General features: G+C 39.1%; 51 protein-coding genes and 3 riboswitches (1 of these 54 running past the window's edge). Of the genes, 34 read left to right on the top strand and 17 right to left on the bottom strand.

Annotation, left to right across the window (positions count from 1 at the left end):
• Positions 1–396: the 3' portion of an arylformamidase gene (gene kynB, locus LC091_RS17730; RefSeq protein WP_226683359.1), read on the top strand. The gene continues 231 nt to the left of window position 1, outside the view; the window shows 396 of its 627 coding nt (coding positions 232–627); its start codon lies beyond the left edge, outside the window; the stop codon is at positions 394–396.
• Between the two features lie 67 nt (positions 397–463).
• Positions 464–1,186 carry an alpha/beta fold hydrolase gene (locus tag LC091_RS17725; RefSeq protein ID WP_226683358.1) on the top strand — a complete coding sequence of 241 codons (723 nt, stop codon included), beginning with the start codon at positions 464–466 and terminating at the stop codon, positions 1,184–1,186.
• A gap of 546 nt (positions 1,187–1,732) precedes the next feature.
• On the opposite strand, the gene LC091_RS17720 is transcribed toward LC091_RS17725, so the two are convergent.
• From LC091_RS17720 to LC091_RS17705, 4 genes are all read right to left on the bottom strand, one after another.
• A protein-coding gene (locus tag LC091_RS17720; RefSeq protein ID WP_226683357.1) for an IS3 family transposase occupies positions 1,733–3,090 on the bottom strand; the annotation gives its coding sequence in 2 pieces (ribosomal slippage) (positions 1,733–2,619 and positions 2,619–3,090; 1,359 coding nt in all).
• 179 nt (positions 3,091–3,269) lie between these two features.
• Positions 3,270–4,406, bottom strand: a complete 1,137-nt coding sequence (locus tag LC091_RS17715; RefSeq protein WP_226683356.1) for a Ger(x)C family spore germination protein — start codon at positions 4,404–4,406, stop codon at positions 3,270–3,272.
• A complete protein-coding gene (locus LC091_RS17710; protein ID WP_226683355.1) occupies positions 4,393–5,499 on the bottom strand; it encodes a GerAB/ArcD/ProY family transporter in 1,107 nt (368 codons plus the stop codon). The genes LC091_RS17715 and LC091_RS17710 overlap by 14 nt, the downstream gene beginning before the upstream one ends.
• A gap of 14 nt (positions 5,500–5,513) precedes the next feature.
• On the bottom strand, positions 5,514–6,962 hold the full coding sequence (locus tag LC091_RS17705; protein WP_226683354.1) for a spore germination protein: 1,449 nt from the start codon (positions 6,960–6,962) through the stop codon (positions 5,514–5,516).
• A gap of 117 nt (positions 6,963–7,079) precedes the next feature.
• Between LC091_RS17705 and LC091_RS17700 the strand changes: the two genes are divergently transcribed.
• Both LC091_RS17700 and LC091_RS17695 read left to right on the top strand, forming a co-directional pair.
• On the top strand, positions 7,080–9,371 hold the full coding sequence (locus LC091_RS17700) for an ATP-dependent DNA helicase (RefSeq protein ID WP_226683353.1): 2,292 nt from the start codon (positions 7,080–7,082) through the stop codon (positions 9,369–9,371).
• A gap of 127 nt (positions 9,372–9,498) precedes the next feature.
• On the top strand, positions 9,499–9,684 hold the full coding sequence (locus LC091_RS17695; protein ID WP_226683352.1) for a stress protein: 186 nt from the start codon (positions 9,499–9,501) through the stop codon (positions 9,682–9,684).
• Positions 9,685–9,698: 14 nt separating this feature from the next.
• Here the strand turns inward: LC091_RS17695 and LC091_RS17690 are convergent, their stop codons facing one another.
• Positions 9,699–10,835: a mechanosensitive ion channel family protein gene (locus tag LC091_RS17690; RefSeq protein ID WP_226683351.1), complete on the bottom strand. Its 1,137-nt coding sequence runs from the start codon at positions 10,833–10,835 to the stop codon at positions 9,699–9,701.
• A gap of 217 nt (positions 10,836–11,052) precedes the next feature.
• Between LC091_RS17690 and LC091_RS17685 the strand changes: the two genes are divergently transcribed.
• The 3 genes from LC091_RS17685 (at position 11,053) to LC091_RS17675 (ending at position 13,995) form a co-directional block, all read left to right on the top strand.
• Complete coding sequence (locus LC091_RS17685; protein WP_226683350.1) at positions 11,053–11,970, top strand: ABC transporter permease subunit; 918 nt, start codon at positions 11,053–11,055, stop codon at positions 11,968–11,970.
• Between the two features lie 13 nt (positions 11,971–11,983).
• On the top strand, positions 11,984–12,874 hold the full coding sequence (locus LC091_RS17680) for an ABC transporter permease (protein ID WP_226683349.1): 891 nt from the start codon (positions 11,984–11,986) through the stop codon (positions 12,872–12,874).
• A gap of 134 nt (positions 12,875–13,008) precedes the next feature.
• Positions 13,009–13,995, top strand: a complete 987-nt coding sequence (locus LC091_RS17675) for a YeiH family protein (RefSeq protein ID WP_226683348.1) — start codon at positions 13,009–13,011, stop codon at positions 13,993–13,995.
• A gap of 6 nt (positions 13,996–14,001) precedes the next feature.
• On the opposite strand, the gene LC091_RS17670 is transcribed toward LC091_RS17675, so the two are convergent.
• The 3 genes from LC091_RS17670 to ku form a co-directional block, all read right to left on the bottom strand.
• On the bottom strand, positions 14,002–14,286 hold the full coding sequence (locus tag LC091_RS17670; protein ID WP_226683347.1) for a hypothetical protein: 285 nt from the start codon (positions 14,284–14,286) through the stop codon (positions 14,002–14,004).
• Between the two features lie 61 nt (positions 14,287–14,347).
• Positions 14,348–16,201 carry a DNA ligase D gene (locus tag LC091_RS17665; protein WP_226683346.1) on the bottom strand — a complete coding sequence of 618 codons (1,854 nt, stop codon included), beginning with the start codon at positions 16,199–16,201 and terminating at the stop codon, positions 14,348–14,350.
• Between the two features lie 55 nt (positions 16,202–16,256).
• A complete protein-coding gene (gene ku / locus LC091_RS17660) occupies positions 16,257–17,147 on the bottom strand; it encodes a non-homologous end joining protein Ku (RefSeq protein ID WP_226683345.1) in 891 nt (296 codons plus the stop codon).
• A 116-nt stretch (positions 17,148–17,263) separates the two neighbouring features.
• On the opposite strand from ku, the gene LC091_RS17655 reads away from it, so the two are divergent.
• From LC091_RS17655 to LC091_RS17645, 3 genes are all read left to right on the top strand, one after another.
• On the top strand, positions 17,264–18,352 hold the full coding sequence (locus LC091_RS17655) for an SDR family oxidoreductase (RefSeq protein ID WP_226683344.1): 1,089 nt from the start codon (positions 17,264–17,266) through the stop codon (positions 18,350–18,352).
• A gap of 808 nt (positions 18,353–19,160) precedes the next feature.
• Positions 19,161–19,943, top strand: coding sequence for an RNA polymerase sigma factor SigI (gene sigI, locus LC091_RS17650; protein WP_226683343.1), 783 nt, complete (start codon positions 19,161–19,163; stop codon positions 19,941–19,943).
• Positions 19,912–21,012, top strand: coding sequence for an anti-sigma-I factor RsgI family protein (locus LC091_RS17645; RefSeq protein ID WP_226683342.1), 1,101 nt, complete (start codon positions 19,912–19,914; stop codon positions 21,010–21,012). The genes sigI and LC091_RS17645 overlap by 32 nt, the downstream gene beginning before the upstream one ends.
• Positions 21,013–21,100: 88 nt before the next feature.
• Here the strand turns inward: LC091_RS17645 and LC091_RS17640 are convergent, their stop codons facing one another.
• A complete protein-coding gene (locus LC091_RS17640; protein WP_088017762.1) occupies positions 21,101–21,289 on the bottom strand; it encodes an alpha/beta-type small acid-soluble spore protein in 189 nt (62 codons plus the stop codon).
• Between the two features lie 185 nt (positions 21,290–21,474).
• Here LC091_RS17640 and LC091_RS17635 point away from each other — a divergent pair, with 185 nt between their 5' ends.
• Positions 21,475–22,833, top strand: coding sequence for a TrkH family potassium uptake protein (locus LC091_RS17635; protein WP_226683341.1), 1,359 nt, complete (start codon positions 21,475–21,477; stop codon positions 22,831–22,833).
• 221 nt (positions 22,834–23,054) lie between these two features.
• Here the strand turns inward: LC091_RS17635 and LC091_RS17630 are convergent, their stop codons facing one another.
• The gene (locus LC091_RS17630; protein ID WP_226683340.1) at positions 23,055–23,402 is read right to left on the bottom strand and encodes a DUF3905 domain-containing protein; all 348 of its coding nucleotides are present in this window, start codon (positions 23,400–23,402) and stop codon (positions 23,055–23,057) included.
• Positions 23,403–23,546: 144 nt separating this feature from the next.
• Here LC091_RS17630 and LC091_RS17625 point away from each other — a divergent pair, with 144 nt between their 5' ends.
• Positions 23,547–23,702 carry a hypothetical protein gene (locus LC091_RS17625; RefSeq protein WP_169292837.1) on the top strand — a complete coding sequence of 52 codons (156 nt, stop codon included), beginning with the start codon at positions 23,547–23,549 and terminating at the stop codon, positions 23,700–23,702.
• A gap of 14 nt (positions 23,703–23,716) precedes the next feature.
• On the top strand, positions 23,717–23,887 hold the full coding sequence (locus LC091_RS17620; protein WP_226683339.1) for a hypothetical protein: 171 nt from the start codon (positions 23,717–23,719) through the stop codon (positions 23,885–23,887).
• A 6-nt stretch (positions 23,888–23,893) separates the two neighbouring features.
• Here the strand turns inward: LC091_RS17620 and LC091_RS17615 are convergent, their stop codons facing one another.
• Entirely contained in the window at positions 23,894–25,657 is a 1,764-nt protein-coding gene (locus LC091_RS17615) for a B12-binding domain-containing radical SAM protein (protein ID WP_226683338.1), read from the bottom strand.
• Between the two features lie 336 nt (positions 25,658–25,993).
• Between LC091_RS17615 and LC091_RS17610 the strand changes: the two genes are divergently transcribed.
• The 3 genes from LC091_RS17610 to LC091_RS17600 all read left to right on the top strand — a co-directional run bounded on the left by LC091_RS17610 (position 25,994) and on the right by LC091_RS17600 (position 29,641).
• On the top strand, positions 25,994–28,204 hold the full coding sequence (locus LC091_RS17610) for a PAS domain-containing sensor histidine kinase (RefSeq protein WP_226683337.1): 2,211 nt from the start codon (positions 25,994–25,996) through the stop codon (positions 28,202–28,204).
• A 30-nt stretch (positions 28,205–28,234) separates the two neighbouring features.
• Positions 28,235–28,723, top strand: coding sequence for a methylated-DNA--[protein]-cysteine S-methyltransferase (locus tag LC091_RS17605; RefSeq protein WP_226683336.1), 489 nt, complete (start codon positions 28,235–28,237; stop codon positions 28,721–28,723).
• Positions 28,724–29,062: 339 nt separating this feature from the next.
• On the top strand, positions 29,063–29,641 hold the full coding sequence (locus tag LC091_RS17600) for a DUF2087 domain-containing protein (RefSeq protein ID WP_226683398.1): 579 nt from the start codon (positions 29,063–29,065) through the stop codon (positions 29,639–29,641).
• A 634-nt stretch (positions 29,642–30,275) separates the two neighbouring features.
• Here the strand turns inward: LC091_RS17600 and mtnA are convergent.
• Both mtnA and mtnK read right to left on the bottom strand, forming a co-directional pair.
• Positions 30,276–31,325 (bottom strand): S-methyl-5-thioribose-1-phosphate isomerase, encoded by a 1,050-nt coding sequence (mtnA, locus tag LC091_RS17595; RefSeq protein WP_226683335.1) that lies wholly within the window; start codon positions 31,323–31,325, stop codon positions 30,276–30,278.
• A gap of 3 nt (positions 31,326–31,328) precedes the next feature.
• Positions 31,329–32,525 (bottom strand): S-methyl-5-thioribose kinase, encoded by a 1,197-nt coding sequence (gene mtnK, locus LC091_RS17590; protein ID WP_226683334.1) that lies wholly within the window; start codon positions 32,523–32,525, stop codon positions 31,329–31,331.
• 106 nt (positions 32,526–32,631) lie between these two features.
• Positions 32,632–32,791, bottom strand: a riboswitch (SAM riboswitch).
• A gap of 319 nt (positions 32,792–33,110) precedes the next feature.
• Between mtnK and cspD the strand changes: the two genes are divergently transcribed.
• Positions 33,111–33,308 carry a cold-shock protein CspD gene (gene cspD / locus LC091_RS17585; protein ID WP_010192350.1) on the top strand — a complete coding sequence of 66 codons (198 nt, stop codon included), beginning with the start codon at positions 33,111–33,113 and terminating at the stop codon, positions 33,306–33,308.
• A gap of 167 nt (positions 33,309–33,475) precedes the next feature.
• On the opposite strand, the gene LC091_RS17580 is transcribed toward cspD, so the two are convergent.
• Positions 33,476–34,258, bottom strand: coding sequence for a carbon-nitrogen family hydrolase (locus tag LC091_RS17580; RefSeq protein WP_226683333.1), 783 nt, complete (start codon positions 34,256–34,258; stop codon positions 33,476–33,478).
• A gap of 98 nt (positions 34,259–34,356) precedes the next feature.
• Here LC091_RS17580 and LC091_RS17575 point away from each other — a divergent pair, with 98 nt between their 5' ends.
• The 7 genes from LC091_RS17575 to cbpA all read left to right on the top strand — a co-directional run bounded on the left by LC091_RS17575 (position 34,357) and on the right by cbpA (position 41,702).
• Positions 34,357–35,529, top strand: coding sequence for a pyridoxal phosphate-dependent aminotransferase (locus LC091_RS17575; RefSeq protein ID WP_226683332.1), 1,173 nt, complete (start codon positions 34,357–34,359; stop codon positions 35,527–35,529).
• 85 nt (positions 35,530–35,614) lie between these two features.
• A riboswitch (SAM riboswitch) is annotated at positions 35,615–35,720 on the top strand.
• An 81-nt stretch (positions 35,721–35,801) separates the two neighbouring features.
• Positions 35,802–37,046, top strand: a complete 1,245-nt coding sequence (mtnW, locus tag LC091_RS17570; protein WP_226683331.1) for a 2,3-diketo-5-methylthiopentyl-1-phosphate enolase — start codon at positions 35,802–35,804, stop codon at positions 37,044–37,046.
• The gene (locus LC091_RS17565; RefSeq protein ID WP_226683330.1) at positions 37,043–37,708 is read left to right on the top strand and encodes a 2-hydroxy-3-keto-5-methylthiopentenyl-1-phosphate phosphatase; all 666 of its coding nucleotides are present in this window, start codon (positions 37,043–37,045) and stop codon (positions 37,706–37,708) included. The genes mtnW and LC091_RS17565 overlap by 4 nt, the downstream gene beginning before the upstream one ends.
• Positions 37,705–38,343 carry a methylthioribulose 1-phosphate dehydratase gene (locus LC091_RS17560; RefSeq protein WP_226683329.1) on the top strand — a complete coding sequence of 213 codons (639 nt, stop codon included), beginning with the start codon at positions 37,705–37,707 and terminating at the stop codon, positions 38,341–38,343. Before LC091_RS17565 ends, LC091_RS17560 begins: the two co-directional genes overlap by 4 nt.
• Before the next feature lie 200 nt (positions 38,344–38,543).
• Positions 38,544–39,077 carry a 1,2-dihydroxy-3-keto-5-methylthiopentene dioxygenase gene (locus LC091_RS17555; RefSeq protein WP_226683328.1) on the top strand — a complete coding sequence of 178 codons (534 nt, stop codon included), beginning with the start codon at positions 38,544–38,546 and terminating at the stop codon, positions 39,075–39,077.
• 519 nt (positions 39,078–39,596) lie between these two features.
• Entirely contained in the window at positions 39,597–40,934 is a 1,338-nt protein-coding gene (locus tag LC091_RS17550; RefSeq protein ID WP_226683327.1) for a CoA-disulfide reductase, read from the top strand.
• A 129-nt stretch (positions 40,935–41,063) separates the two neighbouring features.
• Positions 41,064–41,702 (top strand): cyclic di-AMP binding protein CbpA, encoded by a 639-nt coding sequence (gene cbpA, locus LC091_RS17545; RefSeq protein WP_226683326.1) that lies wholly within the window; start codon positions 41,064–41,066, stop codon positions 41,700–41,702.
• Between the two features lie 49 nt (positions 41,703–41,751).
• Here cbpA and LC091_RS17540 read toward each other — a convergent pair whose 3' ends face one another.
• Positions 41,752–42,525: a divergent polysaccharide deacetylase family protein gene (locus LC091_RS17540; RefSeq protein WP_226683325.1), complete on the bottom strand. Its 774-nt coding sequence runs from the start codon at positions 42,523–42,525 to the stop codon at positions 41,752–41,754.
• 233 nt (positions 42,526–42,758) lie between these two features.
• Between LC091_RS17540 and LC091_RS17535 the strand changes: the two genes are divergently transcribed.
• Complete coding sequence (locus tag LC091_RS17535) at positions 42,759–42,932, top strand: aspartyl-phosphate phosphatase Spo0E family protein (protein WP_226683324.1); 174 nt, start codon at positions 42,759–42,761, stop codon at positions 42,930–42,932.
• Positions 42,933–42,962: 30 nt separating this feature from the next.
• On the opposite strand, the gene LC091_RS17530 is transcribed toward LC091_RS17535, so the two are convergent.
• Complete coding sequence (locus LC091_RS17530) at positions 42,963–43,694, bottom strand: ZIP family metal transporter (RefSeq protein ID WP_226683397.1); 732 nt, start codon at positions 43,692–43,694, stop codon at positions 42,963–42,965.
• A 244-nt stretch (positions 43,695–43,938) separates the two neighbouring features.
• Here LC091_RS17530 and LC091_RS17525 point away from each other — a divergent pair, with 244 nt between their 5' ends.
• The 5 genes from LC091_RS17525 to LC091_RS17505 all read left to right on the top strand — a co-directional run bounded on the left by LC091_RS17525 (position 43,939) and on the right by LC091_RS17505 (position 49,367).
• Positions 43,939–44,385, top strand: coding sequence for a MarR family winged helix-turn-helix transcriptional regulator (locus LC091_RS17525; protein WP_223492927.1), 447 nt, complete (start codon positions 43,939–43,941; stop codon positions 44,383–44,385).
• Between the two features lie 148 nt (positions 44,386–44,533).
• The gene (locus tag LC091_RS17520; protein WP_226683323.1) at positions 44,534–46,228 is read left to right on the top strand and encodes a M3 family oligoendopeptidase; all 1,695 of its coding nucleotides are present in this window, start codon (positions 44,534–44,536) and stop codon (positions 46,226–46,228) included.
• A 144-nt stretch (positions 46,229–46,372) separates the two neighbouring features.
• Positions 46,373–47,914 carry a UDP-N-acetylmuramoyl-L-alanyl-D-glutamate--2,6-diaminopimelate ligase gene (locus LC091_RS17515; protein WP_226683322.1) on the top strand — a complete coding sequence of 514 codons (1,542 nt, stop codon included), beginning with the start codon at positions 46,373–46,375 and terminating at the stop codon, positions 47,912–47,914.
• 135 nt (positions 47,915–48,049) lie between these two features.
• On the top strand, positions 48,050–48,955 hold the full coding sequence (locus LC091_RS17510) for a polysaccharide deacetylase family protein (RefSeq protein WP_226683321.1): 906 nt from the start codon (positions 48,050–48,052) through the stop codon (positions 48,953–48,955).
• A gap of 79 nt (positions 48,956–49,034) precedes the next feature.
• On the top strand, positions 49,035–49,367 hold the full coding sequence (locus LC091_RS17505) for a hypothetical protein (protein WP_226683320.1): 333 nt from the start codon (positions 49,035–49,037) through the stop codon (positions 49,365–49,367).
• A 565-nt stretch (positions 49,368–49,932) separates the two neighbouring features.
• Here LC091_RS17505 and LC091_RS17500 read toward each other — a convergent pair.
• On the bottom strand, positions 49,933–52,065 hold the full coding sequence (locus tag LC091_RS17500; protein WP_226683396.1) for an ATP-dependent Clp protease ATP-binding subunit: 2,133 nt from the start codon (positions 52,063–52,065) through the stop codon (positions 49,933–49,935).
• A 320-nt stretch (positions 52,066–52,385) separates the two neighbouring features.
• Positions 52,386–52,499, top strand: a riboswitch (SAM riboswitch).
• Between the two features lie 71 nt (positions 52,500–52,570).
• Here LC091_RS17500 and LC091_RS17495 point away from each other — a divergent pair.
• The 4 genes from LC091_RS17495 to LC091_RS17480 all read left to right on the top strand — a co-directional run bounded on the left by LC091_RS17495 (position 52,571) and on the right by LC091_RS17480 (position 57,315).
• Positions 52,571–53,890 (top strand): O-acetylhomoserine aminocarboxypropyltransferase/cysteine synthase family protein, encoded by a 1,320-nt coding sequence (locus LC091_RS17495; protein ID WP_226683319.1) that lies wholly within the window; start codon positions 52,571–52,573, stop codon positions 53,888–53,890.
• A gap of 15 nt (positions 53,891–53,905) precedes the next feature.
• The gene (metX, locus tag LC091_RS17490) at positions 53,906–54,988 is read left to right on the top strand and encodes a homoserine O-acetyltransferase MetX (protein ID WP_226683318.1); all 1,083 of its coding nucleotides are present in this window, start codon (positions 53,906–53,908) and stop codon (positions 54,986–54,988) included.
• Positions 54,976–56,181 carry a homoserine dehydrogenase gene (locus LC091_RS17485; RefSeq protein WP_226683317.1) on the top strand — a complete coding sequence of 402 codons (1,206 nt, stop codon included), beginning with the start codon at positions 54,976–54,978 and terminating at the stop codon, positions 56,179–56,181. The genes metX and LC091_RS17485 overlap by 13 nt, the downstream gene beginning before the upstream one ends.
• 81 nt (positions 56,182–56,262) lie before the next feature.
• The gene (locus LC091_RS17480; protein ID WP_226683316.1) at positions 56,263–57,315 is read left to right on the top strand and encodes a YkvI family membrane protein; all 1,053 of its coding nucleotides are present in this window, start codon (positions 56,263–56,265) and stop codon (positions 57,313–57,315) included.
• Positions 57,316–57,671 lie beyond the last annotated feature (356 nt).

Below are 57,671 nucleotides of genomic sequence, written 5' to 3'. Positions count from 1 at the left end.
GTCGTGGTAGATGTGAGAGGGCATCATAAAATTGAACGGAAGCATGTAGAGGAAGCTATAGGTCGGCATCATGCAAAACGAATCCTCTTTAAAACGGATGCATGGGGGAAGGAAGACGAGTTTCCTGAACAAATACCAACCCTTTCTTTAGATGTGGTGGAATTGTTGAGGGAAATGGATGTACCTCTAATTGGTGTGGACCTTCCTAGTGTAGATGTCTTGAATAGTAAAGAGCTACCCATCCATCATAGCTTGCACCAAGCTAACATTTGCATTTTAGAAGGTATTGATTTACGTGAAATCAAAGAAGGAGAGTACGAGCTCATTGCCCTGCCTTTAAAAATCAAGGGTGCTGACGGAAGTCCGGTGAGAGCGATACTTTTAGAAAATAATTGATAGAAATTTGCTTTCCATTCTTTGTTTTCATACAATAGACATTAATCTATTATGGTGAGGTACAAAGATGAAAAAATGGCAAAAAACCAGTTTAGTTACCTTAGGGATTATTGTTGGTGTAGCGGCTGCAGCCTGTCTCTTTTTAATTGCAACACCTTATAAATTAGTTAATCAAGAGAGTATGAAATCGACTGAAGAAGTATTGGTAGAAGAGAATAGTGGGTGGATATCATTTTTTCCAACTGAAGAGAATGATGAAGCTGGGATCATCTTCTATCCTGGTGGAAGAGTGGAAGCTGCCGCATATGCCCCATTAGGCAAAATGTTGGCAGAAGAAGGAGTTCCTTTTATTATCGCGAAGATGCCCTTGCATCTTGCAGTACTAAATCCGGATAAAGCAGATAAGATCATTAAGAAGTATAACGATCGGGAGTGGCTGGTTGCTGGTCACTCTCTTGGCGGGGCAATGGCAGCCAATTATGTGAAAAACAACCCTGAAAAAGTCACAGGCCTGATATTAATGGCTGCATACCCTGCAGAAGATGATGATTTAACATCATTCAAGGGAGATGTCATTACTTTTGAAGCTCAACTTGATGGTGTCATTGATGAGGAAAAATTAACAAATGCTGATTCACGGCTGCCATCACAGATGTATACCTTTATCATTCAAGGCGGAAATCATTCTCAGTTTGGCGACTACGGTCTCCAAAAAGGGGATAATGAAGCAAGCATCCCAAAAGAAGAACAATGGGAACGAATCGTACAAGGAATAGTGAGGAGCTTCTAATGCCCCTCACTATTTATTTTTATAGAATAAGGTAGCATATAGTACTGTTGATTTCCGTTCCAGGCGCTTCGCTTGCCCGCGGGCGGTCCGTGAGCCTCCTCAGGCTCCGCCTTCCGGGGTTCTCACCTGTCCCTTCCTCCCGCGGGCGTCTGCGCGCCTTCCACTCCAATCAACTAGGGTATATCATATATCAAAGATGGGGCTAATGAAGACAATTTGGAGATTTATTTTCCGTTAAGATTGTCTTCATATATGTGATGAAGACAATCTTGTAGGAGATTTTGTGTTGAGATTGTTATCATATGTAGGATGAAGACAATCTGATGTAAAATTTTCTTTTGACTTTGTCTTCATTGCAAGAAAATGTTACAAAAAGTTATATGAAAAGGCATCTAACCAATTAAACAGAATAAGCATTATCGTATCGTTTACGTAATTTTCAGCTGTGGATTGGAGCAAATGGCGTAGACTCCTGCGGGGGGGGGGAACGGTTGATTGAGACCCCGCAACGAATGTACTGACCCCTTAAAACTGGACACATATTTTCTAAGCAGCTTGCTCAAAACTAGCTCGATAAGCTACTGGGCTTTTACGTTTTAATCTTGATTTTATTCTCAGGTGGTTGTAGTAATGGATGTACTCTTCTAGCTCCTCCTTAAAATGGTCGATGCTATGAAATTCTTGTAAGTACAATAATTCGGATTTCATGATTCCGAAAAAGTTCTCTATTACTGCATTGTCATAACAGTTTCCTTTTCTAGACATACTTTGGGTAATATTATTTTGCTTTAAAGTCCTTTTGTATTTAGGCATCCTGTAATGCCACCCTTGGTCAGAGTGAAGGATAAGATTATCGTCTTCATTTAGCCGTTCTAATCCTTGTTTTAACATGTTTCCTACTAATTCATAAGTGGGCCTTGATTGAATAGTGTAAGTTATGATCTCGCCATTAAACAAATCAAGTATAGGAGAAAGATATAATTTCTGCCCGAACAACTTAAACTCTGTCACGTCAGTGACCCATTTTTGATTAGGCCTATCGGCCTTAAAATTACGGTCTAAGATGTTTGGCGCAGCTTTTCCTATTTCTCCTTTATAAGACTTGTACTTCTTCATCCTAACGATGCATTGAAGGCCTAGTTCTCTCATAATACGGTACACTTTCTTTTTATTAATTATATTGCCTTTTTCCTGCAGGACATCGGTAATACGACGATAACCAAAACGGCCTTGATGCTTACGGTAAATGAAAGCAAGACGTCTTTTCCACTTACGATCAGGGTCAGGTTGTTCCCAGCTTCGAACAATGAAATAGTAGGTGCTTCTAGATATATTAGCTACCTTCGCCAATTGATTTACAGGAAATTCATGCCTTAGTTCATATATTACTTTCGCTTTAATTTCTTTGGTGACTTCTCTTCCTGAACTAAGGCTTTCAGCTTTTTTAAATACGCATTCTCCATACGAAGATATTCTAATTCTTTTTTCAACTCTTCGATGGAAGGGTTGGTAGCTTTGTCGTTATTGGATGTTTTATTGTGTTTGGAAGTCATAGTAGATGGCCTCTTTTCTTTTGGATTAAAGGCGGCATCTCCACATGTCTCCCACTTACGTTTCCACCTACGAACCATACAAGAATCTGGGATGTGGAAAATCGCCGACGCCTCTCGAATAGAATAATTCGATTCCTTTATAAATTGAATTACCCTCAGTTTAAAGGCTGGCGAATAGTTTGTATAGGGAAACACAAATGCTTGGTCACCGTGGTGCTTTACTAACATCACCCAATATCGGAGTACAGAGTCGTCTACTCCAAGTTGGTTAGCTAATTCGCGGTAACTATATAATTCATCCAAGTAACGTCTTGCGGCAAGGAGTTTTTCCTCCTTAGTGAATATAGTCATTTGGACTACACCTCCTATTGTTAGATGAGGTGTCCAACAATAGGGGTGCAGCGTACGAAGTGAGGAGGCTCAAACACCGTCCCGCGGAAAGCGAAGCCATTTGCGTAAAGGAACAGCGGCGATTAACCACTAACTAAAGTTTTATGCTAAAGAAGGAACAGGCGGTTTTTTAAATTTAACTAGTTAATAATACCGGTGCCTGTTATTTCCACCGTCACATTCGGAACAATTTCAATTGTCGGATACACTTCTCGCCACTTAATATCTTTCCATGTTGTATTGTGATGGACCTTAATTTGCTGGCCGATTCTTAATACATCGCTATTGGCATCTTGAATGATCTTTATCACTTCTTCTGATTGACTGGTCAAATATTGTGCTGCTTTTTCCTCAAGTTCTTTCACCTTACTCTTATCCACTAGATGATTTTTTGGATACTCTGCAATGGCACCCTTTACTTTCATCTCTATCGTTACTTGGATATCGGTAGGGGAGTTTACGGTTGTCTTTATTTTACTTTTAGCTTTTGAAATACTTAAGGTCATATAACGATTCTGAGGATTTTCCTCTTCTGGATGGACCATCATATTCACTTGAGCTATTTTCTCCTTTTTATTCGCAAGCAAAAGTAAGTTGGTTGAATGTTCAGTGTCAAGCGTTACTCCTGTATAGGTTCTGTCGCTGATTAATCCCATACCAATAACCTCAATATCATGGGTCTCAACTTCTTTTATTACAGGTAGGGAAAAGTCTGCACTTGGATCAAACATGATTGGACAAACAGTTTGGACCGTTTCATTTACGATGATGGTATTGTCCTCTGCCGTTATCAATAGATCTGAAATAGCTTCTGTTAATAAGGTTTCTTTAATTGTTTTCATGTGAATGATGTCTTCTGCTTTTCCTTCCACGATGGCTAGTTTTGCACCGAGGGGAGCTTTAGGATCACGATATAAAATATCAAGGATGGAATAGATATCTTCTTGGGCAAGTTCTTCCCCCATTAAATACACTCTCATTTTACTAGGTGAAAATTCTCCAGGAGTACGTTTATTTAAACTTAATCGAGTGTCCCTTAATGTTATTCCTTTACCTTCTACCACTGCCACTGTTGCTTGCCCAGGTTTTCCTCCGACACTTAACTTTTCAGTTTCACGGATGGCAACATGAGAAATGATTTCATCTCCTTCTCCTGCATCAAATGCGACGGTAAAAACTAATTTTAAATCTTTTAATAAACGTTGATCCCAGCATCCTGTCAAAAGTAACAACGTCATTAAAACACAAGCTATATTCCGAAGGTTACGACGACTCATAACTTTTCCCCCTCTGCAATTTTTTCTTAATCAAGGCAATCAGTAAGAAAATGAGTGGCAGTATAAAGGCGAACAGGAAAATAATGTATTGGAATACCTTATTGATGTCTTCTATTAAAAATTTATTTTGCAGGAAGAAACCTGATATGAAAATTGGTATTACAATTATCGGTACAAATGGTGCGTGAGATTGTGTATGAAACAACTCCTTTAAACCCTTACTTGCTTGATACAAGTAAATGATAAAAGAGTTGGTCATTGGAATAACCCAGATGGACAAGAAGATAAGGTCAAGTCTCTCGATTACTTCAAATGAAATAGCCTTTAACATGTAAAGGACAGGTTCCGGAACCAGTGTTATCTCTTGAGGGCTGAAAATAATTAAGCTCGTAAAAACAAGAAAACTATAAATGGCAACCGTTGTTATATTGGCAAAGGTAAGCGTTTTGGCTGTTTTCTGTTTGCTTTTTATCATAGGGTAGATCAATAAAATAAGTTCAAAACCTGTCAAGGCGATTAATACATCCTTAATTGCGAGAACTATATTCTTAAATCCACTTTGACCTATAGGTAATATGTACGCTATATTTGCATCTCGATAGACGGTTGCTACAAGCAGAATGAAGAAAACTATGACTCCGGTCGATAATCCAAAAAAACGAGCAATGATTAAAATATTGTCTGTTGCCAAATAGACAGCAACAATAATAATCAATAAATAGATGATCCAAAAAGGGGTCAGGGGGAGAATCCATTTGTTTATCAATCCTGTTTGTAAGACAGCGACAAGGCCTGCAATCGCTGTAAAATACAGGGTATAAGAAAGAATAAGGAGACTACCTAAATATCTGCCTAACAAATGTCGCAAAATTTGAAAGAAATTCTTCTCAGGAAAGCACCTTGATATGGTTAATGAAATCATCATCCAAAGCTGAATGACAAAACCTGCTAAAAGAGTGGAAATCCAGCCATCGCCTTTGGCCGTGCTATGGACAGCAAATGGTAAGGAAAGTATGCCAACCCCAATTTGGGCCTGAATGATAAGAAAAAACAATTGACCTTGACTGATGCTGACTGTACTACCCTTTTGCATAAAAAAACTCCTTATTATTCCTTCTTGTTATTCTTTTGAGGCATCGTATCACTTGGTCTCTTTTTAAATAGTGGTAATGGAATTCTCACTAATGTGTCTTTCATTTCTGACCATCTAATTGTTGAGAATGGTGCGAAATAAGGCGTGCCAAAGGACTCTAATTTACAAAGGTGAATAAGCAGGAACATAAAAAAAAAGCTCATTCCAATTAATCCGAACATGGCTGCCATAATCATAAACGGGAAACCCAATAATCGTATGGTAGAGCCCATTTCTGTAATCGGCACGATAAAGGATGAAATGGCTGTTATGGCAACAACGATGATCATTGTATTGGAAACAAGGTTTGCCTCTACAACCGCCGTCCCGATAACCAAACCGCCTACAACCCCGATGGTTTGGGCAATTCTGCTCGGCAGCCTGATAGATGCTTCCCTAAGAATCTCTAAGGTAATCTGCATGCCTAAAGCCTCGATCAGTGGAGGATACGGAACGTTTTCCAAGGAAGATTTGATCGAGAATACAATTTCTGTCGGCAAAATCTCGAAATGAAACGACACGATGGCTATGTATAATGCTGGCAGAGCGATCGATATTAAAAATCCTAAAATTCGGAGAAAACGGATAAAGGAACCAAAATACCACCTGCTGTTGTAATCATCAGGGGATTGATAAAAGGTGAAAAAAGTGGTAGGTGCTATTAGCGCACCAGGACTGCTTTCCGTCATAATGGCTATTCTTCCATCCATTAAATTGGCAACAGTACGGTCTGCTCTTTCGGTGCTTAGCATGGTCGGAAAAATAGAAGAATTCTCGCTTACAAATTCCTCGATATAGCCTGGTGCCAAGACAACATCGATATTTATCTCCTGTAACTTCTGCTCTATTAATGCAACTGTTTTTTTATTTGCTATATGATCCAGGTAGATTATCCCGACTTTTGTATGTGAGTCGTTCCCAATAGAAAAGTATTTGACCTTAAGATTTGGATTGTGTATTCGTTTTCTGATCAAAGAAATATTGGTAGTCAGAGATTCAACAAACCCGTCGTGTGCCCCACGAATAATTCCTTCAGACTCCGGTTCTTTAATTTTTCTATCATTGGAAAATGGCACTTCAAAAATGTATGCGAGATCGGAACCTTCACTAAGCAAAATACAGTTGCCTTCAAGTAAACTTTGAGTTAGTTCTTTTATACTGTTTGTTTCTTTGACTAACGAAAGTGTTTGTTTTTCTTTATTGTGGAGAAAGCCTCCTTTGTAAGATTTTATTATTCTCTCTTGTATGAGTTTCTTGTCAATGATTGTTTCAATGTAAACTATATAAGCTTCCTCATCTTGCAGGTGGAGGTACTCCATGATGAAATCCTCAGAATGTACGAACCTCTCCCTTAAATGCAGAAGGTTTTCTTCAAGACTTGTGGTTAAAGTAAGCGGAGCATGTTTCGGCATGGTATTCTTCACCACCTTTAAAGCAATAATCTTTCGATTTACTATATTTTCCTATGACAACGTGGTAATTATGCATAAGACAAGAAGTTCTTTTGTTATACTTAAGAAAAATGAGATTTCAGGGGTTATATGATGAAGAAATTGTCCGTATCGGTTAGAAAACTTGTAGAATTTGTCATGATGGGCGGAAGCATAGACTCGCGATTTACAGGCTCCAATGTTATGCAAGAGGGCACAAGGACCCATCAACGGTTGCAAGCGGAGAGAGGAGATAATTATGAAAAAGAAGTATATCTTTCTATTGAATTGCAAGTAGAAGACTATGAGCTTCATGTAGAAGGAAGATGTGATGGAATCTATCGCAATGAAAATCAGGTCATCATAGAGGAAATAAAAACAACAGCAAGGGACTTGAATTCAGTTACGGTAGAGGATTATAAAGCATACTGGGCACAGTTGAAAATGTATGCTTACATTTATTGCCTGAAAAATGGACTAAACCATATAACCGTTCACATGGTGTATGCAAAAAGAGAGAACAAGGACGAAAAGACTTTTGAGAAGCAGTTTGAGTTAAATGATCTGACTATGTTTGTCGAGGAAATTGCAAAAGAATACCTTAGTTTTCAAAAGCATTTATGGAAGTTGAAGCAAGCAAGGACGGAGAGCATTTCCAACCTTAAATTTCCGTATGAGTCTTACCGAACCGGACAAAGAGACTTGGCAAAAGCCGTTTATAAAACGGTACGTGAAGAAAAGAGGGTATTTGCAAAAGCGGCAACAGGGATTGGGAAAACCATCGCAACTATATTTCCATCGGTTATGTCCCTGCAGGACGGAAAGCAAGAGAAAATAATGTACCTGACTGCCAAAACAGTCACAAAAATGGTGGCAGAAGATTCATTTAGGCTACTTATTGAAAAGGGCTTAGAGATTAAAACTGTTACGATCACTGCAAAGGAAAAGATCTGTTTTCAAGAAGAGACTATATGTCAAAAGGAATTCTGTCCTTTTGCAGATGGTTATTATGATCGGCTGAAAGAAGGAATTAGAGATATTTTAGAGAACGAGCGGTTGATGGATAGAAAGATCATTGAGTTATATGCAAAGAAACATCAGCTCTGTCCCTTTGAGTTTTCGCTAGACCTTGCGATGTTTGCTGATGTAGTAATTTGTGACTATAACTATTTCTTTGATCCAAAGGTGCGGCTACAACGTTGGGGAGATTTTCATAAGGAGACGATCCTTTTAATCGATGAAGCGCATAATTTAGTGGACCGTTCACGGGAGATGCTATCTGCTTCTTTGTCTAAATCAGTTTTTCTCCAGGCTGCAAGAGAAGTAAAAGAATTGGATAGAGAGTTATATTTGAAGACCAAAAAGGTCAATGACGAACTATTGCGATGGAAAAAGGAATTAGTGACGACAAGCGAGTTTGTGTTTGATGACAAGCCGTCACACATAATGGAAGTACTAGTGGAAGCTGTGGAAGCATGTGAACAGTGGTTGATTCGGAATCCGTCAGGGATGGCGCACCAAGAGATAATGGAAGCTTATTTTGCAGGACAAGATTTCTTAAGGATTGCAAAAGTCTTTAACGAGCGATATAAAACCATCGTAACAATCTTTAAGAGTGAAGTCCTAGTCAAGCTTGCTTGTATGGATTCTTCTGCGACAATCAAGGAGTTGACAAGCAAGGCAGTAGCAACCGTGTTTTTCTCTGCAACTCTTCATCCCCTAGGTTACTTTCAAACCGTTTTGGGCGGGGAGGAACATGATTATTATATATCGATTAATACACCATTTCACCCTGATCAAATTAAGGTTTATGCCAAAAACATATCTACCAAGTATCAAGAAAGACAAGATTCCATACAACCTATTGTAGCGGTAATCAGAGAGGTGTTTCATTCAGAAAAAGGGAATTTTCTCGTGTTTTTTCCTTCTTATGAGTATTTATCTTTGGTTTTTGAAGCGTATGAGAGGTTCGCATTGGAAGATTCCGTTGAAACACTTGTACAACAGCCTGTCATGACAGAAACAGAACGGGCGGTGTTTCTAGAGAGATTCGATCCTGAAAGAGAAGGGACCTTTATAGCATTTGCGGTTCTGGGAGGAATATTTTCAGAAGGAATCGACCTGAAAGGGGACCGATTGAACGGTGTTGGAATTGTTGGGGTAGGGTTGCCCAGAATCTCTCTTGAAAGGAATGTAATGAAGGACCATTTCCAAAAGCAAGGGCAGAACGGATTTGATTTTGCTTACGTTTATCCAGGTATGAATAAAGTGCAGCAAGCAGGAGGACGGTTAATTCGCAGTGAACAAGATACTGGTTTTATACTGCTGATAGATGATCGGTATTTCTACCCTAAATATAGAGATCTGCTTCCTCCTGAGTGGCAAAATTTTATTAGGAAATAAACTTAAAGAATAATTTACATTCGCTTTATCCTGTATCAATATTTATTGGGTATATTCTAAGTAATTAGGATAATAGACCAAAACCTTACCTTTTTAAATGAAGCCTATGAAAGGGAAGTGAATAATAATGAGCAGGAAACTCCAACAGGCGTTAGAGCAGCAACGTGAGTATTATATAAATAAACTTCTTCTAATTGGTGTTTATGATTCACTGGTGTTGGACGGGATGACAACGACTGAGTTGATGACTGAGTACAATTACTTTTTTTATGATGTACCAAGCAAAAAGGTGAGTACAATAAAGAAGGCATAACCCAAAAGTATGGGTTATGCCTTTTCGCCTCTTAGGCTGTATTGTTTAATTTTTTCTTTTTCTTCTTGTGGTTCGATATGGAGTGTTCTTGTGGGAAAGGCGACGATTACGTCTTCCTCCTCTAAAATTTCCATAATTTTAAAATTAATGTCCTCTTTTACTTCTAAATACTCGGCCCACATGACGGATTTGGTGAAGAAATAGAGGAAAATATCCAGGCTGCTGGCTCCGAAACTATCAAATCGGACTAGAATCGTTTCTTGGTCAATCGCTTCATGGTTTCGTAGCATATTTTCAATTCTTCGAACCACTCTTTCTAAACTTGTCCGGCTAGTATCGTATTGCACGCCAAGTTTAAAGGTGACTTGACGTTTCCCCATTTTAGACCAGTTTGTGATAGGTTCATTTGATAGAGTGGCATTAGGCACCGTAACCACGGCTTGAGCAAAAGTTCTCACTTGTGTACTGCGGAATGAGATATCCTCTACAACCCCTTCTACACTAGGAGTCTTAATCCAATCTCCCATTGTAAAAGGCTTTTCCGTTACAATGATAAATCCACCTAATAAGTTTTTAATAGACTCTTGTGCTGCCAATGCAAAGGCAAGTCCACCAAGACCCAGACCGGCTACAATCGCGCCAACATCATATTCCCATACTTCTAAAACAATACTAAATACTAATGCAATAAGGATAAATCGCAAAACCTTTGTTACGAAAGGCATGACAATTTTGTCTACCTCAAATTCTAATCTAGTAGAGAGGTTGGTAAAGAGATTAGAAGAATACGGAATGAAATTGAATATCCCCCAACCAAACAAGGCAATAATGGAAGAGCGCATCAGTTTAGTTAATGTTTCAGCTTCCATCAGTGTAAATGGTGCTGTTTTCAATGCAAAGAATATACCTAATATCACAAAGAACATTCTTACTGGCTTATTAAAGGCAAGTACAATGTAGGTGAAAAGATCCGTAGGTGTTTTTTTAGATACTGCCAAAATACCTTTAAAGAAATACTTGGTAAACAGTTTTCTCCATAAAAGGAACAATAGAAGGATAAGCAGGGAAACCCCCATATCCATCCAGAAATTCATATCCGTCCAATAGTCGGCAGTCCAGACATTGGTGAACCAGTCAATTGTTTTATTCACAGGCACAAACCTCCTTAGGGTGGGTGCAATCATTTTTTTAGGGACTCTATCATAAAACACTATATTACTACGAAGTATGTCAGATTTCAACGGCTAGCCTAAGTGCATGAATGATCAGAATAATTAAAACTCTTATAGAATTACAAGTTGAATAGTGGTAGTATTTTACTATATTGAAAGTGTTTCGGATTTCGTTGGATTACTGGAGGAGGAAAACATGGGGGTAGTTTGGCAGATAACAAAGTCATTTTTGTTCTTTTTATTTATTGCATTTTTACTAATCTTGGCAGTCTTATTCCCAAGGCAGCCTGATATTGATGTTCAAGGAAGGGCTCAAACGTTGGAATACGGGTATGAATTTTCTTGGGCAGCATATCAACACAATATTTCTATATTCCTAAAGGATGTAAAAGACAATAACACCTTAGGTATGACCAGATATAATAAACCAGCTGAAGAGGAACTATGGCCACATTTAGGAAGAAGTCTGAAAGTAATTGTTTCCGCATGTGCCATAACGATTATCTTTGGAATATTAAAAGGAATTTTTGACTTTTATGATCGAAATAACGGGTGGAATGTTTTTGGAAAAGGGTTAACGTGGCTCATCCAATCTATACCAGATTTCTTTTTGATCCTCTGCTTACAATGGGTTATTATTTTTCATTTACCTTTCATAAAATTGTTTGGCCATTCGCATTGGTTTAGTTTCTTAATAGCAGGGGTGTTGGTTGCATTGTACCCAATGCTCTATGTTGCAAGAATCACATCAGCAACACTTGGAAACGAAAAAGGAAAACCTTATATTCAAGTGGCCCGGTCCAAAGGATTGTCAAAAGAGAAAGTGTTATGGAAGCATATGCTTAAAAATAGCCTCTATCCGATCATGTCCAATCTTCCGGCGGTCATGCTTTATTTATTATCCAATCTTCTAATCGTGGAATGGTTTTTGGATTACAGGGGCGCTGCCTATAGAATGTTTCAGGCACTGGATGTCAAAAGCTCGTTATCTGGGAGTATGCGCTATGTGAATGAATCTGGTCTTATTATCGGATTCGGTTTAAGTTTTATGATAATTGTATTTGCCGCGCAGGTCCTCTCCATCATATTTATGAAGAAACTTGAACCAAGGTAGGTGAACGAAAACGATGAAACGTAATTGGACATTGATCTTAGGAAGTAGCTTTTTTTTAATATTGGCCTTACTAACATTAATAGGTCCTTACCTTCCTTTTATAGATAATGAATTAGAGTCAAAACGAATCATTTTCACGGACTCTGGAGTGATAACCGCGCCATATGAACCTTCAAGCGATTTTCTTTTAGGTTCTGATAAAGAGGGAAGGGATCTATTAAGCATCATTGTGGTCGGGGCAAGAGAAACTCTTGGATTAATCTTAGCAGTTGCAGTATTACGCTATGTGATAGCAATACTTTTGGCATTAATGTCGGTAAATAAAAAGGGCCCATTCCATTGGATTCTTCAAGGCTGGAACCAAATGTTTTCTGCGTTGCCGGTCATCTTTTCTGCCATTATTCTTTTGAGCTTACCAATCATTTTTTTTCATGAACACCGCTTCTTCTGGGCAATTGTCATTTTGGCAGCAATTGAAGTGGGAAGGGTCGGGACAATCTTACAAAGTCATTTTCATATGATCAAGAAGACACCTTATGTGGAAGCCGGTATTACTGTCGGCGTACCTCCGCTCACTCTTTTTACCACGTATTATTTGCCTAATGCATTGCCTGACTTGGTGGTTCAGTTTTTCCTTGATATGGGGAGGATAGCACTGCTGATTGGACAGCTTGGAATTTTTAGTATTTTCATTACCCAGCAGTTTGTTCAGTTAAGCTATGGTTCCGGTATTATTGAGAACACAAGTTTGAATTGGGCGACGATGCTTGGTCAGGCAAGAGGAGATTTGTTACGTGCGTTCTGGATTCCCTTTTTCCCTGCACTGGCGCTTGCCTTCACTGTTCTCACGTTCAATGTATTGGGAGAAGGCCTCCGTAAACACTTTCACCGTTTAGAAGCATAGTACTTAGATTTCTAGCTTTAGCGGAAATCAACAGCGGTGTCATATAAATTACTTAGCTTGTCGAAAGTTCTCGACAGGCTTTTTTATATTCTTTAAAATAGGAGAAGTGTGCATTTAGAATTGTTAGGGGTTAAATGATGAATAAAACAAACATCTATAAATTGATTCCGGGTATATTACTTATCCTAATTATCTCAATAGCAGCCAAACTACTCGGCGCATTCTTCCCATCAATCGGTGGAGTACTATTCGCCTTACTAATCGGAATCATCATCCGGAACAGTATAGAACTTCATGAAAAATATAATATAGGAATAGCGGTAGTTGTTAAAAAGTGGCTTAAGGTAGCGATTATCTTTTTAGGTGCAACCTTAAGTATTGGCAGTATCCTTGATATTGGCGCTCAATCTATTCTAGTAATCCTGTTAGTGGTTACTGGAGGAATAGGCGTCACTTTATTAGTGGGTAAACTGATGAAAATAGATAAAATGTTAGCCTTATTGATTGGTGTAGGGACTAGTATTTGTGGGGCAACAGCCATTTCGGTGGTAAAAGGTGTAGTGCGAGCAAAAGAAGCAATCGTTGCATATGCCATTTCTACCATCTTCTTCTTTAATATTTTGGCAACGTTCCTTTATCCTGTTCTTGGGCAGTGGCTGCAGTTATCCGTTACGCAAATGGGGATATGGGCAGGTACATCGATTCATGACACTTCATCTGTAGTGGCGGTAGGATACTTGCTTGGGGATGAGGTGGGCGAAGTAGCGACAACAGTAAAGCTTGTACGCACCCTGTTTATCTTGCCTCTAGTACTTGCCATTTCATTTATTATGGTTCGCAGAAATGACAATACACAAAGTTTGAAAGGTGCCTTTCCGGTTTTTATCTTAGGCTTTTTATTCATGAGCGGAATGTATTCTACCGGTATGATCTCAGAAGCACTCAGCGGGTATATGGGGTCTCTTGCGAAATTCCTGATTGTTATGGTCATGGCAGGCGTAGGTCTTCAGGTTAGGTGGAAAAGCATTCGCAGTTTAGGATGGAAACCTTTTATAGCGGGTTTTATCGCTTCTGTATTTGTTGGAGTCACCAGTTTACTGTTTATCTTGTATATTTTGTAATCTCCATTATGATATTGCATCACGTTTATCGAGATAATCTGCGGTCTGTTCCAGCAGTTTAGTTCTTAATGAAGCAAGGTAGAACGTAGAAAGCATGGATGTAATATCCTGCCAGGACTCAAGCGTTGGACGGAAAACAATAAGTTTAGATACATGCAGTGTTTGTTTTCCTAAAAACAGTCGGTATCTTCGGCTATCTTCCGGCTCGGTTTCATCTAAAAATTCAATAATGATACTGTCATCTAATTCAATAATAGGATGGACTACGGCAAAGGCTTGCACGACAATCACCTTTTCCTTTTTTAGTGTCCATCCTTTCCATTATTAAAGCTTGATATACATGAAGTAACTACTATTTATCTCCATTAGATTTATGCAAACCTTTTAAAGAAGAGAGTACGTTTTGAAACGGTTGAGTTGACTTACTTGCTTCAAATTCTTGAAAAGGATCACCAAGTCTTTTTAACCTTTCCTGTACAGAGAATAGTGTAAATTCTTCTGGCCGTAAATCTTCTTTCACTTCCTTCCAATATAATGGTGTGGCGACTGTTGGTACATCATTCCCTCTTAATGAATAAGGAGCAATAATTGTTTTGCCTTCTGCGTGTTGCACATAATCCACATACACTCTATTTCCTCTATGTTTTTTTAAACGTTCTACTGTAAAGAGGGCAGGCTCTTTTGAAACTAAATAATGTGCAATGAACTCAGTGAATTGCCTTGTTTCTTGATAGGTGAATTTTCCTTCAGGTAAAGGGATATATACTTGAAGCCCTTTTCTTCCTGACGTTTTAATGAAGGACTGAAGTCCAAGTTGATCGAAAATTTCCTTCATCATCATTGCTCCTGTTATTGCGGTGGAAAAGTGTTCTTTGGATGGAGGGTCAAGATCAAAAACAATTTCACTTGGTTCACTTGTAAGAACAGTTTGAAAGGGCACATGAAATTCCAATGCAAGCTGATTGCCTAGCCAAATTAAGGTTTCCATATTGTTGCATAAAATAAAGTTAATGTCTTGATCAACATGAGTTTCCACAAATGAAGGTGCGTAATCAGGACTATTCTTCTGATAAAAACTTTCTCCAGACATACCATGTGGAAAACGGATGACTGTGATAGCTCGGTCCTTTAAGAATGGAAGTAAGTAAGGAGAGCAAAGAGATAGGAAATCAATATAGGCCTGTTTTGTCACCAATGGTTCTTCCCAAAGCGGTTTGTTTGGGTTGGTAATGGAAACAGAAGGCGGCAAAGGTGGATTCGATAAGTTCTCTGCGGTACACTCCTGTACATCGGTATCAAAGCGAAAACGCTTAAATTCCGGATGTCTAAGCTGACTCTGATATAATTCAAGATAAAATATCTCAACGCAGATCCCTGGCTTTACATAAACAAACTTTTCATCTTCTTTGTAACTGTTTTGCTTGATGACTCCAATCAATGCAGATCTCTCTTCAGAGGTTAGACCATGTGAGAACAGTCCAAGGTCCTGTACTGATTCACCTTTGAATACACCAATATGAAAGTAACCATTATCCTTTTGATAAGCAGTGATAAAACATGTTACCGTTTTATAGTTTTTTACTTTAATCCAATCTGTTGAGCGCTTGCCTAAGGTGTATGTACTGTTGATTTTTTTAGCAATTAATCCTTCCCCTTGTTCCAGCTTAATTTTGGCCCATAACTCCTCAGATTCCGTGGAAAATGGAATATACTGAAGTCTTGAACTGTTTTTCACAATTGGAGTAAGAGGCAATCCACTATGTTTGAAAAGCTGAAAGAGTTTTTCCTTTCGATCTGAGAATTTTGCCGTTTGCAGAACTTCTCCTTTAAGTTTCAGTAAATCAAAGGCTAAGAGGGTAGCGGGGTGCTCTTTGGACAGTGCGTTGATTTTTTCCTTCGTTTTCGTTCTGCCCCTTTTTTGTATCAATTGAAAATTACCCTTTCGTGGGGAAGTTAACACAACAAGTTCACAGTCTATAGTTAAAGGAAGCATTTGTTTCCAATGGTTGTTTAGGGTTAATTCTCTTAAGAAATGGACGATTTCGGGGAAGGAGGGGGAAAGTTCCGTTCCGCCTCTGCTTTGGAGATTGATGTTGTTGGTGTCTAAGGAGGCGATGCAACGAAATCCATCATATTTCACCTCATATACCCAATCATTCCCTTGAGGGGGATTTCGGTGAAGTGTGGGCAGCATCGGTTTGATCATGATATTATCTCCTTTCGTATCAATAATTCTTAGTTAAAAGAAAGCATCTAACTTATCAGCTAGATGCTTTCTTTTTTCTGGTTGTCCGCTTTTTAGGCTGGGCACTGGATGTTTTCTTTTCAGTAGCGTCCGCCTTTGTCTCGGTCTTTTTCTTAACGGTTTTACCACCCTGGTCTTTCGTTCGTTCGATACTTGCTTGTAATGCGCTCATTAAGTCCACAACATTCGTTTTATCTAAATCACTAGGAGTGGTGGTTCCTTCTTCTTTATTGATTTTTTCTTGTACAAGTCTAAGTACGTCTTCCCTGTAATCATCATGGTATTTTTCAGGATCGAATTCTGTAGTCAGTTGATCGATCAAGGTAATGGCAGTATCCAACTCTTTTTTATCCACTTCTTTTCTTTCTGGTACGCTAGGTACATCACCAACATTACGGACCTCGTCGGGATAATGCACCGTTTCCATTACAAGGCAATCCTTATAAACACGGACGATGGCAAGTTGCTGCTTGGAGCGGATAGTGATTTCAGCAACCCCAATTTTTTTGGAATCTTCCAACGCTTCCCGTAACAACGAGTAAGCCTTACTCCCATTCTCACCGGGTCCTAGAAAGTAGGAGCGGTTGAAATAGATGGGATCAATATCTTCGAGTTTTACAAAATCAATGATTTTTACACTTTTATCTTCATGTTCCTCTTTTAACTGTTTTAGTTCTTCATCAGTCAAAATGACATATTTTCCTTTTACATACTCATAACCTTTTACTAAGTCATCTTGTTCCACTTCTTTTTCACAGTTTGGACAGACTTTCTCGTATTTAATAGGACTATGGCATTCCTTATGCAATGTTCTTAGCTTAATGTCTTTATCTTCGGTGGCAGAATACATTTTTATCGGAATATTGACCAATCCGAAACTGATGGAACCTTTCCACATTGTGTGCATGCTATATCACCCGAATTATCTTAAAATTTTGACAAAAGCACTATTCAGGTGCTCTGATGTAGTTTATCCTTATTGTAGTGGATAAGTATGATAAATATTGGAAGGGGTGTCTTTAAGTGAATGGATATTTTTTTACTGGGTTTCCAGGGTTCATTTGCCAAGAACTTGTGCGTGAATTGTTAGAAACAAAAAAGGATGTCTATAATGTATTTCTATTAGTACTTCCGACTCAAAAAAGCGTTTCTGTGCCCATCATCCAATCCTATCAACTACAATTTCCGCAAACAAGGTTTCACCTTATTGAAGGGGATATTACACAATCAAATTTAAATATGAGTAGTGAAGACCAAAAACTTGTACAAAAAGAAACGAACTATGTCTATCATCTTGCAGCGATTTATGATTTAGCGGTAAAAAAAGAAATTGCCTATCAAGTGAATGTCAACGGAACAAAGCAAGTGGTTGAGTGGTTAAAGAATTTGCCAAATCTCGAGAGGTTCATCCATTTCAGTACTGCTTATATCGCTGGAAAAAGGGAAGGAAAGCTGCTGGAAACGGAATTGATACATGAGGCTTCGTTTAAAAATCATTATGAGGAAACAAAATATTTGGCGGAAATAATAGTGGATAGGAAAAAAGAACATTTACCAATTACGATTATTCGGCCTGGGATAGTAAAAGGCCATAGTCAAACAGGGGAAACAACGAAATTTGATGGTCCGTATCTAATGTTAAATTTTCTTCATTCCCTTCGTTTTTCACCTTTAATCCCTCATTTGGGTAAAGGAGAAGCAGAATTCAATGTTGTTCCAATTGATTATATTGTAAAAAGCACATGCTATCTGACACATGCAGAGAATGCGCTAGGTAAAACCCTCCATTTGACCAACCCTGAGCCGATTACAATAAGAGAAGCCTATACAGTTCTGATGGAAAAACTTCTTAAAAAGGCACCTACTGGATCGATTCCTCTGCCATTGGCCAAAACATTCCTTCGTGTTCCATCAGCGAGAAAGTGGCTGAAAGTGGAACGGGAGGCTCTGGATTATTTCACATGGAAAGGCAGCTTCGATTGCAGTGAAGCAAGACAGATACTTGATGAGGCTGAAATAAACTGCCCATCTTTCCATATAACAGCGGATATAATGGTAAAGTACTACAACGAACATAAATACGATCAGATGAAACACATTCATATATCATAAACCAACGCAATTGGAAGGACAGGTGTGATCCTCCTTAGGGGTCACACCTGTCCTTTCCTCCCGCGGGCGTCTGCGCGCCTTCCACTCCAATCAACCAAGGCCTTTATTATCCTAAAGATTTATATTGCGGAATTTACCCAGGTTAACTGAAAAAGCATATTTCGTTAGCTGTGGATTGGAGCGAATGGCGTAGACTCCAGCGGGGGAATAATGGTAGATTGAGACCCCGCAACGAAGTGAGGAGGCTCAAGCACCGTCCCGCGGAAAGCGAAGCCATTTGCGGATAGGAACAGCGGCGTTTAGCCAATCAACTAAAAATTATTAATTCTATGGGTCCAAGCGTTTATTTGCTGGTTCTTTTTATTATGGAACCATACCGAAACGAAAGAACTAGTTAAAAAATATAGTGGGTATTTCGAAGTATTCTAAAATTATTTTTTGTCTCTCCCCCGAAAAGAATGAAACATTCACGTAACATTTAAGTGACTAGTCAATGATTATTGGCCATAGCAATAAAGGAGGACAGGGAATAACGCTAAAAAAACGACTAAATGGACATATAAAGCAACAAATTAATGAAAGAAAAAAACCTCTGAATTTTCGGTTAATGGAATAATGTTACTTTTATTAACTTATTATTACAATCAGACCAGTCTTAACAGGTTTTTACATTGACATTTTATAGATAAAAGTACACCTTTATATATAGACAGGTGACTTTTTCTATAGATGAAAAAGCCTCCTTCTTAATACATGCTTATGAACTCATTTATTTATATAATATGTTAAAAGATAAGCAGGAGGAGAGGTGAAGCCGGTGCTGAGCCTACTTTTTAAATTCGGCAAACGACGCACAAAGACTCTTGAAGATGAAGTGCTGGAAATACAAGCTGGCAATATTCAACTACAAAATAATCTGATTAATAAATATAAACCTTTTATCGCTAAAGCAGTGTCATCCGTGTGTAAAAGGTATATAAGTGAAACGGATGACGAATTCAGTATCGGATTGATCGCCTTTAATGAAGCGATAGAAAAGTATTCCAAAGACAAAGGCAGCTCTTTGATTTCCTTTGCAGACCTGATCATTAAGCGCAGAGTTATCGACTATATAAGAAAAGAGAGCAAAAACTCTACCGTTACAATGTCTGAACAAGAAGTTGATCAAGACGATTATGCTTCAAACAAAATAGAAGCTACATTATCTGTAGAGGAATTCAATAAACAAATCGATCAAGAACATCGAAGAGAAGAGATCAAGTACTATCAAACGGTGTTAAATGAGTTTGGCCTTAGCTTTGCAGATCTTTTGGAATGCTCTCCAAAACATTCGGATGCAAGACAGAATGCCATAGAGGTTGCACACACTCTCGTTCAAAACCAAGACCTAAAAAACCATTTATTCGAAAAGAAAATGCTGCCAATGAAACAGTTGGAAGGCTTGGTCGATGTGAGTAGAAAAACAATAGAACGCAACCGAAAATACATTATTGCAGTTTCCATTATATTATCGGGGGATTATATATATTTGAAAGATTATTTAAAAGGGGCGATTAAGAGTGAAAAAAGGGATTGTGCTCGAAGTTCATGATGAACATGTCACCATTCTGACCCCTGAGGGTGAGTTTTTGAAATCGAGAAAACAAAAGGGGCAAGTAGATTTAGGGGAGGAAATCGTTTTTTTTCCTTTGCATAGGGCAGAGACCGCAAAAAAAGGGAGATTTGCTTCGGCTTTACGCGGAAAGTTGGCCATAATCAGTGTTATGACTGCTATCATATTGGCTCTGACTCTGTACCCTAGATATGCAAGTAACCAAGTGTATGCGTATGTTTCCGTTGACGTCAATCCAAGTATTGAACTGGGCATAAACAAAGATATGAAGGTTATTTCTATGGAAGCTTACAATAAAGAAGGCGAAGATATTATCAAGCAACTGAAAAATTGGGAGAAGCAAGATATCACAAGCGTCTCATCGCAAATATTTGACATTTTTCGCCAAAAAGGATTTCTTAATGAAGATAGTGAAGTTCTTATAGCTTCTGTATTATCTAATGAAACAAAATCTAGCTGGAAAACGTTGATGCAGAATAAAATAACAGCCATATCCCAAAAAGTTCAAGAGGATAAGATCAGTATTACTACATTGGAAACGACAATTGAAGACCGTTCGGAGGCTTTAAAAGAAGGTATTTCTCCGGGGAAATACATGGAAAAAGAACAAAAAACAGAATTGGTCGACAGTGAAGATACGTCCAAATCAGAACCTTTACCTACTATGCCTTTAAACCAAAAACCACTTGAAGTAAAGCATGCTAATGCAAAAGAAGAGAATAGTGGTCCGCCAAGCTTTGTAGAAATAAAGAAGAGCGAAAAAGAAGCGGAAAAAAAAGAGCGTAAGGATTGGCAGGATCAGAATAAAATAGAGAAAAAAGACCGACAAGAGGATTGGAAGAAGGAACAGGACGACCGGAAAAGAGAGAGAGAACAAGCGAAAGAAGATAGGAAAGAAAAAAGGGAAGATGAGCGGAAAGATAGGAAAGAAGAAGAAACAAAAGGAAAAAGGGAAGAAGAGCGAAAAGATAGGACAGAAAAAAGGGAAGAAGAGCAATCGGACAGGAAAGAAGAAAAAAAGGGGAATGGCAACAGGAACGACAGGTAACTTTTGTTGTTAAAAATATAATACTTCTAGCGTCTACATAAGAGGAACCCAGAGTATCTTACTCTGGGTTCTATCCATTCCTATTAAATTATTTACCATTCATCTGAGATTGTGCTTGTGCTACTAGGCGTTTAGTGATTTCTCCACCAACAGATCCATTGGAGCGTGCAGCAGTGTCAGAACCAAGGGATACACCAAATTCTTGTGCGATTTCGTATTTGATTTGGTCAAGAGCTTGCTCGATTCCAGGTACGAGTAATTTATTGCTACGTGCCATTTTTATCACTCCTTTTTATGTTCAGCTTTTCATTTGAAAGCTGTAAAGTTAGTATGAGATATTCTTTCTAATCAATACTGGAAAGTATTAGACAAATACTGTAATATAAGTGGGGATTAATATTGTTCTTCGCTTTTCTCCAATTTCAGAAATAAATTATTTTTTTTGTATGTGAAAGGGTATTTATGATTAAATTTAAAAGTTTTCTAAGTAAGAAAGTACATAGTTTGTCTCCAGCTCAGCTTATTGTGAGCTTTTATTTTATAGCTGTAGTAATTGCAGTTAGCCTACTTAGTCTGCCTATAGCAAGGTATGACGGTGTGGACTGGAGCTTTATTAATGCTCTTTTTACCGCAGTCAGTGCAGTTAGTGTCACGGGATTGACTGTATTGAATACAGTGGATACTTTTACAGTGCCTGGAATATTTATTTTGGCATTTGTTCTGCAATTTGGCGGTGTAGGGGTTATGGCGGTCGGAACCTTTATCTGGCTTATCCTAGGACGTAAAATTGGGCTGAAAGAGAGAAGGTTGATGATGATTGACCAAAATCAGTCCAACCTCTCAGGTATTGTAAAATTGATAAAACAAATTCTTGTTTTAATTCTCTCAATTGAATTATTGGGTGCACTCATTTTAGGAACGTATTTCTTGTCCTATTATGATACATGGCAGGAAGCCTTCTTTCATGGTTTCTTTGCCTCCGTAAGTGCCACTACTAATGGTGGATTTGATATAACAGGTCAATCACTTATCCCTTTTGCCAATGATTATTTTGTCCAATTCATTGTAATGCTCTTAATTACCGCTGGTGCAATCGGCTTTCCGGTTTTAGTAGAAGTAAAAGAATTCATCATGAATAAAAACGGAAGATTTCGCTTTTCTTTATTCACAAAAATTACAAGTATCACGTTTGCTTGTTTGATTACTTTAGGTGCACTGGCTATCATCATATTGGAATCTAACGCTTACTTTAAGGGGATGAGTTGGCACGAATCTTTGTTTTATGCGTTATTCCAGTCCGTAACTACAAGAAGTGGTGGGCTTGCTACCATGGATGTGAGTGATTTCGGTCTTTCCACACTTCTGGTAATGTGTGGACTCATGTTCATTGGTGCATCACCAAGCTCCGTTGGTGGTGGTATCAGAACGACGACATTCGCGTTGAATATTTTGTTTTTATTCCATTTTGCACGAGGGCATAAAAATATTAAAATTTTTGGAAGAGAAATACACGAAGAAGATATTATTAAGTCGCTGGTTGTTCTTCTTCTTGCTATACTCATTTGCTCCTCTGCGGTAATTATCCTGAGCGTCACCGAAGAGTTTGCTTTAATTCAGATCTTATTTGAAGTATGTTCTGCTTTCGGAACAACGGGGCTTTCAATGGGAATTACACCTGATTTATCTTCGGTTGGGAAGTTTATTATTATCTGCTTGATGTTCATCGGGCGAGTGGGATTGCTAACATTCCTATTCATCCTTGAAAGCAAACAAAAACCACCGAACTACCGTTACCCGGTAGAACGAGTTATTATCGGGTAAAATTAAAAAATCAATTTGAAAAAGAGACCTGAATTGGTCTCTTTTTTGATTGGTAATTATAAATGCCAGTTGATTTCCGTTTCAGGCGCTTCGCTTCCCCTTCTAAAGGTTTGAAAGGTCAAAAGGAGCTGATCTCTCCGACCGAACTGGCAGGGGAAATCCCCAAAAGGTAGTAGAGAGGACGCCTCTCTCCTCAAAACTCATCCAACGGAAATTATCAATTAGTCTCTGTCATAACTAACATCTTTGTCTTGATGTGTAAATGGGAAGCCTTGAGGTTTTTTGGATTTTTCAACGAGCTCCCTGTTTTCAGCAGAGTTCCATCCGATATCATTTGTTGGGTGGACCCATTGGTCACCAGCCATGATGGCGGGATCCATGTCGTCACTCCAGTTATTTAATGGGGATTCTTCAGAATTATATTTGCTGTCACCAATGACTACACCATGTTCGTTAACAAATGGCGGTTGCATTTTTATATTGGAGCCTTTGAAGGAAGGGGAGCTGATTTGATGCGGCATCGTTTCTTCCATATATGGGACTTCCAATGACTTATCTTTTTCTGACATTCCTTACACCTCCGGATTATATATAGTTTTAGCATTTCATTAAAATAAATAACTATGTACGAAGTAAGTTACAGAGTAGTTTTGATTGAGTTAAGAATGCGAAAAATAACAAAGGGGCAATCTAATTGCACGGGGGTGATGGCATTGGCAAAAAGGAAAGTTGCTCATGATGCAGCTAAAAATAATAACAAAACACCAAAAGAAAGCTTACCTGATACGGAATTCTCTGCTGCATATGATAAAGAAGATATGATCCGTGGAGCAAACCGTAATTCGAAACATGGCAGACAAGGAAAATAAGGGGGCTTATTAAAATGGATGCAAAAAAGAAAAAGCAAAAGCAGGCACATAGTTCGGAGCATGCTATCTCTCAAGACAGTTTAAACGAGGAATTTGGTCCTGAATTTGGCGACCCTAATGCTGCGAAAGCTTTTGAAAATGCAATAGAATCAAACAACAAAAAGAATAAAAAGAAAAACTGTTAGCTGAAATCAGCTAGCAGTTTTTCTTTTTTTCGAATCTAAAGGGTAAATTTCCGCTTTGTTTGTGTTTTGGTTGAAATAGACTAATACATAGCTTTCCTCTTCCATGATCTCACCATGATGAAGGTAATGTGCCAGATTAAATTGAAGACTTTCAATCATTGTATGTTTATATAGGTCTTTTTCGTTTAAGTTATGCGCAGAAAACTGATTACCTAATATTGCAGGATTTTCAATCACTTGCTTGTAAATACTGCTTCTATCTTCTTTTTCAAGGCGATCCTGCCACCAAGGTTTACGAGGCTTGAATTTCTGGTGACGTAGGTAATCGTATTTCATCATGCTTTCCACTACAGATACTGATAGAGCTTTTTCTTCTTGTAGGAAGGAATTTAGACGTTTATAAAGGTCTTCAAGTTGATGACCGATTCTGGACCAACCTTGTTTATCCCAATATGCGCCGAAATCTTGGAAGAAATCGAAAGGTGTTTCAAATACATGGGTAACCAAGTGCTCCACCGTGGCATCCATTCGATGATCGTTCCAGAACTTTTCAAGAACATCTTCTACTTGCTTAATTCGGATAATGTCATCAAAGCTTAAAATGTTATTTCCAAGGATTTCGTATGGTGCGTGGTCCATATAGATATAACCATGATCGTTCGAGCGAATCCTTAATCCGGTACCTCGCAACATTTTCAAGAAACCAAGTTGAAGCTCTTCAGGGCGAAGGGCAAATACATCATTAAATGTTTTCTTGAAAGAGTGGTAATCTTCTTCAGGCAACCCGGCAATCAAATCTAAGTGTTGATCAATTTTTCCGCCTTCTTTAACCATGGTGACAGTACGCGATAATTTGGCGAAGTTCTGTTTGCGCATCACAAGTTCATTGGTGGAATCATTGGTCGACTGTACACCTATTTCAAAGCGGAACAGTCCTGCAGGAGCTTCCTTGTTCAAGAATTCAATAACTTCCGGTCTCATGATGTCAGCTGTGATTTCAAATTGGAAAACGGTGCCCGGAAGATGTTCATCGATTAAGAAGCGGAACATTTCCATGGCATAGCTTCGACTGATGTTAAAGGTGCGGTCCACAAATTTAATCGTCTTTGCTCCATTGTTCATCAAGAAGCGAATATCTTCTTTTACTTTTTCCCTATCAAAGTAACGAACGCCTACTTCAATGGATGATAAACAGAACTGACAGCTAAAAGGACAGCCCCTGCTTGTTTCAAAGTATGTGACACGTTTGCCAAGTTGAGAGAGGTCCTCGTCAAATCTGTATGGAGATGGCAGTTCTTTTAAATCTACTTTATTTCGTTGAGCGGAGATTTTTTTGTCGTCTCCATCTCGATAAGCCAGCCCAGTGATGGACTCGAAGTTTCGTTCACCTTGCAGCTCTTGTAGCAGTTGCTTGAAAGTGATTTCACCTTCGCCGAGTACGATAAAATCAACATCCGTTAAGCGGTCAAGCCATTCACTCACATCATAGGTCACCTCTGGACCACCAAGAACGAGGATGAGCTCCGGGTTGATTTTCTTCAACATACTCATCACTTTGATTGTTTCTTCTATGTTCCAAATATAGCAGCTGAAACCAATGACATCCGGTTTCTTTTGGATGAGGTCAGATACAATATTCATAACAGGATCTTTAATCGTATATTCTACTAGATCTACTTTAAATTCCGGTTCTGCATAAGCTTTCAAATAGCGAATGGCAAGATTGGTATGGATATATTTCGCGTTTAATGTTGTGGCAATTATTTTCATTATAAATCCATCAAACTCCTAGTGAAAAATTCTATAACTAATATAGTTTATCATAATTAAATATGGTGGGTAACGATTTCATGCCTTTTTTCTAGGGCTAGTAAATCTTTCCTCTCTTCCATTATCAACAGGAAATCTGGAATTATTACAAAATGATTTCTGAAATGACTTTTTTATTGCGTTAAATGTAGAACAAAGGAATTTAGATGGAGGATGTAGAAGATTACAGAGTGGTTGATTAATAATATGTATTCCTAGTTCCTAGTTACTTGTCCGTTGTCTAAAACAATAATCTTTGAGAAAAGAATCTAAATATATGATAAGTGGGGGAAGATCATGATCCAACACATGGTGAAGGAAGAAACCAGGAAGTTGGAGGCAGAAATAGAAACGCTAACTGCCAAGCTTCAAAAGCTGGAAAAGGAAAACAGGTTTCTGCAACTTACATTTGAACATGCCAATGATGCAATAATCTTATTCAATGAAAATGTCGAATTCTTTCAAGTGAACCAAAAAGCATGTGAACTTTTTGAATTGCCTAAAGAGGAATTGTTACAGCGCAAGTTGCATGATTTCCTAGAGTTAATGCCAAAAGAGGAAGTAGAATATCAGGAAGCTCAGTTAAATGAATTAGGAGAATTGAAAAATGAATTGATTGTGCGGTTGGATAACGGTTCAATAAAATTTGTGGAATATTCCGCTGTTCGTAACCCGGATGAAAGTGGACTGGATATATGTATCATCCGTGACATATCCACAAAAAAACAACTAGAAAAAGAATCTAGCAAAAGTAAACAAATGTATCATGATGTAATAAATAGAGCAGTGGACGGAATTGTGGTGTTTGACAGAGATGGGTTGTTTATCGATGTAAACCCTGCATTTTGCTCTAATTTTGCCATGCCGAAATTAGACCTTTTACAATCAAAGTTGGATGATTTTGTGGAAGACGGATTTCAATATAAAATGACGAAGATCTGGAATCTTTTAGATAACCATGGTCGGGTTAGGGGAGAATTGCCGGTAGTTCTTCATACAGGTGAGCGTAAGACCTTTGAAGTCACCATTACAGCTAATATTTATGATGACTACTATTTAGCAATAATGAGAGATGTAACGGAAAAACGAAATATGGAGCTACAACTGAAGAAAAGCGAAGAGCGTTTCAGAGAAATGTTTCAACACGCATTGGACGCGATCGTATTGGTAGATAATAATGGGCAAATAAAACGGGCCAATCCTGCTGCAAGCAGAGCTTTTGAATTACCACTGGATGATTTGGTTCGCTCGAAGCTTCACGAATTCGTTCCCAAAAATGATAAAAGAGTATTTTCCATTGTTAAACAGTTCGGTGCAAGGGGAGAAATAAGAGAAGAACTTGAGTTTCATATGCCAAACGGACAGAAGAAGCTATTAGAGTTCACAGCGAATAAAGGCATCATTGATGGTTTTAACATGATAATATTCAGGAACGTCAGTGAACGAAGAAAAATGGAGAAAGATTTAAGAGAGAGCGAACAGAAATTCAGAAAGATTTTTAATAACGCCATGGATGGCATACTTCTTTGGGACAACAAATGTAATATTATTGATGCCAATCCCAATGCCAGCAAAATTTTAGGTTTGTCCAAAGAAGATTTAATGAACAACTCCCTTCATTGGTATATTCCACATGATCAGTTGAAGGAAATTCAGTCACAGTGGAAAAAGTGCCCGGAAAGCGAAGAGTTAAGTGGAGAGGTATGCTTGGATGGGGAGCTTGGAGCGCAAATCATTGAATACTCTGCCAAGAAAAACGTCATTGAAGGGTTGCACATGACGATTTTCCGTAATATAACGGAAAAAAGGGAAATGGAAGATCAACTTAGAAAGTCAGACACCTTGACCGTCGTTGGCGAGTTAGCCGCAGGAATTGCTCATGAAATAAGAAACCCGATGACTGCACTTAAAGGATTTATCCAGCTCTTACAAAACAGCATGGCAGAAGATCAATATACCATGTATTTTGATGTGATCACCTCTGAGTTAAAAAGAATTGAATCCATCATTACGGAATTCCTCGTATTGGCAAAGCCACAGGCGATTTCGTATCAAAGAAAAAATGCGACTGTCATCATGAAGGAAACATTGGATCTGTTAAGTGCCCAAGCATCTTTGGAAAACGTTCAATTTATTACTTCCATTGAGGATGGGTTACCGGACATTTATTGTGAACCTAATCAACTAAAACAAGTGTTTATAAATATATTAAAAAACGCCATTGAAGTTATGCCTAAGGGAGGGACGGTATCTGTTGGCCTTGAAAAAATAGAAGGGGAGCAGATACTAATTTCCATTATGGATGAAGGAACAGGAATCCCGGAAGATAAGCTGAAAAAGCTTGGGGAGCCTTTCTATACAACAAAGGAACGTGGTACAGGACTTGGTCTTATGGTAAGCTATAAAATTGTAGAGGAACACAATGGGACCATTGAAGTCAGCAGTGAGCTTGGTAAAGGTACTACATTCCATATTAAATTGCCGATAGGGTCACCTACCGTTCATTAAATCGGACAAGAAGAAAGAGGGAATCTATTTATGTACCGGTACAGTAGCGTTCTAACTCCAATAGGCACTATATATGTTATTTGTCATGAAGAACAACTAGTTAGAATTGAGTTTGATAAAGAATTTCTTCAAAAGGATAAGGAAGGTAATTTATACAATTACACACCTAATGATCCATTATGTGAATTGGCTACATTCCAACTTCAAGAATATTTTGCGGGTGACCGCTCTGCGTTTGATTTACCATTTCATTTGGAAGGGACAACTTTTCAAAAGGAAGTCTGGGAGGCATTGAGCAAAATCCAGTATGGAGAAGTGAAGTGTTACCAGGACATTGCTAAAGAAATAAACAGACCCTTAGCAGTCAGGGCAATTGGACAAGCGAACCGAAGAAATCCACTGCCTATTGTCATTCCTTGCCACCGCGTCATTGGTAAGAATAAAGACCTGGTAGGGTATGCTGGAGATAAAATCGGGATGAAAGAAGAACTATTAAAATTAGAAGGCGTATTGCTATAGAGCTTAAAAAGAAATAATGTGGAAACTTTGTACGATAGTGATTAAGCTATCGTATTTTTTTGTTCATAAAGTTGCAAGCATGTATCAATTTTTCATTTTCTTCATATAATTTACTATAACTAAAAATGTTGCTCAAGGGCAAAACTGGAGATGAACAAAATGGGGAAAAATAATAAAATTATTTTTTATACAAAGGTATTAACCAAACTAAATGTTATCAGCCCGGAAGAAAAAGGTTCGATTTTAAACAAAGATAAGAAAAAAGGTTGATTTCACCATTCGATTAGATTATCATCTAATTAGATATACATCTAATCGAAGGTGAAGGAGTGGATTATCCTGCAACTGGATAAACTCGTCAACTATTACAAAGTGATGGGGGATACAACTAGAATTAAACTGTTGGTCTTATTATCGACCGAAGAACCTCTAAGTGGACAAGAATTAGCAGAAAGATTAGGGGTAAAACCTCCGACGATCTCCCATCATATTACCAAGTTAAAAGAAGTAAGTGCTGTGTATGAAAGAAGAGAAAAGAACACTGTTTATTATTACTTGAATCAAAAGGCGTTAAGACAACATAGTGAAGGTCTTTTTATCGTCTTAGAAAGAAGCGGAAAAGGGGAGAGGACGATGGAAGAGCAAAAAGAGAGAGAACAGATCTTGCAGAATTTCCTTGCCAAGGATGGAAAATTAAAAACCATTCCGGCGCAACGGAAGAAGAAATTAATTATTTTTGAACATATCCTCAAAGACTTGGAGATGGGGAAGAAGTACAGTGAAAAGGAAATCAATGAACACATAAAACAATTTCACGAAGACTATGCGACGATACGCAGGGAATTCATCATCAACCATTACATGTACCGAGAAGCAGGAATATACGAACTAAACCCAACAGAAATGTGGGCGAAATAAAGAAGGTTAAAGATAATTTATTTTCTTTTAATCTTTAGTTGTTTTGATAAACTCCGCTGTTCCTTTCCGCAAATGGCTACGCTTTCCGCGGGGCGACCTTGAGCCTCCTCGACAAGCCTGCGGGGTCTCAACATTGTCGCTACTCCCCCGCAGGAGTCTTCGCCATTTGCTTCAATCCACAGCTGAAAATATTATAGAAAACTATCTGGTTTTGGGAGATATTGATCCAGGTTAAAAGGGGATAACTAAATTATGAACGTAGAATTAACGAGATTTAGAATTCTGGCATGAATGTATAGACGAAAGCTTTAATTCAATCGACTTAAAGACAGAATTAGTTATGATACTTCAAAAAGTAATGATTAATATGCCCCAACAACTATTAAAGTAAACCTGCAAATAAGATTACCTTGTTGATTTAAGTGGAAGGCGAGAAGACTCCTCGAAAATGTTATCGCATTTTCTTCGTGCGATGAATTGCTGAAGGAGCTTTCCTTGTCCTATGGGAGGAAGGGACAGGGAAGACCCCGCAGGGCATCAGCCCGAGGAGGCTTCCGGACCGCCCATGGAAAGCGAAGCGCCTGGAACGAAAATCAACAGTAAGTGTAATTTTAATGTAATTAAATATTATCTATCAATCTTTAAAGAGTTCAGGGATGGATTTTAGATAGTCGCCTCTGATGATGCCTTTTTCGGTAATGATGGCGGTTATCAGTTCATTTGGAGTTACATCAAATGCCGGGTTAAACACGGAAATGCCATCTGGAGCTATTTGCTTCCCTCCAAGGTGAGTGATTTCCTCAGGCCTTCTTTCCTCAATTTCAATTTCTTCTCCATTTTCCTTTGACAAATCAAAAGTCGATAAAGGTGAAGCTACATAAAACGGAATGCCAAATGCTTTAGCTAAAATCGCAAGTCCGTAGGTACCAATTTTGTTTGCGGTGTCCCCATTGGCAGTAATTCTGTCAGCCCCAACAATAACAGCCGAGATTTCTTTAGTCTTGATGGTGTGGGCTGCCATGTTATCCGTAATTAACGTTACATCTACACCGGATTGCTGAAGCTCCCAAGCAGTTAGTCGAGACCCTTGCAGGACTGGTCTTGTTTCACAGGCAAAAACACTTAAAGGAAAATTCTTTTCTTTTGCTAAATGAAATGGAGCTAGCGCTGTCCCGTAACGGGCGGTTGCTATGGATCCTGCATTACAGATGGTCAGCAGTTTATCATTTTTTTGAAACAAGGAAAGAGCATGTTCCCCGATAAGTCTGCAGGTAGCTTCATCCTCTAGCTGGATTTGAATCGCTTCATGAACCAGATTTGTTTTTGCTTCGTTTACGGATGATGCTTGCAAAGACACTTGGATAAGACGGTCGATAGCCCAAAAAAGGTTGACAGCTGTAGGACGGGATGTTGCCAAGTAATCCCGGTCCTTTTTCAACTGAGTTTGAAACTCAGCTAAACTAGCCGTGTTATAGGAATTTGCAGCGAGGACAAGCCCGTATGCTGCTGTGATGCCGATTGCAGGTGCCCCTCTTACTTTAAGGGTAACAATGGCATCATAGACATCATGAATGGTATGCAACTCAATGAACACAGTCTCTTGAGGCAATTTTTGTTGATCTAATAAACGAATATAGGAGTCTTTCCATTCTACAGAAAGAGGTAGATTTGTCGCGATTGTCATAAATTATCCATTCCCTTTTAATTCATTATCAAGTAGTGATTCAACATCTTGAATGTTACGGATGTGTGCTGCGTTTTTAATTAATTTTTGCCCTAGTAACAAAGCTTGTTGTTTTACTGAAATTCTACGCTCATAAGGTTGGATTGTATCAAGGTCGGCTACATGCGCCAAGCCAATGGTGCGTCGAATAACTTCACATCCGGCAAACCCAATAGCATCTGTAAAAACTTTTTTCAAGAAGAAATCTAAGTATCCTGGTGTTTGTGTGAAGTGTTCCACACTTTGTGTCTTCCATAAATCTGAGAAAGTGGACGTGAATCTTTCCCACACTTGATACAGATGGGAGGTGATACTAGCCCTGTTACTGTCGTCTTTAGTGATTGCTTGTAAGAGGATATTGGCAAAGAACTGTCCAACGTCAAAGCCGATTGGTCCGAAAAATGCAAATTCAGGGTCAATCACTTTTGTATCAATTTCACTAGCAAAAATGCTTCCTGTGTGGAGGTCACCATGTAAAAGTGCTTCTCCGTTGCTCAAAAATGTGTATTTCAGCTTTGCCACTTCAAGTTTTAATTCCACATCATTCCATATTTCCTCTACAGAACCAAGCAGCTCAGGCTCATAATCGTTCGTCTCACTTTCATAAAAAGGATCTGTAAACACTAGGTCTTCCGTAATCTTACAAAGCTCAGGGTTTGTAAATGCCTGCTGAAGTTTCTTCTTATCTTGTTGATTCAACCCAAAATCAGAAGTGTAAAACAGTGTTTTCGCCAAGTATTCCCCAATATGTTTTGAGAGAAGAGGGAAGTCCTTGCCGTTTAAGAAACCATTTCGAACGATTTCCAAATGGGAAAGGTCTTCCATGATTGTTATCGCTAAAGCCTCGTTTGTATAATAGACTTTCGGAATAAGGTTAGGTACCAACGTGGCGGCGTTCTTCAAATAATTACCTTCAATTGTTGCCCTGTGCAGGGTCAATGGCCAGCTTTCTCCAACAACTTTTGCATAAGGCAATGCCTGCTTAATAATTATCCCTGTATTGTTTTCATCCCTTATGTGAAAGACAAGGTTCAAATTTCCATCCCCGATTTCTCGGCAATGTAAGAGTGCACCTTCTTTAAAGAATTCAAGATCTTTTGCCAGTGCAATTGCGGTAGATTCTGTTAACGGCTCATATTCAGTAGTTGCTGTAATTGTCATATTTATAACCCCCGTGATAAATGATTGATTAATTACGGGGCAATTATTTATTTAAAAATAAAAGCCCCTTTCCATAAGAAAGAGGCTTGAAGAGTAGACTTCTCCCCTCTTATCTGCCAGAAATAATTTCTGCTGGAATTAGCACCGTGCCTTATGAACGATTACGTTCGGCGTCCACAAATGTGTAACGCCCTGTTTCACAACAGTATTACGGTCGGTTGCTGGGTTTCATCGGGCCAAATCCCTCCACCTGCTCTTGATAAGAGATCACAATCAATAAATTGTGAATGTATAAAATTGTGTGAAAATTATTGCTTGATGAAAATAATAACAAGGTGAAGGGAAAATTGTCAATAAGTTTTTTTAATAATCTTTTTTATGACCATTATCAGATTTTTTAAAGAATTTAATGGAATTGTATGAATTGTTTGGTTAAAACCTTGAAAAAATGATAGGCACCTGTTATTATTAAACTATTATTTTTGTTCGTGAATATGGAAAGTCAGAAACACGTTTTCGTCTTGAAATGTTTGAAAGAGCAAGAATAGTAATATTTACGTGGGTAAACCACAAGGAGGAACAAACATGTTACAAGGTAAAGTTAAATGGTTCAACGCAGAAAAAGGTTTTGGATTCATCGAAGTTGAAGGTCAAGACGACGTATTCGTACACTTCTCCGCAATCCAAGGCGAAGGTTTCAAAACTTTAGAAGAAGGTCAAGAAGTTTCTTTCGAAATCGTTGAAGGTGCTCGTGGACCTCAAGCTGCTAACGTTACAAAATAATGCTAGCCAAATAGAAAAGGACTCCCATTGCGGAGTCCTTTTTGTTTTGGAAGAGTAAGAGAATTTATAATACAGTTGATTTTCGTTCCACGCGCTTCGCTTGCCTGCGGAAAGTGAAGCCATTTCCGGAAAGAAACAGCGGTGACTAACCCATCAACTAAAATAAATTAATAGTATTGTGGTCTTCGATCTTCGAAGATTGGGATTCTTTTTCTTACTTCCTCAACCTTAGCCAAATCTATCTCAGCTGTAATGATTTCTTCCGTTTCCCCAGCCTCTGCCACAATTTCCCCCCAAGGATCGATAATCATCGAGTGCCCAGCAAAAGCATTCTTAGGATCAGCACCAGAACGATTACATGCGATTACATAGCACTGGTTTTCAATGGCCCTCGCAATAAGAAGGGTTCGCCAATGATCGACCCTTGCCAACGGCCACTCAGCAACAACGAATATCGCTTTTGCATCTTTCGTAGTATGCGCTCGGATCCATTCAGGAAAACGGATATCATAACAAATGAATCCTGCACATGTTTCACCATCAAGCTCAAACATCCCATCTGTCTTCCCAGGTTGGAGGAAATGATGCTCGTCCATCAAGCGAAAAAGATGCAATTTACTATATTCGCCTGCTACTACACCATCTTTGTTGACGGTAATCATTGTATTATAAATACCTTTGTTCGTTTTTTTGGCGACAGAACCCCCCACAATGTGAGTTTTCAGTTCCTTTGCAGCAGATTTAAGGAATTTAGTCGTAACAAAACCGCCGGAATCCGCAATTTTATCAAGGCGCCCGAGGTCATAGCCTGTGGACCATAGTTCAGGAAGGACTATGATATCTGGTCGATCCTTTCCTGCCACAGTTAGCAGTTCACATGCTTTTTCTATATTTGCTTCGGGATCACCGAAGGCTACATCAAATTGAATACAAGCTATTTTCCATTTCATATTTTTATCCCCCCGTTGAAAAAATACTTTACAAGTTGAATTTAACAATATATGATTTGTGACTAGGATTTCAAGAATTTTTTAAGTAGGTGAAAAAGATGAAACACTTTCAACAATCTGAATTATTAAATACACTGCCTAAACAGTTCTTTGCTTCATTGGTTGAAAAAGTGGGGAAAGTTGTAGCACAAGGTCATGATGTTATTAATCTTGGACAAGGAAACCCTGACCAGCCGACTCCTGAACATATTGTAAAGTCGTTACAGGAAGCTGTAGAAAAACCGAATCATCATAAATATTCCCCATTTCAGGGTCATCATTTTTTTAAAGAAGCGATCGCAACTTTTTATAAACGAGAATACGATGTGGACATAAATCCAGAAACTGAGGTGGCCATCCTCTTTGGTGGCAAGGCTGGACTTGTGGAAATCCCCCAATGTTTATTGAATGAAGGGGATACCGTACTTGTCCCAGATCCAGGCTATCCGGATTATTGGTCTGGTGTAGCATTGGCTAAAGCTAAAATGGAATATATGCCATTAAAAGAAGTATATCATTTTTTACCAAACTATGAAGATATCAATCCGGAAGTCTTAAAAGCTGCGAAGCTTATGTTCCTCAATTATCCCAATAATCCGACAGGAGCTGTAGCGAATTCTGCTTTTTTTGAGGAAACTGTAGAGCTTGCAAGTGAGCACGGTATTTGCGTTGTTCATGACTTTGCCTATGGCGCTATCGGCTTTGATGGGAAAAAACCACTTAGCTTCTTACAGACCCGCGGTGCGAAAGATGTCGGCATTGAAATCTATACTTTGTCGAAAACTTTTAATATGGCAGGCTGGCGAGTGGGGTTTGCAGTGGGGAATGAAAGTGTGATTAAAGCTATCAATCTTTTGCAGGATCATATGTATGTAAGTATTTTTGGCGCAATCCAAGAGGCGGCTGCAACTGCTTTGTTAGATAAACAAACCTGTGTACAAGAGTTGGTAGATTTGTATGAGGAAAGAAGAAACGTCCTTATTCATGGGTTACAGGAAATTGGTTGGGAAGTAAAGGCGCCAAATGGGTCATTTTTTGCATGGTTAAAAGTTCCGGAAGACTATACTTCCGAAGAGTTTGCAGATAAGCTGCTTGAAGAAGCACATGTGGTGGTAGCCCCTGGTATTGGCTTTGGGTCCTATGGGGAAGGTTATGTTCGCGTCGGTTTGTTAACTAGTACAGAAAGATTACAAGAAGCAGTTCAACGAATCAGAGAGTTAAAGATTTTCTGAATAGTCTGTTGACATAAGTTCAAAATGATGGCATAATCTCAACTAGAATTTAGTATTTAGATAATTTGAACTTTATAATAATCCAATCTTATCAAGAGCAGGTGGAGGGACTAGCCCGATGAAACCCGGCAACCGACTTATTCAGTTAAGCACGGTGCTAAATCTTGCAGCATAAAGCTGATAGATAAGAGGACGTTAGATAGACTAACCTCTTCTTATGGAAGGGGTTTTTTGTTTTTTATTTTTTATCATCGTTAGAAAGGGTGTACATAATGTCGGAAATTCTAGCAACCTATCTGGTTCATGATCATAAAGGGAATCTTGAAAAAAAAGCGGAAGGTATCGCGCTCGGTCTTACAATCGGATCTTGGACGGACCTCCCGCAGCTTGAACAGGAACAACTGAAAAAGCATAAAGGTAGAGTCGTAAGCGTGAAAGAGCTCTCGTCAAGTGACAGGGTGGATGCTTATTTAGGAAAAGGGGTAACACGCGGGATTATCCAAATTGCTTATCCAAGTTTCAATTATAGCAACGACCTTCCGGCCATTTTAACCACGGTATTTGGCAAGCTGTCATTAGATGGCGAAATAAAATTGATTGACCTTGAGTTTAGCAGTGACTTGAAGCTAGCATATCCTGGACCGAAATTCGGAATCGAAGGGCTTCGCTCCATTACTGGCGTTCATCATAGACCATTTGTCATGAGCATTTTCAAGGGGGTAATTGGCAGGGACCTTGATTATCTTACGGATCAGTTGAGGAATCAGGCACTCGGGGGAGTGGATTTCATCAAGGATGATGAAATATTGTTTGAAAACAACCTTACCCCTTTTGAAAAAAGGATTACCGAAGGCAAAAGGATACTTGAGGAAGTGAAAGAAGACACAGGTCATCGAGCAAGATATGCGGTAAACCTGACAGGCCGTACGTTAGAACTTAAAGATAAAGCAAAAAGAGCGGTAGAATTGGGTGCTGATTTTCTGCTATTTAATGTTTTTGCTTATGGACTTGATACACTTCAAAGTTTAGCTGAAGAAAAGGAAGTATCCATTCCGATTATGGCACATCCGGCAGTTAGCGGAGCGTTTACCCCTTCAGAATTTTATGGCGTTTCTAATGAATTGTTGTTAGGAAAACTTTTACGTTATGCCGGAGCTGATTTTTCTTTATTCCCATCGCCTTATGGAAGTGTTGCGTTGCCAAAGGAACAGGCGCTTGGAATTCGTGATGCCCTAACAGTAGCAGACAATCAGTTTAAAACGACTTTGCCTGTACCATCAGCTGGAATACACCCAGGACTTGTACCGCTCCTTTATCAGGACTTTGGAAATGATGCGGTCATTAATGCAGGAGGCGGTGTCCACGGACATGAGCTTGGTGGGGCAGCCGGGGCAAAAGCTTTTCGTCAAGCAGTTGATGCGGTAAAGGCTGGGGAATCACTGGCATCTTACGCCGAAAAACATCCTGAGTTAGAGGTAGCACTGAAGCAGTGGGGAAGTGTGGAGGTTACAACATGAAAGCTAAAAAGCCGATGATATTTTGCGACTTTGATGGAACCATCACCAACAGTGACAATATCATTGCCATCATGAAGAAATTCGCCCCAGCAGAATGGGACGACATTAAAAATAAGGTACTATCCCAAGAGATCTCCATCAAGGAAGGGGTGGGGAAAATGTTTTCCCTTCTTCCTTCTGAGAAAAAAAAGGTTATTACGGAATATATTTTAGCTCACGCTGAGATTCGTGATGGCTTCAAAGAGTTTGTGGCTTTTACAAAAGAAGAAGATATTCCTCTTTATATTGTTTCTGGCGGCATTGATTTTTTTGTAGAACCACTTTTAGATGGGCTGGTAGAAGAAGCGAACATCTACTGCAATCACTCCGATTTTTCTGGAGAAACAATAAACATCCTTTGGCCGCATTCATGTGATTCGGAGTGTAACAATGATTGTGGCTGCTGCAAGCCATCAATTATTAGGAAGCTTGCCAAAACAGACACTTTTAAAATAGTGATTGGTGATTCCATTACAGACTTAGAAGCGGCTAAGCTTTCTGATCAAGTGATTGCTAGAGACTTTTTGATTAAAAAATGTGAGGAACATTCCATCAGCTTTTCCCCATTCGAAACATTTTTTGATGTGATGGACATTTTGAAAAAACGGGAGGTGACAGCATGAGTCAATTTTTGGGGAAATGGTCAGAGCTTTCTGAGGTTAAGGAAGAGTTAGCAGGGCGTGATTGGTTCTTTGGTACAAGTGGAAACCTTTCTATCAAAGTATCAGATACCCCACTGCAATTCTTGGTTTCCTCAAGCGGCAAGGATAAAAGAAAGAAAACCTCAGAAGATTTCCTACTTGTAGATGAACTAGGTAAAGCTGTCGAAAATACAAGCTTGAAACCTTCAGCAGAAACCTTGCTTCATTTAAAGGTATACCAAAAGACGAATGCAGGTTGTTCCTTGCATGTTCATACAGTAGATAATAATGTCGTCTCTGAGCTGTATGGGGACCATGGTGAGATTCGGTTTAAAGGACAAGAAATCATTAAAGCATTTGGTATTTGGGAAGAGGATGCAGAAGTAAGCATCCCAATCATAAGAAACCATGCGGATATACCAGCTCTAGCAGACGATTTTTCTCAATATATAGATGGAGATGCTGGAGCTGTCCTCATCAGGAATCATGGAATTACTGTATGGGGCAAAACCGCCTTTGAAGCAAAAAAATACCTAGAAGCCTGGGAGTTTCTATTCTCCTATCATTTGAAATTATTAAGCGTGAAAAACTTAATACAACCGAAAGTATCTATTTGAATCTTAGTTAGAAAAGTTAGTTCAATAGTTTCCCTAGCTGTGGATTGGAGCAAATGGTGAAGACTCCAGCGGGGGAGTAACGGTAGCTTGAGACCCCGCAACGAAGTGAGGAGGCTCAAGCACCGTCCCGCGGAAAGCGAGCCATTTGCGGAAAGGAACAGCGGTTTTTAATAGTGATATAAATTTAGGAGGAGTTTAACATGGCAGAAATCAGATTACACGAAACAAATGAAAGAATTAGTGGAAAAGAACAGGTAAAAAGCTTCCTTAATAATAATGAAGTAATCTACGAAAACTGGGACATTGCAAAACTCCCGCAACACTTACAGGAAAACTTTTCTTTATCAGATGAAAACAAAGAAGAAATCCTGACAGTTTTCAAAGACGAGATTGCTGCGATTTCTTTGAAAAGAGGTTACAAGGCACAAGACGTTATCTCCTTATCTGATACAACACCAAACTTGGAGCAACTTCTTCAGAACTTCAATAAAGAGCACCATCATACAGATGATGAAGTTCGTTTCATTGTCAGTGGTCATGGTATATTCGTTATTCAAGGAAAAGATGGTTCCTTCTTTGATGTAGAATTGGAGCCGGGCGATTTAATCTCTGTCCCTCCTAATGTTCGTCACTATTTCACCTTAATGGAGGATCGTAAAGTAGTTGCGGTTCGAATTTTCGTTACGACAGAAGGTTGGGTACCAATTTATGAAAAAGAGGAAGTAAATAACTAATAAAAAACAGATGACCTTGCGTTTGCAGGGTCATCTGTTTTTATATGGGAAAAGTATATTATACAGTTGATTTCCGTTCCAGGCGCTTCGCTTGCCTGCGGGCGGTCCGTGAGTCTCCTCAGGCTTCGCCTTCCGGGGTCTCACCTGTCCCTTCCTCCCGCGGGCGTCTACGCGCCTTCTACTCCAATCAACTAGATGATTTCATTCACCAAGGGGCTTTGAAAATGCATCTAACCGTGTTAACTGAAAAAGCATTGACGTTCCGTTTTCGTAATTTTTAGCTGTGGATTGGAGCAAATGGCGAAGACTCCTGAGGGAGATAGCGGTAGGTGGAGACCCCGAAGGCGAAGCCGAGGAGGCTCCAGCAGCGCCCCTAGGAACGCGAAGCCATTTGAGGAAAGGAACAGCGGTGAATCCCTGACCACCTAAAGTTTTTTTTCTTATGTTGCATGACTACTTTATCTGCCATGAGGGAATATAATGGTATGAAAACAGAGATGGATTTAGGAGGAAAACGTGATGGAGCATGTGGTGATCATTGGGGGCATTGCAGGGGGAATGAGTGCCGCCTCTAGACTAAGAAGACTTGATGAAACGATAAAAATCAGCGTATTTGAGAAAGATGAACATGTTTCTTATGGAGCCTGTGGACTGCCATATTACATATCTGGAGTCACAGAATCTCATAAGGATCTGTTAGCTAGAACGGTAGAAGAATTTGAAAAACGAGAAATTGCCGTGCATATCCATCATGAGGTGACAAATGTTGATCACTCAAACAAAAGGGTAAAGGTGAAAAAACTTAAATCAGGCGAAGAAACATATGTCCACTATGATAAATTATTGATTGCAACAGGAGCCAAACCAATCGTTCCACCTTTTATCCCTAAAGAAGCAAGTAATGTACATACATTGAAGACACTGAATGATGGAATAGAAATGCGTAAGTACTATCAAAAGGAAAATATCAAAAAGGTAGGCATCATAGGTGGGGGATATATAGGAATGGAGCTTGTCGAAACTATGGTGGAACTTGGTAAAGAGGTAGTCGTCATAGAACTGCAAAATCAGATCCTACCAAATTATGATCAGGAAATGGCTAAAATAATTTCGGACTCCCTACAAGATAGAGTTGAAATCCGAACAGGTGAAGAAGTAAAAGAATTGAAAATGTCAAAGGGAAAAGTAACAAGCATTTTGACAGACAAACATTCATACGAAGTGGATGCGGTTATTGTAAATATAGGGATAAAACCGAACACGGAATTTATAAAAGAGCTAGGCTTAGATATGCTTGAAAACGGTGCTCTAATTGTTAATTCCCATCAAGAAACTAGCATTCCATCTATCTATGCAGCGGGGGATTGTGCAACAAGCAATCACCTTCTTTTAAATAAGCCTGTAAACATAGCACTCGGTACAACAGCTAACAAACATGGGAGAGTCGCTGCTGACAATCTTGCTGGAATACCAACAAAATTTGCTGGCATCCTTGGAACAAATGTGGTGAAAATTCTGGAATGGACGGCAGCTATGACTGGAATCACCGAAAAGCAAGCAAAGGAGGAAAATATAGATATTGAAACAGTGGTGGTTAAAACAAATAACCATGCCTCCTATTATCCTGGAGCAGAAACCCTCCATATTAAGCTGGTATATGAAAAAGAGTCGCAGAAGCTCCTGGGGGCTCAGCTTGTTGGGAAAGATGAATCCATTGCGAAAAGGCTTGATGTTTATGCGACAGCTATTACTTGCGGTTTGACGACAAATCAAATTGCGATGTTGGATTTAAGTTATGCCCCTCCATTTGCTACAGTATGGGATGCGGTACAAGTGGCCGCTAATGCAGCAAAATAGGTTGAGCATTAATGAGTGAGTTGTGTTAATATTATGAATTTTCTTTACCTTGGAAGTTGAATGTGCTACTGTTATAGTAGTTTTATAACATACATATTCTAGAGATAAACTGCCTAAGGAGTGAGAAATATGAAGGTGCGTTACAATTTTGTACCAAAGCATGATGTGGAGTACTGTGAACCAACTTACACGGTTAAACAAGCTTATGAAAAAATAAAGGATACAGGCTACAGGTGCATACCCATTCTTACCAATGACGGGAATACATTCTTAGGTTTGGTATATAAGGTGCACTTATTGGATTATCTTTATGAACAAAAAGGAAGCCCGGACGATTCACTAGAAGTGCTGGTGAAAAACCAGGATGCTTTTATCTTTGAAGAGGATTCATTCTTTAAAGCATTCTTCACAATTAAACGACTACCGTTTATCGCTGTGTTGAATGAGGAGAATGAATTTCTTGGAATACTAACACATGCAAACGTCATGGATGTCCTGGCTGACTCATTTGGAATGAAAACAGGTGGGTATACCCTTACTATCGCTACCATTGAGCACAAAGGAGCGATTAAGGATCTTGTTTCCATGTTAAAGGACGTCAATATCGACGGAATGCTTACACTTGATAATGGTGAAAAATATCTGCGTAGAATAATTGTCAATCTACCAGCGGAATTGCCACAAGAAAAAGTGAATAAGTTAGTGAAAAAGCTCGGCGAAAAAGAATTCCGAGTCACACATGTCGATCAAATTGATGTGCAAAAATAAGAAAAAGAGCAGTCTCCTACGGAGCTGCTCTTTTTTGTTAATATATTCTTCAGTGCAGCAAGATTTCTTTATCAATTAAAATGTTAGACAGTGTAACAATTTCCGCTTTTTCCTGCAATTTAGGGATATATTGTTTTAGCACCCCTGCAGTCTTTTCCCCGACAAGGCCCACATGTCCAATGGATATGATTTCATCATCCACTTCCGTTTTTTTGATGAGCTGATTGGTTTGCTTTACGATATGATTAGTTGTATAAACTTCGTCAAAGAATAATTCATTCTCAAGAAATGGAACACCCAATTCGGTAGCTAATTCTGCTACAACACTTTTCTTGGATGTTTTACTATCCAAATAATATAAGTTTCGCTCTTTACAGATTTCTAAAATAATTCTCATGATCCGCTTGTCGGCAGTGATCTTAGAACCCATATGATTATTAATCCCTACTGCGTAAGGAACAGAATCAATAGCATCATTGACTCTTTTATAAACTTCTTTATCAGTTAGATTAGATGTTATGGCACCTGGCCCAAGCCAGCTTCTTTTCCCCTTTAAGGGTTCCATGGGAAGATGAAGAATAACCTCATGACCTAAGCGATGGGCCATTTCGGCGTCTTGTTCTGTGGTAGAAAGAAAAGGCATGACAGCAACAGTCAATGGAACGGGTAAATGAAGAATTTCCTCGGTGCCTTTCATGTTATTGCCAAAGTCATCAATAACAATAGCTACTTTATTGTTAGAATGAACTTCAGCAGAAGACTCTACAGAAGGGAAACAAAAAATAACCATGTTACTCAATACTACAACTAGTATTACTTTCATTTCTGCACCCACTTGTCTAAGTATGTATTTTGATATTCGACAAAATTCGCACCTGATAAATGTATAAAAGGGAGTTGAACTCTACTCTCCCTAGATACTTTGTCCTATTTTTCACAAATGCCTAAAAAATAATTCCATGAAAATTATGTCTAACTTTGCGATTCTATTTACAATTATAGAAATTATTGTAATAATTTCTAATGTGGAAATTGATAGAGAAGGGGCGAGTCACATTGTCTTATGAAGGGTATGTAGATCAACTGTTATTACTTATTAAAGAGAAAAGGGATACAATGATAGCAGTAGCCAATAAAACTGGTTATATAAGTGAACAAACAGTTAAATGTAGCCAAGATTTAGATAAGCTGATTTACCAATACCAAGAAATAATCTATGAAAAAAAATAATACATAAAAAAAACCGCCCAAAAGGAACGGTTAAAAGATTTGTGTTAAAAAGATCATAAAAAGTAGTCCGACAATGAATGCATAGGTTGAGGTCGTTTCATTTCCGTCCCCATGACTTTCGGGAATTAATTCTTTATAGATGATATAAAGCATTGCTCCTGCGGCAAATGCTAGACCATATGGTACAAGAGAAGAGACCACTGAAGTGAGGTAGAATCCTAATAATGCCATAGGTATCTCTACAGCCCCGGTTAAAGTTGCAACTATAAAGGCCTTCAGTTTAGTAATCCTCTGATTAATTAAGAATAAAGCAACCAAAAACCCCTCTGGTGCATTTTGTAATCCAATTGCAAACGCAATTAAGTTCCCAGTGTCTGCTGCATCTGATGCATAGCTTACCCCTACAGAAAGCCCTTCAGGTATATTATGCAGGGTAATCGCTGCAACAATCAGCATTGCTTTTTGGTCAAAAGCAATCCCTTTACGATTATGCTCCAAATCAATATGGGGAATGGACCTTTCTAAAAAAGTCAATGTGATTACCCCTAAAAGCAATCCAATAGCTAATGGTACGACTCCTCCGTAAGACAGTGCTTCTGGTATTAAACTCAATGTTGCAGCGGCCATCATTATACCGGCTGTGAATGCAAGGAGCGAATCTCTCCATCTGTGAGTAAATGAATTATTCAAAAATAAAATGGGTATAGCCCCTAAGCCAGTTGACATGGCTGCCAACACACTTCCTAGCAAAACTTCTGACATCATATGTATCCTTTCTCGTCCAAAAGAGTTGTAATATATTTAAATGGAAAGATCTTCAAAAGAGACCTTTCTTTTTTTATGTTCTACGAATATTGTACCAATATTATCTCGAGATACAAGTTCTCAAAAAGAAGGATTTATTAAATGGATTTTACATTTTCTTGAATTTCATTTGACGAATCACGTCAATTACTATACCATTAGTCTTAATTCAAGATATTTTTTATAAAAAGGAATGACTATTATGGCAGAAAGACACGAGCTCGACACTTCATTGAAATTGTTTATCGTCCTATCCAGAGCGTTTCGTGCACTAAACGACAAAGCAAACCAATCTATCCAAAGCTTTAAACTGAACCCTACCGAATTCGCAGTGTTAGAACTTCTTTACCACAAAGGGGAACAACCATTACAGCAGATCGGCGGAAAAATATTATTGGCAAGCGGCAGTATCACATATGTGGTCGATAAATTGGAAAACAAAGGACTCTTAGTCCGCAAAGCTTGTCCAAAAGACAGAAGGGTAACCTACGCGCAAATAACGGACGAAGGTAAGCAACTTCTGAATGAAATCTTCCCAAAACACGAACAACACATCCACACCCTAGTGGACGGCCTCACCCAACAAGAAAAAGAACAAGCCATTCAACTCATCAAAAAACTCGGCCTAAACGCCCAACAAAAAGACTGACCTACAATGGTCGGTTTTTTTTTTGGATTTTTTGTTTTGGTTTTGTTGTAAAAAAAATTCCCTTGTGGGGTCAGACCCCACAAGGAATTTCTTGATTTATGTCGAATACTACTAAAGGTGAAGTCTGTTTGTAAAGGGGATTATACATATGAGATTTGAAGAGTTTGGTTATTCTCGTCCTAATATGGATGAGGTGGAGAAGAGGTTTATGGCTGCTGTAGAGAGGTTTGAGGCGGCAGGTTCTGTTGAAATGCAGGAAGAAGCTATAAAGGAAATAAACGATATTAGAAACCAGTTAAGTACTGATTTTAACTTAGTCTATATTCGTCACTCTATTGATACGAACGATGAATATTACAAAGAAGAGCAGGATTTCCTGGATGAAATCGAACCGCTAACGAAATCATTGGATACAAAATTCTATAAAGCGCTTGTTAAGTCTCCATTCAGAAACGAGCTTGAGAAAAAATGGGGCACACAGCTTTTTGCTTTGGCGGAATGTGAATTGAAGACATTTGATGATGCAATTATCGAAGACCTTCAGCTTGAAAATAAACTTTCGACAAAATACTCAAAATTGGTTGCTTCTGCAAAGATTAACTTTAATGGAGAAGAACTGACACTGGCACAACTAGATCCATATACGGAGTCAGAAGATCGTGATGTTCGCAAGCAGGCAAGTGAAGCAAAATTTGGTTTCTTCCAAGAGAACCAAGAAGAGTTCGACGAAATCTTTGACCAACTAGTCAAAGTTCGTACGAAAATGGCAAAGAAGCTCGGCTACGATAGTTTCGTGGAACTTGGCTATGCGCGTATGACCCGTACAGATTATAATGCGGATATGGTAGCTAAATTCCGAGATCAAGTAAAAGACTCCATCGTTCCTTTAGTTGAAAAACTTACTGAAAGACAGCAGGAGCGTATCGGTTTAGCTTCCATGAAGTATTATGATGAAGGCTTTAAATTTAAAACTGGTAACGCCAAACCAAAAGGAACACCTGAGTGGATTATCGAAAATGGGAAACAAATGTACGAAGAGCTTTCTGAAGAGACGAAAGAGTTCTTCCAATTTATGATTGATAAGAACTTAATGGACCTTGTTGCGAAAAAAGGGAAGGAAGCCGGCGGATACTGCACCTATATTCCAACATATAAGGCACCATATATTTTCTCCAATTTTAACGGAACAAGTGGAGATATTGACGTTCTCACACATGAAGCGGGACATGCATTCCAAGTCTATATGAGCCGTGACTTTGATGTGCCGGAGTATAACTGGCCAACTTATGAAGCGTGTGAAATTCACTCCATGAGCATGGAATTCTTCACTTGGCCTTGGATGAACCTCTTCTTTAAAGAGGATACAGAAAAATATAAGTTCTCTCATTTAAGCGGAGCAATCTCCTTCTTGCCGTATGGCGTAGCAGTAGATGAATTCCAACATTATGTATACCAAAACCCAGATGCAACTCCTGTAGAAAGAAATCAAGCATGGAGAGAGATTGAAAAGAAATACCTCCCAGGCCGTGATTATGATGGTAACTCGTACTTAGAATCAGGTGGATTCTGGCAGCGTCAAGGTCATATTTATCGTACTCCATTCTATTATATTGACTATACACTTGCCCAAATTTGTGCCCTGCAATATTGGAAGCTCTCACAAGAAAATCCTGAATCTGCATGGACCTCTTATTTGGAACTATGCAAACAAGGTGGTAGCAAATCATTTGTCGATCTAGTTAAATTTGCAGGCCTACGATCTCCATTTGAGGATGGTTGCGTAGAATCAGTTGTCGGAGAGATTGAAAGCTATTTAAATGAAGTGAATGATAAAGCATTATAAGAGATAAAGCTGTCGAATTCTCCGGCAGCTTTTTCTTTCACTTTTACCGCAAATTTTGTAGAATAAAGGGTATACTTTAACCAAAATAGATTTAAATACTCTTAAAATTATTAGTAAAAATCGGTAAGCTACATAAAGATTTTTATGAAGATACTATTACTAACATTTTTAGTATCAGAAAAGGAAGTGACTGTTATGAGAACCAATGTATTATTTTCCAATGTATCTACACTAAAAGTTTTCGGTGATTTCCCATTATCCGTTTCTAATATTTTTTCTGATTCTAGACAAGTAACGACAGATTCCGTTTTTGTTTGTATAAAAGGCTACACGGTGGATGGACACCGCTACATACCATCAGCAATTGAAAAAGGTGCGAGTGTGATTGTCGTTCAGGATATGCCAGAACAATTATTAGAAGGTATCTGCTATGTGCATGTTCGAGACACAGAGCGCGCATTAGGTCAGCTGGCAAATGCATTTTTTGATTATCCATCCACTAAACTTCGCATTGTCGGAGTTACAGGGACAAATGGAAAAACAACGGTTTCAAGTGTTATCAATAATGTAATGAGAAAAGAAGGATATAAAACTGGGCTAAGCGGTACCATTGAGATTGATATTGATGGAGAGAAATTTGAAAGTAAAAATACAACGAGTGATGTTTTAACGATGCAACGAATGCTTAAAGATATGGTAGAAGCCGGTGTGACAGATGTGGTAATGGAAGTATCATCACATGGTCTTATACTCGGTCGTCTTGCAGGCGTTGAATTCCAAAACGGTGTATTCACTAACCTAACACAAGATCATCTCGACTTTCATGGGACGATGGAGCATTATAAAAATGCCAAAGGTCTGCTTTTTGCACAATTAGGCCAAGACATGCGCAAGGACAAAGCAGCAATCCTAAACGTGGACGATGATGCAACCAAGGACTATATGCAAATGACAGGTGCTAGAATCATCACCTACGGAATTAAGAATGATGCCGATTTTAAAGCGAGAGATATACAATTTTTTGAAAATAAAACAAGCTTCATACTTGAAACTAATTTTGGTGAATTCGAATTGGAAATCCCGTTTGTTGGTGAATTTAACGTTTATAACATTTTGTCCGTCATTTGCGTTCTATGGGACAAAGGTATGCCGTTTGACCGTATCTTGAACCATTTAAGAGAGACTACCCCACCTAGTGGACGTATGCAGACACTTGAGACTGGTGACAAGCGAAATGTTATCATCGATTATGCACATACAGAGGATGCAATCGGCAAAGCTTTAGACAGTATCCGCATGTTCTCTAAACAAAAAATTATCTCCATCATCGGTACAGGTGGAGGAAGAGACAAAGATAAACGCCCTAAAATGGGGAGAATAGCAACTGAAAAATCGGAATATGTCATTTTTACTACAGATAATCCGCTGGATGAGCCTGGAGAAGAAATTGTCGAGGGAATGGCTGCAGGAGCCGTCCATGAGAACTTTGAGTGTATCCCTGACCGCGAACAAGCAATCATCCGAGCAGTTGAGATTGCAGGTGATGGGGATGTCATCCTCATTGCTGGAAAAGGCCATGAAAATTATCAGTTGATTGGAAACGAATCCGTTCCATTTGATGAAAAAGAAATTACGCTAAAAGCAGTACAAGCCTTTCCACTTACAGAAACCATTCCTACAACATAGAAAAAGGAAATAGGCTGACTAGATGTTAGGCTCACTTATTTACAAAGTGAGTCTTTCATCTGGTCATCTTTTTTTGGAGTTTATCGTTGTTTTATTGGAAGTATAATGTCGAAATATACAGGGGATGGAAGTTAAATGGGGAAAAAGTCAGTGGTTTTCATGTTTCTTCTTATGGTTACAATGGGGTGTGCATCAAAGGTAAATACAAGTGTGACTGAACAGAGTAATAGTAACGCGGTTCAAGAAGAACCACAAAAAGTGGTTTCAGCAGAAGATTTAAGTGAAAATCCAGATAGTGAAAGCTTAGAGAAGGACAAACAAAAACAAGAGTTGCAGGACCTTGCTTTAGAAGTAAATGGACAAGTGTATAGTGAATCGTCGCAATTTTCCGAGTATGTATCTGGCGTTAAAACACGATTAAATACAGAGGAAAAAGTCATAGCCCTTACTTTGGATGCTTGCGGCGGTGAAAATGGAAGCGGATATGATGAAGAATTAATAACCTTCCTAATCGAAAACCACATTAAAGCGGATCTCTTTGTCAATGCAAGGTGGATTGATGAACAATATGAGGTATTTGTGGAGCTGGCAGCAAATCCCTTATTCACCATTCAAAACCATGGTACAGAACATAAGCCGCTTTCCGTTACTCCAAGAAGTGCATGGGGAATTTCCAGTACTTCTTCCCAAGAAGAAATAGTGGAAGAAATAATGGATAATCAAATGAAAATATTTGAGATAACAGGAGAGGTCCCACAATATTTTCGCTCAGGTACGGCATTTTATGATGACACAGCCGTTCAAATAGCAGAAGACTTAGGTGTGCAAGTGGTAAACTTTGATGTCATTGGGGATGGTGGCGCAACTTTTACAAAAGAGGAAGTATCGCAGGAAATGTTAAAAGCACAATCTGGTTCCATTGTGATATTACATATGAACCAACCACAAAGTGAGACAGCGGAAGGCGTAAAAGATGCAGTGCTGGCATTGTTAGAACAGGGTTTTAGCTTTGTTCATTTAAATGAGTACAATCTAGAGTAGATTACAGTTTTGTAACAAATGGTTGGAAATCACATATTGAGTAGACTGAGGGTCACGATAAGAGTGGGAGGTTAGTATCGTGGCTTGTATGTTTCATGTAGTATTTTCCATTGTATTGCTTTTTAATGTATCCGCGTGTCAATCGAAAACTAAAGTGGAGAACGCCAATTCCATTATGAATGAAAAAATTATCCAGCAGGAGATAGTGGATGTCATTATAGATCCGGACAATGAACGTAGGGAAACATTTAGTTTGTTGACCCTCGAAGGTTTCACAAGGTACAATTTGATATTTATTGGGAACTCAGGGAATTCAAAAATGAAGTTTTATATACCTGAATTCAAAAGCAGAGGTTTTCGCTTCTACAGAAGAGGACTAGGACTCGACCTGAACAAAGAACTTGATATTTAAGTAAATATAAGAAAAAAAAAGATTAGTTATTCGTTAGTCGCCGCTGTTCCTTTCCGCAAATGGCTTCGCTTTCCGCGGGACGGTGCTTGAGCCTCCTCACAACGCTTCAGGGGTCTCAAGCTACCGTTACTCCCCCGCTGGAGTCTCCGCCATTTGCTCCAATTCACAGTTGAAAATTAAGTAAACAATACGATAATGCTTATTCTGTTAAATTGGTTAGATGCCTTTTCATATAACTTTGTGTGTCATTTTCTTGCAATGAAGACAAAGTAATAATAAAATTTTACATCAGATTGTCTTCATCCTACATATGATAACAATCTCAACACAAAATCCCCTACAAGATTGTCTTCATCATATCTATAAAGACAATCATAACGGAATTTAGATAGCCAAATTGTCTTCATTAATCCCATCTTTGATTAATGAAAGTACCTTAGTTGATTGGAGTGGAAGGCGCGCAGACGCCCGCAGGCAAGCGAAGCGCCTGGAACGGAAATCAACGGAATCTTATAGTTATATATCATTCAAAAAAGACTGCCCGCTTTGGACAGTCTTTTTTAGGTTATTTGCCGGTTACGATAATCTGGTCATCTGTAACATCAACATGGATATTATCAAGAGTATCGCCATCCAATAGTAAGTCTGTAATTGGATCTTCGATATGCTCTTGGATAATTCTGCGTAGTGGTCTTGCACCGTAAGCAGGGTTATATCCAAGCTCTAACAATTTCTCTTTTGCCACATCTGAAATGGTGAGTTCACAACCACGCTCATAATTCAGCATCTTCGATAATTCACCAATCATAATATCGACAATCGCTACTAAGTGATCTTTTTGTAACTGGGAGAACTCGATGATACTATCAAAACGGTTCAAAAATTCCGGTTTGAAGTAATTGGACAAGTTTTCAATAACGGTACTTGTATCAGGAGCGGCCTGTTTTTCAAAGCCCACCGAAATTTTCTTATCTGTCACTCCGGCATTACTAGTCATGATGATAACCGTATCCTTAAAGCTTACCGTTCTACCTTGGCTATCTGTAAGTCGTCCATCCTCCATTACTTGTAAGAACAGATGTAGAACGTCTGGATGAGCTTTTTCCATTTCATCAAGCAAGATAATGCTGTAAGGATTTCGGCGGACTTTTTCTGTTAGTTGACCTGCTTCCTCGTGACCAACATAGCCAGGAGGGGAGCCGATTAACTTGGAAACGGAGTGCTTCTCCATAAACTCACTCATATCAAAGCGGATATAGGCGTCTTTTGTTCCAAAGAGCTCTTCAGCGAGTGATTTGGTCAATTCAGTTTTCCCAACCCCTGTAGGACCAACGAATAGGAAAGCACCGATTGGACGCTCTTTTCTTTTCAAACCCGCACGGCTTCTGCGGATTGCTTTTGTAACTTTGTTAACTGCTTCTTCTTGTCCGATGACTTTTTTGTTCAGGTTTATTGCAAGGTTTTTCAGTTTTGCCTTTTCATCGACTTGCAATTTACCAACTGGAATTCCTGACATTTCTTCCATGATGAGTTGGATGTCTTCCAATGTCACCTGGCCACGCTCAGAATCTACATGATCGTTGGAATTTCTTTTTTCTTCGAGTTTTTCTTCTTCATCTCTTAATTTGGCAGCTGTTTCGTAATCCTCTTTCAATAATGCGTCCTTCTTTTCTTTCTCGATTTGAGACAGACGAGCATCAATTTGCTCCGTATCTATGGTATTTAAAGTTAGATTTTTTCTTGAACCTGCTTCATCTAAAAGGTCGATCGCTTTGTCAGGCAAGAAACGATCTTGAATGTAGCGGTGTGATAATTCTACACATGCTTTAATTGCATCTTCGGAATAGGAAACTTGGTGATATTCTTCATATTTTGATTGAATCCCTTTAATGATTTTTAATGCCTCATCCGTAGACGGCTCCTTCACGGTCACCGGCTGGAAGCGGCGTTCAAGTGCTGCATCTTTTTCAATCTGGCGGTATTCTTTTAATGTCGTTGCCCCGACCAACTGGAGTTCTCCTCTTGCCAATGCAGGTTTTAAAATGTTACCTGCATCCATAGAGCCTTCTGCAGAACCGGCACCGACAATAAGGTGAAGTTCATCTACAAATAAAATGACGTTCTTTCTTTTTTGCAGCTCTGCAATTACTTGTTTAAGACGCTCTTCAAATTGACCGCGAATACCAGTGTTTGCGACAAGGGAGGCTACATCGAGCAAATAAATTTCCTTGTTTTTTAATTTTGAAGGGACATCGCCTTCTACAATTTTTAGGGCTAGTCCTTCTACGATGGCAGTTTTACCTACACCTGGTTCCCCGATTAGGACAGGATTGTTTTTATTTCTTCTATTTAGGATTTCAATTACACGTTTAATTTCTTTATCCCGGCCAATGACAGGATCGATAAGCCCAGTTTTTGCGATGTTAGTTATATTTTTACCTAGCTCATCAAGAATGCTTCCACCTTTTTTGTTTCCTAGTGGTGGGTTTTGAGCTGTTCCACTAACATGACCTTCTTCATTGGACGATCCATTCCCGAATGGAAAGTCAGAGAAAAAATTGGTGGGAGTCGGTGATGTCATTTGTGCTCTTACTTCTTCAAAGCAGGAAGAGCATAAGACTAGTTGTGTCTGCTCATTATTAGAACGAAATTTAAATTGAATGGTTGCGTTGTTTACTTCACACTTTTGACATTTCATCATCATGCTACCTCCTCGTATTGTTGTGATATGCCCCAATATTTTAAAAGGGAAACATTTCACCTTTGATAAAAGTTTGACTTATTTTGACCTTTAAAGGTTGTATGGTTATTATACTTTGACCTTTTTTGACTTTCAAGTAGTTTGTTTTCAGGAAGTTTATGGGAATCATAATCTAGTTTAAAATTTCAGAATATTTTATTGACTTTAGTGCGCTACAGTTGTTATAATTGCAAAAAGTTTTAGTAATAATTATTTCTCCTTAGAAATATCGTAGATTATATAACTATTATGTTTTAACGTATTAACCAACTAAATAACTCTTATCCAGAGTGACTGAGGGATCAGGCCCTATGAAGTCCGGCAACCTTCAAGAATTCATTTTCTTGAGTTGGTGCTAATTCCTGCAGGCAAAGTAGCCTGAGAGATAAGAGGAGGATGATTAAACCTCTTCTTAGGAAGGGGTTTTTATTTTGTGGAAAATAGAAAATTGGAGGAATGTAGGATGACAAAACCAAACTATGATGTGGAAACAGTATTATTGCACGGGGGACAAACGCCCGACCCAACGACAGGTTCAAGGGCGGTACCGATTTATCAAACAACTTCCTATGTTTTCGACAACACCGATCATGCTCAAAATCTTTTCGCGTTAAATGAATTTGGCAATATATACACAAGAATCATGAATCCAACGGTAGATGTGCTTGAAAAAAGGCTTGCTCTCCTTGAAGGAGGGGCAGCAGCTGTTGCTACTAGCTCTGGGATGTCAGCAATTGCCTTTGCGATCTTGAACATTGCCCATGCCGGCGATGAAATTGTGGCTGCAGAAAACTTATATGGCGGAACTTATAATCTTTTTGCTGTAACACTTCCAAAGTACGGTATTAAGGTGAAATTTGTAGATGCAACAGACCCGGAAAATTTCCGCAACGCGATTACACCGAAAACGAAGGCGATATTTGGAGAGATCATTGGAAATCCAAGCTTGCGTGTACTTGATGTAGAGGCAGTAGCGAAGGTGGCACATGATAACTATATACCACTAATTATCGACAACACCTTTGCTTCTCCGTACCTTTGTAATCCTATTAAGTGGGGAGCGGATATCGTTGTCCACTCTGCCACTAAATGGATTGGCGGCCACGGAACAACTATCGGCGGTGTAGTGGTGGATGGTGGGAACTTTAACTGGGACCATCCAAACTTCCCTGGATTCACAGAGCCTGATGCAAGTTATAACGGTATCAAATATGCACAGACATTCGGAAATCTTGCATTCGCCGTTAAACTAAGAGTTCAACTTTTAAGAGATTTTGGAGCATGCTTAAGTCCCCAAAATGCATTTTTACTTTTACAAGGACTTGAAACCTTGCATTTACGAGTGGAAAAGCATAATGAGAATGCCTTGGAATTAGCTAAATACTTACAAGATCACCCCGCGGTAGAGTGGGTTTCCTATCCCGGACTACCAGATCATCCAGCGCATACGCTTGCAAGAAAGTATTTGGGTAAAGGAAATGGTTCCATTGTAAACTTCGGAATTAAAGGTGGAAAAGATGCAGGAAGAAAGGCAATAGATAGCATTAAACTTTGGTCACATGTGGCAAATGTCGGAGATGCAAAATCTTTGATTATTCACCCGGCTTCCACCACACATCAGCAGCTAACAGGCGACGACTTAATTAAATCCGGTGTGACAGAAGATTTGATTCGATTATCTGTTGGAATTGAGTCGCTAAAGGATTTGCAAAATGATTTAGATCAAGCACTATTGGTGGCTACTGGTAAGTCCAAACAAGCTGCAGTCAGTCAAAACATATAGAAATGAGTGGGATTTGTGAGCTGTCAAACGGAACATACCAAAAAGGTATCGATCGGAACGCTGCTTTTAGATAATGGGAAAAAGCTATCGGATGTGGAGATAGCATATGAGAGGGGAGGAAATCCGGAGGGGGAGGTAATAGTTGTTTGCCATGCTTTATCCGGAAATCAAAGTACTGTCGGGACTCAAAATTATCCCGGATGGTGGAGTGAATTTATTGGTCCTAATCTATATGTGGACACGAACAGGTACCAAGTAATAACGATGAATGTTCTTGGCGGTTGTGGTGGGAGTACAGGGCCGAGTAGCATAAACCCTGAAACCAAAAGGAAGTACGGCGCTTCCTTTCCTGCCGTAACGATTAGGGATATGGTGCGTGCACAGTATCTAGCTTTGCGAAAGTTAGGAATCAATCATGCAAAGGCGATTATGGGAGGATCGCTTGGTGGAATGCAGGTGCTCGAATGGGGGCACTTATATCCTCATTTCTCAGAGATTCTCATTCCAATGGCGGTGACACCATATTTTACAGACTATGCCCTTGCATACAATTCAATAGGCAGGCATGCGATAAAATCCGATCCTCTGTGGGATAACGGAAACTACTCGGAAGGTACTATCATTAAAGGGATGGAGATAGCGAGAATGGTAGGGTTGGTCACCTACCGTTCAGAAAGCTTATTCAATGATCGGTTTAACAGGGAAAAGAAAGACGGAATGGACATAGAATATCAGGTTGATTCCTATTTAAAATATCAGGGGCAGAAATTTTCTAACCGTTTTGATGCAAACAGCTATCTTATTCTCCTTCAGGCAATGGATCAATATGATCTCGGGTTTCAAAGAAGTGGGTGGCAAAACGCGCTAGAGAAAGTGGAGGCTAAAGTTTGTATGCTCAGTTTTTGTGGCGATCTTCTTTACCCACCATTATTAGCAGAAGCATTCGTAGAGGAATTAAAGAAACGAAATAAAAATGCAGCCTATATCCATGTGGAGACAAGATTCGGGCATGACGGATTTCTTGTTGAATTCGAAAAATGGGGACATCATGTCAAGAACGTATTAGAAAGAAAGGAAGTGACAGAATGTCTCACTTAAATATTGCGATCCTAGGATTCGGTACAGTAGGTAAAGGAGTTCATCATTCCATTAAATCTCACCAATCTAGGTTAGAGCAGGTATTGGGGAAAAGTGTGAGGGTAGTGGCAATCCTTGTGAAGAATATAGAAAAACATGAACAATCTCGTGAGGATGGAGTTCTCCTTACGACAAACTACGAAGAAATATTAACTATTGGAAAACTGGATGTAATAGTAGATGCCATTGTAGGATGTGAGCCCGGACGCACCTATTTAACTCAAGCTTTGGAAAAAGGTATTCACGTGGTGACCGCGAATAAGGAAATGTTTGCTCATCATGGCAAGGAGCTTGTTGCCCTTGCCAAAAAGAATGGGGTTACGGTAGGGTTTGAGGCAACGGTGGCAGGTGGTATTCCAGTTATTCAGACTGTGAAGCAGCTTTTGCAGGTGAATCGAATTCAAAAAGTGGAAGGAATATTAAATGGAACATCTAACTTTATCTTATCCAGCATGAGAAAAGATGGCCATTCTTTTGAAGCAACGTTACTTGCAGCACAAGAAAATGGGTATGCAGAAGCTGATCCTTCCAATGATATTGAAGGGTATGATGCATTTTTTAAAGGGGTGGTTTTGAGTCAGCTGATCTATGGTGAAAAACCAGATGAGCAATTAACCTTTCGAAAGGGTATTACAGAAATAACTGCAGATTATGTGGAAAGTGCTGATGAACTTGGCTTACGCTTCAGGCATATTGTCACGTTGTTTAAAGGTGAAAAAGGAGTTCAGTGTAAGGTGGAGCCGGTGTTGATTTCTAGCGAACACCCATTTTATCAGGTCGAGGGGGTACAAAACGCGGTTTCCATCGAGACTGATCTTGTTGGAAATGTTCAGCTGCAAGGACCTGGAGCAGGTAAGTATCCAACAGCCAGTGCTATCTTGGAAGACATCATTCAGATTAGCCGTCCTGTTTATTCAGAACCAGCTTACCTGGAGAATCAAGAGAAAGATTTGGATTCGTCTAAATGGGTGCTTTTTAGTAAGAATAGAAAAATAGAAATTCCTTTTGACATCAAAGTTTTAGCTCGTCTATCTGATAAAGTGGCTGTCGTGGAAACCGAAGAATTGGAAAGGATTCTTTTAGAAAATCCATTACTGGGCTACTTTAAACTTAAAGGAAATTATCAACATAGAGTGGAAAAAGTAAACGTATAATCTATCAGCTCGTACAATTCTCTCTTCTTTCTTACCAGCTTGTCTCATATATATGTGACAAGCTGGTTTTATTTTGGTGGTATGTATATGGGAGAAGAGGGTGTGGCAATCGTGAAACGCAGCTGGCTTAGTGCTTGTCAGATAGGGGCAGTGTATGTAGGCACCATTGTAGGTGCGGGTTTTGCTACAGGTAAAGAAATTGTTCAGTTTTTTACGCAATATGGGTGGATAGGTTTTATTACGATACTGATGAGTGGGTTTTTATTTATTTGGCTTGGAACAAAAATGATGCTGATTTCCAAAAGAATCAAAGCAAATTCTTATAAAGAGTTTAATGAATATTTATTTGGTATGTCTGCGGGGACGGTAGTCAATCTCTTTATGTTGGTTATTTTGATTTGTGTGGGGGCCGTGATGCTTTCTGGAGCAGGTGCAGTATTTGAGGAACAACTCGGCTGGTCCTTTCAGCTTGGTTTGCTCATTACGGTTGTGCTTTCGGTTGGTGTTGTCCTTTTTGGAGTAAAAGGGTTGGTCGGGGTCAACGTAATTGTAGTGCCGGTGATGATTATTTTCAGTTTTATCATTGCAGGAAATTCCATTGCTGAGAATGGGTTATCTTTTTTGAGTCTGGATCCTGTAAAGAGTAGTTTAAAGGGATGGTTGGCGCCGTTTATGTATGTATCCTTTAATCTTGCGATGGCACAGCCGGTATTGGTTCCGTTGGCAACGGAAGCGAAGGATGATTGGGTTATTAAGCGTGGCGGGTTTATTGGTGGCTTGGTTTTATGTTTTATTTTATTGACTTGTCATATATCGATTGCTTCGCTTCCTGATTTCCATACGTTTGAGATACCGATGGCAGAGGTAGTGAAGTTGAGCATGCTTTCGTTTTTTGGCATTTATGTTTTTGTGATTTATGGAGAGATTTTCACGTCGGTTGTGAGTGATATTTTTGGGTTGCAGCGGCAGTTGGAGAGTATGTTGAAGGTGTCGAGGTATGTGGTGACGATTGTGTTGGTGAGTATTATTTATATGATTAGTCAGATTGGGTATGGCAGTTTGATTGAGCATTTGTATCCGTTTTTTGGGTATGTGAGTATGGCGTTTTTGGTGTTGTTGGTGGTGAGGAAGTGATGCAGTATATGAGTTATATGAGTAAACTCCCTGTTGATTTCCGCAAGTGACTTCGCTTTCCGCGGGACGGTGCTTGAGCCTCCTCGGCTTTCGCCTGTGGGGTCTCAAGCTACCGTTTCTCCCCCGCAGGAGTCTTCGCCATTTGCTCCAATCAACAGAGTGGTTAGGTATCTTCACTATCTATCTAACTGACTCCCTGTTTCCTTGCGTTCCAGGTGTTCGCTTTCCGCGGGACGATGCTTGAGCCTCCTGATATGAACGAAACTGTCAAGGCCCCCACTCTTCTAGGTGTTTTTGTTTTGTTTTTGTGCAACTCTAAGAAGAGAAGCCGATTCTACTTCTTTTTCTTTTAAGCG

Origin of the sequence: Sutcliffiella horikoshii (assembly GCF_020524325.1) — a bacterium.
GTDB classification, from domain to species: domain Bacteria; phylum Bacillota; class Bacilli; order Bacillales; family Bacillaceae_I; genus Sutcliffiella_A; species Sutcliffiella_A horikoshii_D.
This window is presented reverse-complemented; position numbering and strand designations above follow the sequence as displayed.

Coding starts and splice junctions, on each gene's coding strand:
- LC091_RS17575 (WP_226683332.1), top strand. CDS start 34,357: ATGAAACACTTTCAACAATCTGAATTATTAAATACACTGCCTAAACAG.
- cspD (WP_010192350.1), top strand. CDS start 33,111: ATGTTACAAGGTAAAGTTAAATGGTTCAACGCAGAAAAAGGTTTTGGA.
- LC091_RS17615 (WP_226683338.1), bottom strand. CDS start 25,657: ATGAAAATAATTGCCACAACATTAAACGCGAAATATATCCATACCAAT.
- LC091_RS17550 (WP_226683327.1), top strand. CDS start 39,597: ATGGAGCATGTGGTGATCATTGGGGGCATTGCAGGGGGAATGAGTGCC.
- LC091_RS17610 (WP_226683337.1), top strand. CDS start 25,994: ATGATCCAACACATGGTGAAGGAAGAAACCAGGAAGTTGGAGGCAGAA.
- mtnK (WP_226683334.1), bottom strand. CDS start 32,525: ATGACAATTACAGCAACTACTGAATATGAGCCGTTAACAGAATCTACC.
- LC091_RS17495 (WP_226683319.1), top strand. CDS start 52,571: ATGACAAAACCAAACTATGATGTGGAAACAGTATTATTGCACGGGGGA.
- LC091_RS17565 (WP_226683330.1), top strand. CDS start 37,043: ATGAAAGCTAAAAAGCCGATGATATTTTGCGACTTTGATGGAACCATC.
- LC091_RS17555 (WP_226683328.1), top strand. CDS start 38,544: ATGGCAGAAATCAGATTACACGAAACAAATGAAAGAATTAGTGGAAAA.
- LC091_RS17640 (WP_088017762.1), bottom strand. CDS start 21,289: ATGGCACGTAGCAATAAATTACTCGTACCTGGAATCGAGCAAGCTCTT.
- cbpA (WP_226683326.1), top strand. CDS start 41,064: ATGAAGGTGCGTTACAATTTTGTACCAAAGCATGATGTGGAGTACTGT.
- LC091_RS17665 (WP_226683346.1), bottom strand. CDS start 16,201: ATGATCAAACCGATGCTGCCCACACTTCACCGAAATCCCCCTCAAGGG.
- LC091_RS17500 (WP_226683396.1), bottom strand. CDS start 52,065: ATGAAATGTCAAAAGTGTGAAGTAAACAACGCAACCATTCAATTTAAA.
- LC091_RS17540 (WP_226683325.1), bottom strand. CDS start 42,525: ATGAAAGTAATACTAGTTGTAGTATTGAGTAACATGGTTATTTTTTGT.
- ku (WP_226683345.1), bottom strand. CDS start 17,147: ATGCACACAATGTGGAAAGGTTCCATCAGTTTCGGATTGGTCAATATT.
- LC091_RS17560 (WP_226683329.1), top strand. CDS start 37,705: ATGAGTCAATTTTTGGGGAAATGGTCAGAGCTTTCTGAGGTTAAGGAA.
- LC091_RS17680 (WP_226683349.1), top strand. CDS start 11,984: ATGAAACGTAATTGGACATTGATCTTAGGAAGTAGCTTTTTTTTAATA.
- mtnA (WP_226683335.1), bottom strand. CDS start 31,325: ATGACAATCGCGACAAATCTACCTCTTTCTGTAGAATGGAAAGACTCC.
- LC091_RS17630 (WP_226683340.1), bottom strand. CDS start 23,402: ATGTCAGAAAAAGATAAGTCATTGGAAGTCCCATATATGGAAGAAACG.
- LC091_RS17715 (WP_226683356.1), bottom strand. CDS start 4,406: ATGAGTCGTCGTAACCTTCGGAATATAGCTTGTGTTTTAATGACGTTG.
- LC091_RS17480 (WP_226683316.1), top strand. CDS start 56,263: ATGTATATGGGAGAAGAGGGTGTGGCAATCGTGAAACGCAGCTGGCTT.
- LC091_RS17675 (WP_226683348.1), top strand. CDS start 13,009: ATGATGAATAAAACAAACATCTATAAATTGATTCCGGGTATATTACTT.
- LC091_RS17725 (WP_226683358.1), top strand. CDS start 464: ATGAAAAAATGGCAAAAAACCAGTTTAGTTACCTTAGGGATTATTGTT.
- LC091_RS17510 (WP_226683321.1), top strand. CDS start 48,050: ATGGGGAAAAAGTCAGTGGTTTTCATGTTTCTTCTTATGGTTACAATG.
- LC091_RS17605 (WP_226683336.1), top strand. CDS start 28,235: ATGTACCGGTACAGTAGCGTTCTAACTCCAATAGGCACTATATATGTT.
- LC091_RS17710 (WP_226683355.1), bottom strand. CDS start 5,499: ATGCAAAAGGGTAGTACAGTCAGCATCAGTCAAGGTCAATTGTTTTTT.
- LC091_RS17685 (WP_226683350.1), top strand. CDS start 11,053: ATGGGGGTAGTTTGGCAGATAACAAAGTCATTTTTGTTCTTTTTATTT.
- LC091_RS17485 (WP_226683317.1), top strand. CDS start 54,976: ATGTCTCACTTAAATATTGCGATCCTAGGATTCGGTACAGTAGGTAAA.
- LC091_RS17695 (WP_226683352.1), top strand. CDS start 9,499: ATGAGCAGGAAACTCCAACAGGCGTTAGAGCAGCAACGTGAGTATTAT.
- LC091_RS17635 (WP_226683341.1), top strand. CDS start 21,475: ATGATTAAATTTAAAAGTTTTCTAAGTAAGAAAGTACATAGTTTGTCT.
- LC091_RS17515 (WP_226683322.1), top strand. CDS start 46,373: ATGAAGATACTATTACTAACATTTTTAGTATCAGAAAAGGAAGTGACT.
- LC091_RS17580 (WP_226683333.1), bottom strand. CDS start 34,258: ATGAAATGGAAAATAGCTTGTATTCAATTTGATGTAGCCTTCGGTGAT.
- LC091_RS17700 (WP_226683353.1), top strand. CDS start 7,080: ATGATGAAGAAATTGTCCGTATCGGTTAGAAAACTTGTAGAATTTGTC.
- LC091_RS17525 (WP_223492927.1), top strand. CDS start 43,939: ATGGCAGAAAGACACGAGCTCGACACTTCATTGAAATTGTTTATCGTC.
- LC091_RS17530 (WP_226683397.1), bottom strand. CDS start 43,694: ATGTCAGAAGTTTTGCTAGGAAGTGTGTTGGCAGCCATGTCAACTGGC.
- mtnW (WP_226683331.1), top strand. CDS start 35,802: ATGTCGGAAATTCTAGCAACCTATCTGGTTCATGATCATAAAGGGAAT.
- LC091_RS17520 (WP_226683323.1), top strand. CDS start 44,534: ATGAGATTTGAAGAGTTTGGTTATTCTCGTCCTAATATGGATGAGGTG.
- LC091_RS17620 (WP_226683339.1), top strand. CDS start 23,717: ATGGATGCAAAAAAGAAAAAGCAAAAGCAGGCACATAGTTCGGAGCAT.